The 48046-nt window shown below is 61.6% G+C and carries 44 protein-coding genes; 7 read left to right on the top strand and 37 right to left on the bottom strand.

Annotation, left to right across the window (positions count from 1 at the left end; genetic code table 11):
• On the top strand, window positions 1-2210 hold a 2210-nt coding region (locus tag EDD78_RS13395), incomplete at its 5' end, for an Ig-like domain-containing protein (protein ID WP_132085271.1).
• Between the two features lie 38 nt (window positions 2211-2248).
• Here the strand turns inward: EDD78_RS13395 and EDD78_RS13390 are convergent.
• The 6 genes from EDD78_RS13390 to EDD78_RS13365 all read right to left on the bottom strand — a co-directional run bounded on the left by EDD78_RS13390 (window position 2249) and on the right by EDD78_RS13365 (window position 10847).
• Window positions 2249-4624, bottom strand: coding sequence for a glycogen/starch/alpha-glucan phosphorylase (locus EDD78_RS13390; RefSeq protein ID WP_132085270.1), 2376 nt, complete (start codon window positions 4622-4624; stop codon window positions 2249-2251).
• 42 nt (window positions 4625-4666) lie between these two features.
• Window positions 4667-6139 carry a 4-alpha-glucanotransferase gene (gene malQ / locus EDD78_RS13385; RefSeq protein ID WP_132085273.1) on the bottom strand — a complete coding sequence of 491 codons (1473 nt, stop codon included), beginning with the start codon at window positions 6137-6139 and terminating at the stop codon, window positions 4667-4669.
• A gap of 294 nt (window positions 6140-6433) precedes the next feature.
• Window positions 6434-7762, bottom strand: a complete 1329-nt coding sequence (gene clpX, locus EDD78_RS13380) for an ATP-dependent Clp protease ATP-binding subunit ClpX (protein ID WP_079698409.1) — start codon at window positions 7760-7762, stop codon at window positions 6434-6436.
• 111 nt (window positions 7763-7873) lie between these two features.
• Window positions 7874-8458 (bottom strand): ATP-dependent Clp endopeptidase proteolytic subunit ClpP, encoded by a 585-nt coding sequence (clpP, locus tag EDD78_RS13375; RefSeq protein ID WP_079698408.1) that lies wholly within the window; start codon window positions 8456-8458, stop codon window positions 7874-7876.
• Window positions 8459-8557: 99 nt separating this feature from the next.
• Complete coding sequence (gene tig / locus EDD78_RS13370) at window positions 8558-9964, bottom strand: trigger factor (protein ID WP_132085269.1); 1407 nt, start codon at window positions 9962-9964, stop codon at window positions 8558-8560.
• Window positions 9965-10148: 184 nt separating this feature from the next.
• Entirely contained in the window at window positions 10149-10847 is a 699-nt protein-coding gene (locus tag EDD78_RS13365) for a metallophosphoesterase (protein WP_132085268.1), read from the bottom strand.
• A gap of 177 nt (window positions 10848-11024) precedes the next feature.
• Between EDD78_RS13365 and EDD78_RS13360 the strand changes: the two genes are divergently transcribed.
• Window positions 11025-11189, top strand: a complete 165-nt coding sequence (locus EDD78_RS13360; RefSeq protein WP_117507923.1) for a DUF1540 domain-containing protein — start codon at window positions 11025-11027, stop codon at window positions 11187-11189.
• 148 nt (window positions 11190-11337) lie between these two features.
• Here the strand turns inward: EDD78_RS13360 and thrC are convergent, their stop codons facing one another.
• The 11 genes from thrC to EDD78_RS13305 form a co-directional block, all read right to left on the bottom strand.
• A complete protein-coding gene (thrC, locus tag EDD78_RS13355; RefSeq protein WP_132085267.1) occupies window positions 11338-12831 on the bottom strand; it encodes a threonine synthase in 1494 nt (497 codons plus the stop codon).
• A gap of 39 nt (window positions 12832-12870) precedes the next feature.
• Window positions 12871-13809 carry a dipeptidase gene (locus tag EDD78_RS13350; RefSeq protein ID WP_132085266.1) on the bottom strand — a complete coding sequence of 313 codons (939 nt, stop codon included), beginning with the start codon at window positions 13807-13809 and terminating at the stop codon, window positions 12871-12873.
• Between the two features lie 14 nt (window positions 13810-13823).
• Window positions 13824-14228, bottom strand: coding sequence for a YraN family protein (locus EDD78_RS13345; protein WP_079698404.1), 405 nt, complete (start codon window positions 14226-14228; stop codon window positions 13824-13826).
• A gap of 3 nt (window positions 14229-14231) precedes the next feature.
• On the bottom strand, window positions 14232-14873 hold the full coding sequence (gene rnhB / locus EDD78_RS13340; protein WP_132085265.1) for a ribonuclease HII: 642 nt from the start codon (window positions 14871-14873) through the stop codon (window positions 14232-14234).
• An 18-nt stretch (window positions 14874-14891) separates the two neighbouring features.
• Window positions 14892-15761, bottom strand: a complete 870-nt coding sequence (ylqF, locus tag EDD78_RS13335) for a ribosome biogenesis GTPase YlqF (protein ID WP_132085264.1) — start codon at window positions 15759-15761, stop codon at window positions 14892-14894.
• A 42-nt stretch (window positions 15762-15803) separates the two neighbouring features.
• Entirely contained in the window at window positions 15804-16388 is a 585-nt protein-coding gene (gene lepB, locus EDD78_RS13330) for a signal peptidase I (protein WP_132085263.1), read from the bottom strand.
• A gap of 212 nt (window positions 16389-16600) precedes the next feature.
• Window positions 16601-16945, bottom strand: coding sequence for a 50S ribosomal protein L19 (gene rplS / locus EDD78_RS13325; protein ID WP_079698400.1), 345 nt, complete (start codon window positions 16943-16945; stop codon window positions 16601-16603).
• Window positions 16946-17242: 297 nt separating this feature from the next.
• Window positions 17243-17899, bottom strand: a complete 657-nt coding sequence (locus EDD78_RS13320) for a TIGR03936 family radical SAM-associated protein (RefSeq protein ID WP_165873237.1) — start codon at window positions 17897-17899, stop codon at window positions 17243-17245.
• The gene (locus EDD78_RS13315; protein ID WP_286170909.1) at window positions 17896-19728 is read right to left on the bottom strand and encodes a TIGR03960 family B12-binding radical SAM protein; all 1833 of its coding nucleotides are present in this window, start codon (window positions 19726-19728) and stop codon (window positions 17896-17898) included. Before EDD78_RS13315 ends, EDD78_RS13320 begins: the two co-directional genes overlap by 4 nt.
• Window positions 19729-19844: 116 nt before the next feature.
• On the bottom strand, window positions 19845-20420 hold the full coding sequence (locus tag EDD78_RS13310) for a site-2 protease family protein (RefSeq protein WP_132085261.1): 576 nt from the start codon (window positions 20418-20420) through the stop codon (window positions 19845-19847).
• A 1-nt stretch (window position 20421) separates the two neighbouring features.
• Window positions 20422-21273, bottom strand: a complete 852-nt coding sequence (locus tag EDD78_RS13305; protein ID WP_159448911.1) for a M23 family metallopeptidase — start codon at window positions 21271-21273, stop codon at window positions 20422-20424.
• A 614-nt stretch (window positions 21274-21887) separates the two neighbouring features.
• On the opposite strand from EDD78_RS13305, the gene potA reads away from it, so the two are divergent.
• From potA to EDD78_RS13285, 4 genes are read left to right on the top strand one after another with little or no spacing between them, the layout of a single operon-like run.
• Window positions 21888-22931, top strand: a complete 1044-nt coding sequence (gene potA, locus EDD78_RS13300; RefSeq protein ID WP_132085260.1) for a spermidine/putrescine ABC transporter ATP-binding protein — start codon at window positions 21888-21890, stop codon at window positions 22929-22931.
• A 3-nt stretch (window positions 22932-22934) separates the two neighbouring features.
• Window positions 22935-23753 (top strand): ABC transporter permease, encoded by an 819-nt coding sequence (locus EDD78_RS13295; RefSeq protein ID WP_079698396.1) that lies wholly within the window; start codon window positions 22935-22937, stop codon window positions 23751-23753.
• Window positions 23750-24568 carry an ABC transporter permease gene (locus EDD78_RS13290; protein WP_079698395.1) on the top strand — a complete coding sequence of 273 codons (819 nt, stop codon included), beginning with the start codon at window positions 23750-23752 and terminating at the stop codon, window positions 24566-24568. Before EDD78_RS13295 ends, EDD78_RS13290 begins: the two co-directional genes overlap by 4 nt.
• A complete protein-coding gene (locus EDD78_RS13285; RefSeq protein ID WP_132085259.1) occupies window positions 24565-25785 on the top strand; it encodes an ABC transporter substrate-binding protein in 1221 nt (406 codons plus the stop codon). Before EDD78_RS13290 ends, EDD78_RS13285 begins: the two co-directional genes overlap by 4 nt.
• A 243-nt stretch (window positions 25786-26028) precedes the next feature.
• Here EDD78_RS13285 and EDD78_RS13280 read toward each other — a convergent pair whose 3' ends face one another.
• The 6 genes from EDD78_RS13280 to EDD78_RS13255 form a co-directional block, all read right to left on the bottom strand.
• A complete protein-coding gene (locus tag EDD78_RS13280) occupies window positions 26029-27339 on the bottom strand; it encodes a murein hydrolase activator EnvC family protein (protein WP_132085258.1) in 1311 nt (436 codons plus the stop codon).
• A 36-nt stretch (window positions 27340-27375) separates the two neighbouring features.
• On the bottom strand, window positions 27376-28272 hold the full coding sequence (gene ftsX / locus EDD78_RS13275) for a permease-like cell division protein FtsX (protein WP_132085257.1): 897 nt from the start codon (window positions 28270-28272) through the stop codon (window positions 27376-27378).
• Window positions 28272-28949, bottom strand: coding sequence for a cell division ATP-binding protein FtsE (gene ftsE / locus EDD78_RS13270; RefSeq protein WP_079698471.1), 678 nt, complete (start codon window positions 28947-28949; stop codon window positions 28272-28274). Before ftsE ends, ftsX begins: the two co-directional genes overlap by 1 nt.
• A gap of 194 nt (window positions 28950-29143) precedes the next feature.
• A complete protein-coding gene (locus EDD78_RS13265) occupies window positions 29144-30229 on the bottom strand; it encodes a PucR family transcriptional regulator (protein WP_079698391.1) in 1086 nt (361 codons plus the stop codon).
• Between the two features lie 311 nt (window positions 30230-30540).
• A complete protein-coding gene (udp, locus tag EDD78_RS13260) occupies window positions 30541-31320 on the bottom strand; it encodes a uridine phosphorylase (protein ID WP_132085256.1) in 780 nt (259 codons plus the stop codon).
• 11 nt (window positions 31321-31331) lie between these two features.
• Window positions 31332-31757 (bottom strand): acyl-CoA thioesterase, encoded by a 426-nt coding sequence (locus tag EDD78_RS13255; protein WP_286170907.1) that lies wholly within the window; start codon window positions 31755-31757, stop codon window positions 31332-31334.
• Between the two features lie 169 nt (window positions 31758-31926).
• On the opposite strand from EDD78_RS13255, the gene EDD78_RS13250 reads away from it, so the two are divergent.
• Complete coding sequence (locus EDD78_RS13250; RefSeq protein ID WP_132085254.1) at window positions 31927-32484, top strand: CDP-alcohol phosphatidyltransferase family protein; 558 nt, start codon at window positions 31927-31929, stop codon at window positions 32482-32484.
• A 55-nt stretch (window positions 32485-32539) separates the two neighbouring features.
• Here the strand turns inward: EDD78_RS13250 and EDD78_RS13245 are convergent, their stop codons facing one another.
• The 14 genes from EDD78_RS13245 to EDD78_RS13180 form a co-directional block, all read right to left on the bottom strand.
• Window positions 32540-33682, bottom strand: a complete 1143-nt coding sequence (locus EDD78_RS13245; RefSeq protein ID WP_132085253.1) for a hypothetical protein — start codon at window positions 33680-33682, stop codon at window positions 32540-32542.
• 87 nt (window positions 33683-33769) lie between these two features.
• Window positions 33770-36067, bottom strand: coding sequence for an ATP-dependent Clp protease ATP-binding subunit (locus tag EDD78_RS13240; protein ID WP_079698470.1), 2298 nt, complete (start codon window positions 36065-36067; stop codon window positions 33770-33772).
• A gap of 178 nt (window positions 36068-36245) precedes the next feature.
• Window positions 36246-37049 (bottom strand): CvpA family protein, encoded by an 804-nt coding sequence (locus tag EDD78_RS13235; RefSeq protein WP_165873236.1) that lies wholly within the window; start codon window positions 37047-37049, stop codon window positions 36246-36248.
• Between the two features lie 52 nt (window positions 37050-37101).
• Window positions 37102-38256 (bottom strand): DUF5711 family protein, encoded by a 1155-nt coding sequence (locus tag EDD78_RS13230; RefSeq protein ID WP_132085251.1) that lies wholly within the window; start codon window positions 38254-38256, stop codon window positions 37102-37104.
• 19 nt (window positions 38257-38275) lie between these two features.
• A complete protein-coding gene (gene truA / locus EDD78_RS13225; RefSeq protein ID WP_132085250.1) occupies window positions 38276-39034 on the bottom strand; it encodes a tRNA pseudouridine(38-40) synthase TruA in 759 nt (252 codons plus the stop codon).
• 9 nt (window positions 39035-39043) lie between these two features.
• Window positions 39044-39856 carry an energy-coupling factor transporter transmembrane component T family protein gene (locus tag EDD78_RS13220; protein WP_117507926.1) on the bottom strand — a complete coding sequence of 271 codons (813 nt, stop codon included), beginning with the start codon at window positions 39854-39856 and terminating at the stop codon, window positions 39044-39046.
• The gene (locus EDD78_RS13215) at window positions 39856-40719 is read right to left on the bottom strand and encodes an energy-coupling factor transporter ATPase (protein ID WP_132085249.1); all 864 of its coding nucleotides are present in this window, start codon (window positions 40717-40719) and stop codon (window positions 39856-39858) included. Before EDD78_RS13215 ends, EDD78_RS13220 begins: the two co-directional genes overlap by 1 nt.
• 1 nt (window position 40720) lies before the next feature.
• Window positions 40721-41590 (bottom strand): energy-coupling factor transporter ATPase, encoded by an 870-nt coding sequence (locus tag EDD78_RS13210; protein WP_079698469.1) that lies wholly within the window; start codon window positions 41588-41590, stop codon window positions 40721-40723.
• Between the two features lie 63 nt (window positions 41591-41653).
• Window positions 41654-42511: a class I SAM-dependent methyltransferase gene (locus tag EDD78_RS13205; RefSeq protein ID WP_132085248.1), complete on the bottom strand. Its 858-nt coding sequence runs from the start codon at window positions 42509-42511 to the stop codon at window positions 41654-41656.
• Window positions 42489-43862 (bottom strand): phosphoglucosamine mutase, encoded by a 1374-nt coding sequence (gene glmM / locus EDD78_RS13200; protein WP_079698380.1) that lies wholly within the window; start codon window positions 43860-43862, stop codon window positions 42489-42491. The genes EDD78_RS13205 and glmM overlap by 23 nt, the downstream gene beginning before the upstream one ends.
• 84 nt (window positions 43863-43946) lie before the next feature.
• Window positions 43947-44990, bottom strand: coding sequence for a Holliday junction branch migration DNA helicase RuvB (gene ruvB / locus EDD78_RS13195; RefSeq protein ID WP_423241242.1), 1044 nt, complete (start codon window positions 44988-44990; stop codon window positions 43947-43949).
• Between the two features lie 36 nt (window positions 44991-45026).
• Complete coding sequence (gene ruvA / locus EDD78_RS13190; RefSeq protein ID WP_079698378.1) at window positions 45027-45632, bottom strand: Holliday junction branch migration protein RuvA; 606 nt, start codon at window positions 45630-45632, stop codon at window positions 45027-45029.
• Window positions 45629-46138: a crossover junction endodeoxyribonuclease RuvC gene (ruvC, locus tag EDD78_RS13185; protein ID WP_079698377.1), complete on the bottom strand. Its 510-nt coding sequence runs from the start codon at window positions 46136-46138 to the stop codon at window positions 45629-45631. The genes ruvA and ruvC overlap by 4 nt, the downstream gene beginning before the upstream one ends.
• Window positions 46139-46572: 434 nt before the next feature.
• Window positions 46573-48046: Ig-like domain-containing protein (locus EDD78_RS13180; RefSeq protein ID WP_132085247.1), on the bottom strand; the 1474-nt coding region annotated here is incomplete at its 5' end.

Genomic DNA, 48046 nt, shown 5'->3' with positions numbered 1-48046 from the left:
CGGAGACGGAAGCGATCACCGTCAAGCTGGGCAACAACAATCCGGACCTGATCACCGGCTTCACCGTCGCCGCCGCCCCGGCGGGCGGCGGCGAGGCCCTCTACGGCGTGCGGCAGGGGGCGGGCTGGGACTACAGGATTCCTTTCTCCGCCCCGCCCCAGGAGGACACCGACTTCACCATCACCGTGACCTCTCAAAGCAGCGCCCCGGGCTTCCACGAGGCCGGGGTGAAGGAAACGGTGATGACCTACAACGCGATCAAGAGCCTGACGATCAGGAGCGGGGATACCGACGCGACCGGGAAAACCCTCTACCTGCAAACGAACAACGCCCAGGGGCGGCAGAGCGTGCAACTGACCGTCAGCAAGAATGGCAGCACAAGCAGTACCGGCCCGACCGGCCATCCCTACATGAAGGCGAACGGCTACGCCGAACAGGTCCTCTGGACGAGCAGCAACGAGGCCGTCGCGTCGGTGGACAGCACCGGCCTCATCACCGCCCACACCGGCGGGACGGCGACCGTCACCGCCAGCGTCTACGGCGGCAAGGTAAAGGCCGCCTGCACGGTCAACGTCTCGGCGGTGACGGGGGTGTCGCTGAGCCACACCGCCTATACCCTCTTCACCGGCGGCACAGCGGCCGAGACGCAGTTTACCCTCTCGGCCGCCCTGACGGGCGGGGTATCCAGCGACGAGCTGGAATGGACGAACAGCGATCCCGGCGCCGCCGCGATGACAGTCTCTGCGGACGGGCACAGCGCCACCATCGCCGCCAGCGGCAAAACGGCGGGCAGCACGACCATCACCGCCCATATCAAGGGGGCGCCGGATACGGCGCAGTACAAGGCCAGCTGCACCGTCACGGTGGTGACCATCGGCAGCGTGAGCGTCAGTCCGAATAGCTATACGATTTACACCCTGGGGGAGCCGAGAACGGTGCAGCTTGCCGCAACCGTTACGCCCAACGCCGCCCCGGTCTGGAGCAGCAGCAACCCGTCCGCCGCGACGGTCAACCAGACCGGACTGGTGAGCGCGGTTGCGCCGGGGAGCACGACCGTCACCGCGACGGTGGGCGGTAAAAGCGGGAGCAGCACCATAACGGTCAAGGACAAGATTCCCGTGGCCTCGGTAACGGTCAGCGGTACCAATTCGCTGGTGCGCACCAGCGACAAAACCACCGTCACCACCCAGCTTGCGGCGACGGTCAAGCCGGACAATGCGCACTTCAAAGCGGTGAGCTGGGCCAAAACAGGTGGCAGCGCCAGCATCAACATCAACGCTTCCGGGCTGGTGACCGCCACCGCGGCGGGCAGTGCCACCTTCACCGCCACTGTGGACGGAATGACCAGCGCCCCCTACTCCGTTACCGTCACCGACCAGGGCCCGACCGGTATCGTCATAGGCAAGACGGCAGCGACTTTTAAAGTGGGAGAGAACACCACTGTCAACGCGGCCGTCAGCCCATGGAACGCGTTGAACACCAATATCAACTGGTGGAGCGACAACCCGGCGGTCGCAGCGGTGAGCGCCGGGTCGACGGCAAACAACGGGACCATTACCGTTTACGGCGTCGGCGCGGGAACCGCCAATATTTACGCCCAGGCACAGGGGAACACCGGCTTCTACCAGACCATGTCTGTGACCGTACAAAAACCGGTCATTATAGACGACAGCGGCAACGCAATGGACGAAGGAAAAACGGTAACCTGGGGCGGCAAAAGCTGGTGGGTCGTCGACGATGATGGAAGTCCGTATGGCGGCAATTCCGGTTCTGTCGTTTTGCTGGCAAATTTCGACTATTACACTGGAAAATACGGCAGTTTGAACAATTATAGCACCAGTTTGGTACGGACCCAGTGCGCCAATTTTTATAACGGTTTGACGGCCGCGCAAAAGGAAAAGCTCTCTGCACATAAATATGTAGGGGACTATGCCTGGTTACCGAGCGCTTACGAAATATATGGAAGCAGCAGGCCGAGCAACTCCACCGATGCATATACAGAGACAAAACAATTCAGCTATTTTATAAATAACGGCGTAACGGCAAGCAATTACAGTGCGGTCAAGACGGTGTTCGGAAGTACCGGCTACAGATGGATTCGTTCCCCGCGAAGCTATGTCATATGTGTCGTCGGGCCAAACGGCGAATTAACCAGTTCGTCCCTCACGGCATCTCTTCCCATGCGTTTTTGTATCATCCTCAATCCATGACAGTAAAAAGCGCCCCGCAATCTTGCGGGGCCTCTTTCTTACTTGACCGGTTCAATCTTCCAAATATCCCTGGCGTATTCGCGGATGGTCCGGTCCGACGAGAAGCGCCCGGCGTTGCAGAGATTATACCAGCAGCGGCGGCTAAAGGCCAGCCGGTCGCGGTAGTCGCGATTGGCCGCCAGCTTCTTTTCCTGATAGTCCAAAAAGTCGCGCAGCAGGAAGTAGTTGTCCGCCCGGTGCCAGCTGGCCCCCTCCAGAATCGAGCGGTGCAGCTCGGCGAACTCCCCGTTCCCGCTGTCCGAAAAGGTGCCGTCGATCAGGGTGTCCAGCACCCGCCGAATGCGCGGCTGCTCCTCGTAGATGCGCTTGGGGTCGTAGCTGTCCCGGATCTCGTCGAGCTGCTCGACCCGCGCGCCGAAGATATAGTTGTTTTCCTCCCCCGCGGCCTTTACGATCTCGACGTTCGCCCCGTCGTAGGTGCCGAGGGTCACCGCGCCGTTTAACATGAACTTCATGTTCCCGGTGCCGCTGGCCTCGGTCCCGGCGGTGGAAATCTGCTCGGATACGTCGGCGGCCGGGATCAGGCGCTCGGCATAGGAGACGTTGTAGTTTTGCACAAAAACGATCTTCAGCTTCCCGTCCATCTCGGGGTCGCCGTCGATCATTTTGGCGATCTCGCAGATAAAGTGGATGATCGCCTTGGCGCGCACATAGCCGGGCGCCGCCTTGGCGCCGAAAATAAAGGCGGTGGGGGTGAAGTCCTGAATCCGCCCTTCCTTAAGGCCATAGTAGATGTCCAGGATGGACAGGGCGTTTAAGAGCTGCCGCTTATATTCGTGCAGGCGCTTGACCTGGATGTCGAAAAGGAAGTTTTCGTCCAGGCGTATCCCCTCCTGCCGCTCGATGAAGCCTGCCAGCTGGCGCTTCTTCTCCCGCTTGATGACCGCGAACTCGCGCATCACGCCCTCGTCCTGCGCATAGCGCTCCAGCTCTTTCAGCCGCTCAAGGTCGCGCACCCACGCCTCGTCCCCGAGCAGCCGGGTGATCAGCGCGGAAAGCTCGGGATTGCACAGCCGCAGCCAGCGCCGCTGGGTGATCCCGTTGGTCTTGTTCTGGAAGCGCTCAGGGAAAAGCTTGTACCAGTCGTGGAGCACTGTCTCTTTGAGGATTTCGGTGTGGAGCTTTGCAACCCCGTTGACGGTATGCCCGACATAGACGGCCAAATTGGCCATCTGCACATAGCCGCCGCGGATGATCCGGTAGCGCGCCGCTGCCATCGGGGAGAGCCCCCGCCCCGCCAGGTCGCGGGCGCGGTGCTCGTCGATCATCTCGATGACGGCGAGCACCTGCGGGCAGGTTTCCCGCAAAAGGGAGCACTCCCAGCTCTCCATCGCCTCGGGCATGACGGTGTGGTTGGTGTAGGAAAAGGTCTCCTGCGCCACTGCAAGGGCGGAGAGGAAGTCGAGCGAGCGCTCCATCAGCAGCCGGATGAGCTCGGGGATGGCGATGACCGGATGGGTGTCGTTGAGCTGCAAGGCATACCACTTGCCGAAGTCATGATAATTCTCCCCGTGCGCGCGGGCGTAATCGCGCAGCATGCTCTGCAGCGAGGCGCTGCAGAAGAAGTACTGCTGCCCCAGGCGCAGCAGCTTGCCCTCGCGGGTGCTGTCGTTGGGATAGAGCACCCGGGAAATGTCCTCCGCTTTATTCTTGCAGCGCACCGCCTCGTCGTAGTGCTGGTCGTTAAAGAGGGTGAAGTCGAACTCCTCCACCGGTTCGGCCTGCCACAGGCGCAGGGTGCCCACATTGTCGGTACCCCAGCCCAGGATGGGCATGTCGTAGGGCACGGCGTTGACCACCTGGTCCCCCAGCGTCACCTGCACCGTATCCTGCTGTCTTCTCACGCTCCACGGGTCGCCGAAGCGGGTCCAGTCGTCGGCGGCCTCCTTCTGGTACCCGTCTACGAGCTGCTGGCGGAAGAGCCCGTAGCGGTAGCGGATCCCGTACCCGTCCAGCGGCAGGTCCAGCGTGGCGGCGCTGTCCAGGAAGCAGGCCGCCAGCCGCCCGAGGCCGCCGTTGCCCAGGGCCGCGTCCTCGATCTCCTCGAGAGCCCCGATATCCGCGCCCGCCTGCGCGAGCAGCCCGGCCACCTCGTCGAGGACTCCCAAGCAGAGCAGGTTGTTATAGACCGCCCGGCCGACCAAAAATTCAGCCGACAGATATCCGGCCCGGCGGACCTGATCCCGTTTTTGCAGGCTCGCCCGCCAGTCGGAATAGAGCTGCTCCATCACCGCCTCGCCCAGCGCCTCGTGCAGCTGCCAAGGCGCCGCCTCCTCGATCTCGCAGCGGTATTCCCGGTGCAGGTTCTGCCGCAGCGCCTGCAAAAAGCCTTCCTGATCAAAATGATCCAGCATTATAATATCCATTCCTTTCGTGGGGATTTGTTGTTGTCGAAACTATCTTCCGTAAAGCCGCGTCATCGCCCGGATTTCCCGCGCCAGGGCGGCGCTGAGCTCCCCTTTTTGCAGCCGCCAGCACCAGTTCCCCCCCAGGGTGGAGGGGATGTTGATCCGCCCTTCGCTGCCGGTCCCCAGCCAGTCCTGCATCTGGGTCACGCAGAGGTTGGCGCTCGAAGCGATCCCCGCGCGGATGAAGCCGCGCGTATAGCCCTCCCGGTGGTCCAAGTGCAGGTATCTCTTACAAAAGCGCACCTGCTCCGCCGGGGAGGTCTCAAACCAGCCGCGCACCGTGTCGTTGTCGTGGGTGCCGGTGTAGACCACGCAGTTTTTCTCGAAGTTGTGGGGCAGGTAGTCGCTGTCCCCCTTCGGGTCGAACGCGAACTGAAGCACCTTCATGCCGGGATAGCCGCTTTGGCGCAGCAGCTCGTGCACTGCCTCGGTGAGCAGCCCCAGGTCCTCGGCGATGATCGCCTGCTCGCCGAGGCTCTGGCGGATCGCCTCGAAGAGGGCGATCCCCGGCCCCTTGCGCCAGATGCCGTGCTCGGCCGTACCGTCGGCGGCGGGGATGGCGTAGTAGCTCTCGAAGCCGCGGAAGTGATCGATCCGCACCACGTCGTGAACCGAGCAGACGGCGCGCACCCGCTCGATCCACCAGCCATAGCCCTGCTTTTGCAGCGCCTCCCAGTCATAGAGCGGGTTGCCCCAGAGCTGGCCGGTCTTTGAGAAGGCGTCGGGCGGGCAGCCCGCCACCTCCACCGGGGTGAGATCCCGGTGGAGCGAGAAGAGCTGCGGGTTCGCCCAGACGTCGGCGCTGTCCAGCGCCACATAGATCGGGATGTCCCCGATGATCTTAATCCCCCTGCGGTTGGCATAGCCCTTGAGCGCGCGCCACTGGCGAAAGAAAAGGTACTGCAGGTAGGTCCAGAACTCGACCTCCCCTTTCAGCTCCCGGCGCCAATACTCGAGCGCCGCGGGCTCGCGGGAGCGGATGTCCGCATCCCACTCCTGCACCGGCGCCTGGCCGAAGCGGTACTTGAGCGCCATGAAGAGCGCGTAGTCGGGCAGCCAGTGCGCGTTCTCCTGCTCGAAGCGGGCGATACGCTCCCGCTCGCGCAGAAATCCCCGCTCGTAGGCCTTACGGAGCAGTCCGAACCGCCCGTCGAAGAGCGCCTTGTAATCCACCCGCCCGGGGTCGCTCCCAAAGTCGCAGGCCGCGCACTCCTCTCTTGTGAGCAGCCCGTCGCGCACCAGCAGCTCGAGGTCGATGAAATACGGGTTCCCCGCAAAGGTGGAGAAGGACTGATAGGGCGAGTCGCCGTAACTCGTCGGCCCCAGGGGCAGGATCTGCCAATATTTTTGCCCGGCCGCCGAAAGAAAATCCACAAACCGGTGCGCTTCCTTCCCCAGCGTGCCGATCCCATACGGCGAGGGGAGCGAAAAGATGGGGAGCAGAATCCCGCTCGCTCTCATAAAAATCATCCCTTTTGCCGCTTCGCGCCGGCAAATATTTTAAGGAAAACGCCCGTCTCACCATGCGAAGCAAAGGTTGGCAAGACGCCGTGCGTCGTTTTCATCCTATTATAGCCTTCCCGCTTCCCCTTGACAAGATTTCCGGGCGTTTCCGGGAATTGATGCAAAATATTTTACAGATAATGGTAAATTAACAGGCGCAGCCAAAGTGGCCGCGCCTGTCATAAAAATTGTCACGTAGAATAAAAGGGGATCAGGAGCAAGTGCCGTTTTGTAGAAATGACACGCACCCCGTCAGCTGGCGCTCTCCTTCTCCTCGAGCTTCTCCTTGCTGACCGTCAGCTTGTTCGAGCGGATGATCGTCTCGCTCTTGACCACCTTGGGCTTGCCGGTGCCGAGCACCGCCTCGGGGGTGATGGTGATCTGGGAAATGGTCGGATCGCTGGGGGCGTTAAACATAATTTCGCCCAGCACGCCCTCCATGATCCCACGCAGCCCTCTGGCGCCCGTCTTGCGCTGGATGGCGGCCTTGGCGACCTCGCGCAGGGCCTTCTCCTGGAATTTGAGCTCGATCCCGTCGAGCTTGAGGAGCTTTTTATACTGCTTGACCATCGCGTTCTTGGGCTTGGTGAGGATCTTGACCAGCGCCTCCTCGTCCAGGTCCTCGAGCGTGGCGATGACCGGCATGCGCCCGACCAGCTCGGGGATCAGCCCGTATTTGACCAGGTCCGCCGGAACCACCTGGCGCACCAGCTCGTCGCGCTCCCTGGAGCGGCTGTCCACCACCGTGCCGCCGAAGCCCAGCGACTTCTGGGCGACCCGGCGCTCGATGTTCTTTTCAATCCCGTCGAAGGCGCCGCCGCAGATGAAAAGGATGTTGGTGGTGTCGATCTGGATGAATTCCTGCTGCGGATGCTTGCGCCCGCCGGTGGGCGGGACGTTGGCGACGGTCCCCTCCAGGATTTTGAGCAGTGCCTGCTGCACCCCTTCGCCGCTGACGTCCCTAGTGATCGAGGCGTTCTCGCTCTTGCGGGAAATCTTATCGATCTCGTCGACGTAGATGATCCCGCGCTGGGCGCGCTCCACGTCGTAGTCGGCGGCCTGGATCAGGCGCAGCAGGATGTTTTCCACATCCTCGCCCACATACCCCGCCTCGGTGAGGGTGGTCGCGTCGGCGATGGCGAAGGGCACGTTGAGGGTGCGCGCCAGCGTCTGGGCGAGCATGGTCTTGCCCACGCCCGTCGGCCCGAGCAGCAGCACGTTGCTCTTGCCCAGCTCCACGTCGTCCTGGCCGCCCAGGAAAATCCGCTTATAGTGGTTGTAGACCGCCACCGACAGGGCCACCTTGGCCCGATCCTGCCCGATGACGTATTCGTCGAGCGCCGCCTTGATCTCGGCGGGCTTTTGGATGACGATCTCCTCGGGCTCCTGGGCCTTTTCGTCTTCGCGCGCGCGCGCGTCGGCGTAGTCGTCGTCCTCCTCGAGGATCCCCAGGCACAGCTCGACGCACTCGTTGCAGATGAAGACCCCCGGCCCCGCGATCATCCGCGCGACCTCGGCCTGCGTCTTCCCGCAGAAGGAGCAGCGCATCATCCTCTGCCCGGTCTTGTCGTTGTTCGGCATCGTGTTTCCTCCAATTAAAACAGGGTTGCGGGGAAGCTGATTTTCCCCAGACAAACGAGGAACAGGAAGCGCCCTTGCGGCCGCTTCCTGCAGGTACTCGTTTTTGATTCGTCAGGCACGCTTGACCATGACCTTGTCGATCAGGCCGTACGTTACGGCCTCCTCGGCGGTCATGAAATTATCCCGCTCGGTGTCCCGCTCGATGACCTCGAGCGGCTGTCCGGTCGCGTCGGAAAGCATCTGATTGAGCTTGCGGCGCATGTTGATCAGCCTCTCAGCGTGGATCTTGACGTCGCTCGCCTGCCCCTGGAAGCCGCCCATGGGCTGGTGAATCATGATCTCGCTGTTGGGCAGCGCAAACCGCTTGCCCTTGGCCCCGGCCGTCAGCAGGAAGGAGCCCATCGAGGCGGCCATGCCGATACAGGTGGTGGACACGTCGCACTTGACGTAGTTCATCGTATCGTAGATCGCCATGCCGGCCGTGACCGACCCGCCCGGGCTGTTGATGTACAGGTTGATGTCCTTATCCGGGTCCTGACCCTCCAGGTACAGCAGCTGCGCCACCACAATGCTGGCGCTCGCATCGTTGACCTCTTCGCAGAGCATCACGATCCGGTCGTTGAGAAGTCTGGAAAAAATGTCGTATGACCTTTCGCCGCGGTTGGTCTGTTCAATGACCATCGGCACTAAGCTCATAACAATACACCCCTAATCCTTAAAATAATTGTTGCCGCCGATTGCCTTCCCGGAAAGCGCTTCCCTCAAACAAATACACGTTACGCTTAACGTGTGGCGTTACGCATTCTCCTCGTCCGCCTTCTTGGCGGTCTTCTTACGGGTGGTCTTCTTGGGCGCCTCGCCCTCGTCGTCCTTGGAAGCCTTCTTCGCCGCCTTCTTCTGTGGCTTTTCATCGGCCGCCTCGGCCTCTTCCACCGGGATCGCGCTGTCGCGGATGAGGTCGATGGCCTTGGTCACCGCCACGTCGTGGATGATGTCTTTTTCACCGATCATCTTTTTGATCTCGTCGGCTTCCTTCTTGTACTGCTCGGCGAGCTTCTGATACTCCGCCTCGATCTCCTCGGCATTCGGCTCGATCTTCTCGAGCTCGGCGATCTTTTCGAGCGCCAGCGAAATCTTTACCCGGCGCAGGGCGCCGTCGCGGAAGGACTCGCGGAAGGTCTCGCTCGTCTGGCCCATATACTGCAGGTACATCTCCATCGGGATGCCCTGGCTCTTGAGGCGGTACTCGTACTCGCGCATCATGTCGTCCATCCTGGCGGCGACCATCTCGTCGGGGATTTCGCCCTCGAGCTGCTCGACCACCTGGTCGATGACCTTGTCCTCGAACTCCTCCTGCGCGCGCTCGTCGGCCGCCTTCTGCAGCTTCTCCTTGGTGTCCTTTTTCAGCTCTTCGAGGGTATCGAACTCGCTGACGTCCTTGGCGAACTCGTCGTCGAGCTGGGGCAACTGCTCTTCCTTGATCTCATGCAGCTTCACCTTGAAGGTGGCGTCCTTGCCCTTTAGATCCTCCTGGTACTCCTCGGGGAAGGTCACATTCACGTCGAACTCCTCGTTCACACTGTGCCCGGCGACCTGGTCCTCGAAGCCGGGGATGAACTGCCCGCTGCCGAGCTTGAGGCTGTAATTTTCGCCTTTGCCGCCCTCGAAGGCGACGCCGTCGACAAAGCCCTCGAAGTCGATCACCACGGTGTCGCCCTCTTTGGCGGCGCGGTCCTCGACCGTGAGGATGCGCGCGCCCCGCTTGCGCTGACGCTCGAGCTCGTCGGCAACCTCGTCGTCGCTGACAGTCTTGACGGTTTTCGGCGCTTTTATGCCCTTGTAGCCGCTGATTTTCACTTCCGGCTTGTTGATGACAACAGCCTTGAAGGTGAACCCATCCTTATCCACCGCGGTGATTTCAATCTCGGGGTAGGCCACCGGCTCGAGCTTCGCCGCCTCGACGGCGTCCTCATACGCCTTGGGGTACAGCTCGTTGACCGCATCCTCATAGAACATCCCCTCGCCGAACATCTTCATGACGATCGAACGGGGCGCCTTGCCGCGGCGGAAGCCCGGCACATTGAGCTTGGGCGCGCGCTTCTTGAAGGCACGGTCCACGGCGGGGGCAAATTCCTCGGCGCCGACCTTGACCTCGAGCTCATATTTGTTGGTCTCGATTTTTTTTGACGAAGTAAGTTCCATTACCTCTTTCCTCCTGTGTATACCATTTATAATCTGTACAAGATTATTTTTTACTATCCCCAAAAGGTCTTTTTTCGCCAAGGCGCAAACAGACCCGGAACTATCTTATCTAGTTTAGCATATCCCCGCGCCGTTTGCCAGCCTTTTTTTCTAAAAATTCAGAAAACATGCAGGGTTTTGCAGGCTATTTGCCGCTTAGCGGGACCAGATGGGGGCAAAAGCGCAGATAATCCGCCGAGATCAGCTTGAACGTGATCCCCAGTTGCTCCCCTTCCAGCGCCCAGGCGCAGCCGGCGGAGTGGATGTGCCCATAGTAGCACCGGCGCACTTCATAGCGGCGCAGCACGTCGAGAATTTCGACGCTGGTCTCGTTGCCGTAGAGGGGCGGATAGTGCAAAAAGGCCACCCGCTCGCCCGGTTCCTCCCCGGCCGCCTTTAAGGACAGCTCGAGCCGGGTCGCCTCGCGGGCCGTAATCTTGCGGTCGTGCTCCTGCCCGTTTTCAAAAATCCATCCGCGCGAGCCGCACAGCCACAGCCCCTCGACGAGGCTGGCGCTGTTGTGCAAAAAGGAAAGCGAGCGAATCCCGTTTTCCTCAAAAAAGGCCTCCATCTTTGCCCTGGTGGTCCACCAATAGTCGTGGTTGCCCTTGAGCAGCAGCTTCTTCCCCGGCAGCGCGTCGATGAACTGAAAATCGCGCAGCGCCTGCTGCAGGCTCATTCCCCAGGAAATGTCCCCCGCCAGCACCACGGTGTCCTCTTCCCGCACGGTGTTTTTCCAGTTTTCCTCAATGCGGGCGACGTAATTTTCCCAGCCGGGAAAGATGTCCATCGCCTTGTCGGCGCCCAGGGAAAGATGCAGGTCCCCAATCGTGTATATCGCCATAAAGCCCCCTGTAAAACCCGGGAAACGCGGCGCATATCCGGCGCCCCCGGTACAAATACTAAGCAATGCGGCTCCTGCCGCCAGATAACGGATATGTCCCCTTTGCGTCCCTATCCAGCCGCGGCTGAGTATGGACGCGGACATCTTTCTAGGCAAAAAGGAAAAGGAGTGTTTTTGATGGAACAGCGTCCCCAGAACTACCTGCCGGGAATCAAGTGCGAAGTGAAGAACTGCAAGTATAACGATGCGCATTGCTGCACCGCCGAGGAGATCCGCGTCGCGCCGCAGCACGCCTGCTGCGCCGCGGACACCGCCTGCGCCACCTTCAAGCCGGCCGAGTAGCCTTTTTACCTCTCACCCAAAACCCGCACCCGGCCCTGGATGCCGGCGTGCGCCGCTTGACCGGTACGGTCGAGCCGCATTCCCGGCGCAATGCGCCGGGAATGCCCGCTTTCTGGGTGCATAGCACCCAGAAAGCGCGTACATAAAATTAAATGCCGAGCGTTTCACAGACAAAGCCGGCCATGCCGCCGCGCTCACAGGAGCGCGAAAAACGCACCGTCTTCCCGCGCAGCGCCGCGATCGGCTGCGGCACGGCAACGCCGGTATGGCGGCAGAGCGCGTCGGCCGGGGCGAAGAGGTCCTCCCCCTCTGCCTCGAGCCCCAGCGCTTCGCAGACGCTGTCCGCAAACTTATAGGCCGAGGCGGTGGAGACGATCAGCGTCTTGCGCTCGTCCGGAGTGCTGCGGCGGTACTGCTCACAGACGTCGAAGGCCACCGCCGTGTGGGTGTCAATCAGGTAGCAGTACTGCTCGAAAACCGAGCGGATGGTCGCCTTGGTTTTTTCATCACTGCAGCAGCCGGCGAAAAATTCGTCCTGCATGCGCGCCTTCATTTGCGGCGGCACCGCATAGCGCCCCTCGCTTTGCAGCGCGGCCATCAGCGCGCGCACCTGCTCCCCGTCCCGCCCGCCGAGCTCGAAAAGGAGCCGCTCGAGGTTGGAGGAGATCAGAATATCCATCGAGGGGGACAGGGTGGCGAAGAAGTCGCGGTTGCGGTCGTACACGCCGCTAGCGAAGAAGTCGGTCAGCACGTTGTTGCGGTTGGACGCGCAGATCAGCTTCCCGATCGGCACCCCCATGCGCTTGGCGTAGTAGGCCGCCAGGATATTCCCGAAGTTCCCGGTGGGCACCGCCACGTTGATCTCGTCCCCCAGGGCGATCTCCTCGTTTTGCACCAGGTCGCAGTAGGCGCTGACGTAGTAGACGATCTGCGGCAGCAGGCGGCCCCAGTTGATCGAGTTGGCGCTCGAGAAGCGCTTCCCCGCGCGTTCCAGCCGCTGCGCGAGAGAGGGGTCGGTGAAGATTTCCTTCACCCCGCTCTGGCAGTCGTCGAAATTGCCCCGCACCGCGCAGACGCCGACGTTCTCCCCCTCCTGGGTGCGCATCTGCAGCTTCTGGATCTCGCTGACCCCGTCCTCGGGATAGAAGACCAGGATCCTGGTGCCGGGCACGTCGCGAAAGCCCTCGAGCGCGGCCTTCCCGGTGTCCCCCGAGGTCGCCACCAGGATGACCACCTCGCCCTCCTGCCGGTTCTTTTTCGCCGACACGCTCAGCAGCCGGGGCAGAATCTGCAGCGCCATATCCTTGAAGGCGCAGGTCGGCCCGTGCCAGAGCTCGAGCACATAGGTGCTGTCATCCAGTTTGGAGATCGGCGCGGGCAGGTCGTTTTCAAAACGTCCGCCGGTATAGGCGCCGCTGACGCAGTCGAAAATTTCTTCTCCGCTGAAATCCCCGAGGAATTTGCCGAGCACCAGCCTTGCGCGCGCGCAGTAGTCCAGCGCGCAGCAGCGGGAAAGCTCCTCGTCGCTGAGCGTGGGGACCGTTTCGGGCACGAACAGCCCTCCCTCGGCGGACAGCCCCTGCAGGATCGCGCCGCTGGCGGTACGCACCGCCTTCTTGTCGCGCGTACTGATGTAGTTCATCATCATCATTCCTTTCCCGGGAGTGTTGCATCTAACGAATCAAAGCTCGCCCGCAAGCAGGCGCTCGAAATAGCCGTAGGCGTTCCAGTAAAAAATCTTGTCCGCCAGCTCCCGCCCAAAGCCATTGTCCAGCAGGGCCTGGTAGAAATTTTTGAGCTTGCGCGGCCGGTCGATGATCTCCTCGATGTCCGCCCCGTCGTAGTCGCTGCCCAGCGCGAGCACATTCTCCCCGCCGAGCTGCAGCAGATGGTCCAGGTGGGCGAGCATCTGATCGAACGTCGCCCCCTCGCCGCCATCGGCGATAAACTGGTTATAGAAGTTGAGCCCCACCACCCCGCCGCGCTCGGCGATCCGGCAGAACTGATCGTCGGTCAGGTTGCGCGGGTGGGAACAAACGGCCCGGGAATTCGAGTGCGAAGCGAAAACCGGCTTTTCGGTTGCCGCCAACACGTCGTAAAAGCTCTCATCGTTGAGGTGGGAGACATCCACCGCGATCCCGAGGCGCTCCATCTCATGGACGGCCTCTTTGCCGAAGTCGGTCAGCCGCCCGTCGTCCATCACCCCGCCGGCGAGCTCGTTGTTGCCGTTCCAGGTCAGGGTCACCGAGCGAACCCCGGCGTTATACACCTGCTCAACCATCCCGAGCTCCCCGCCGTAGACGCAGCCGCCCTCGACGGCCAGGATGGAGGACATCCCGCAGCGGTCCCGCGCCTTCTGCAGCGCAGCAAGGTCGGGCACGTCGTAAAGGCGCGGCCCGAGGTGCTCGAGCTGGCGGCGGTAATAGGCGTGGTGGGCGCCAAAGAAGGATTGCGCGCGCTCCCCGCGCACCTCGTCCGGGATAAATACCGCATAGAGCTGGACGTAGCTGTCGAAGCCGTCCGCGTCCCCGAGTCTCAGCTGGCAGTTTTCGTTATCCAGATCCCACCCCTTTTTCTTGCAGACGGTCAGGGTGTCGCAGTGCATGTCGAATACCCGCATGAAGCACTCTCCTTTTAAAACAGCGTGATGTCGTCCATGGTATAGGCGTTGGGATAATAGTGGAAGCCGCAGACCGAGAAATGCGCTCCCTCCATGAGGATCACCTCGGCGATGTCGAAGCGGGGCTGCAGCCCGCCGACGTCGTATTCCTCCAGGAACTGCTGGGCGCCGAAGATGATCCGCTTGCGCTTTTGGTTGTTGACCGTGCTGACCGGCTCGACGAGGTAGCCCGCCGTGCGGGTGCGCACCTCGACAAAGGCGAGATAACCGTCCTTCTCGGCGATCAGGTCGATCTCGCCGAAGCTGTTGTGCCAGTTGCGCTCCACGATCCGGTAGCCGTCGTCCTCCAGAAAGCGCAGGGTGTATTCCTCGCCCAGCCGGCCGCGTTCCCGCCTATATCCCCGTGGTCTGTTTGCCACCTGTCATCCCTTCTTTTCACCCTCGAAAAATTTCTTTAGAAAGCTCATCCGGTGGATCGGGGCGGGCCCGAACTGGCGCAGGCGCTCATAGTGCGCCTTGGTCGGATAGCCCTTATGACGCTGCAACTCATACTGCGGGTACTCCTGCGCCAGCCGCAGCATATACCGGTCCCGGCTGACCTTGGCCAAGATCGAGGCCGCCGCAATGCTGGCGCTGCGCTGGTCCCCCTTGACGATGGTCAAAGTATGCTCGCAGGGCAGCTGCGGGTCCTGGTTGCCGTCCACCAGCACCAGGTCGGGCGCAACGCCGAGCCCCTCCACCGCCCGGCGCATGGCCAGGAAGGTGGCTTGCAGAATGTTGTATTTGTCGATCTCCCGCTCGTCGGCGCTGGCGACACAGTAGGCGGCCGCCTGCGCGCAGATAATATCGTAGAGCTCGTCGCGTTTCTTTTCGCTGAGCTTCTTCGAGTCGTTGAGCCCTTCTATTTCCAGTCCCTTAGGCAGGATGACCGCCGCGGCGTAGACCGGCCCGGCCAGCGGGCCGCGCCCGGCCTCGTCCACCCCGCACACCGCCAGAAAGCCGGTGCGGTAGGCCTCCCGCTCATATTGGTAGAGATCAAACTCGAGCTTGGTACTGCTTGCCATAGCGTCCTCCTCCCCGCGTCACGGCCGCTCGAGGGATACCTTCCCCATCACGCCGCCGCGGAATTCGTCGAGCAGCATGATCGCCGCGCGCTCGGTGTTGACCACCCCGCCCGGCATGAGCATGCCGCGCTTGCGGCCCACCGCCTCGAGCAGGGTGTAGCCGTCCGCCCCCTCCAAGGAACCGGGCTCGAGCTTGTAGCGCTCGCAGAGCTGCTGCGGATAGTCCCTTGCGAGCAGCTCGAGCAGCCGCACGGCCAGCAGCTCGATATCCAGCACGTCGTCCTTGATCGAGCCGACAAAGGCCAGGTGCTCGGCCACCGCCTGGTCCTCGAATTTCGGCCAGAGCACGCCGGGCATATCCAGCAGCTCCATCCCGTTTTGCAAGCTGACCCACTGCTTGCCCCGCGTCACGCCCGGGCGGTCCTCCACCTTGGCGCGCCGGGTGCCGCAGAGGCGGTTGATCAGCGAGCTCTTGCCCACGTTCGGGATCCCCACGATCATCATCCGGATCGGGGAGCCCTGCATCCCCTTTTTGCGCCGGCGCTCGGTCAACTCGCGCAGCGTCTCCTCCACCGCGCCGGTGAACTGCGAAAGCCCCTTTCCGCTGCGGCAGTCGGTCGGGATCGCCACGATCCCCTTTTTTTTGAAATAGGCGCACCACTCCGCCGTCACCCGCTCGTCGGCGCTGTCCGCCTTGTTGAGCAGCACCAGGTGGGGCTTGTTTCCGATGATCGCATGCAGCTCGGGGTTCCGGCTCGCGCGCGGGATGCGCGCGTCGATGAGCTCGACCACCACGTCCACCAGGCGAAGGCTGTCCTTCATCAGGCGGCGGGTCTTGGCCATATGCCCCGGGAACCACTGGATCGAGGGTATCTGCGACTGTGCCATAATATAAGCCATCCTTATCCTAAAATGAGTATGTGGGCGCGATCAGACTCCCGCGAAGGTCCCGCCCGCCGAATGGCCGATCGGGCCGATGTTATCCACCGGCAGCAAACGGAAGATGGTCTTCCCCATGATGTAGCGCGTGTCGATCAGGCCGATGTGCGCATCCCGGCTGTCCGAGGACTCGTTTCGGTTGTCCCCCATGGCGAACACCTCGCCCTCGGGCACGGTCAGCGGATAGTCAAGGCCCTGCGGGGGCTGGTAATGGGTGAGGTCGTTGATATAGTCCTCTTTGAGCTCGGTCCCGTTGACGGTGACCTTGCCCCTGTCAAAGTCGATGTCCACCGTGTCCCCGCCGGTGGCGATCACCCGCTTGATCAGCGGGGAGGAAATCTCGTTGGGCTTGGTGATCACCACGATGTCGCCCTTTTGGGGTTCGTAGAACATGTGGGTGGAAACCAGGAAGTCGCCGTCGGTCAAGGTCGGGAACATCGACCAGCCGTCCACGCGCACCATGCGGAAAACGAAGGTGCAAAGCAGCACCACCGTCACCGCGGCAAAGATGAGCATCTCCAGGTATTCAAAAACCGCGAGGCTCGTTCCCCCCGCAACGTCTTCTTTGTTCTGCATGCTGATAACCATTCCTTTCCCGAGGACCGGCGCCCCGGCAATCCTCTTGAAGTGACAGAAAATCCATTTTACTATTATAAACCGTTTGGGCCAAATTGTACAGTTCCCCGCCGGTAAAATCTTCTGTTTCCTGAGGGGGACGCACATCCGGGCGCCCGGCCCATACAAAAACAAAAAGGGCCCGAATGGACCCTTTCTGGCTGCTGTTATAATTAGCGGATCTGCTCCTTGACCTTGGCGGCCTTGCCGACGCGGTCCCGCAGGTAGTACAGCTTGCTTCTGCGCACCTTGCCGTGGCGGATGACCTGGATGGAATCCACGTTGGGGGAGTGAAGCGGGAAAACCCTCTCCACGCCGCAGCCATGGGCCACGCGGCGCACGGTGAAGGTCTCGCTGATGCCGCCGTGCTGGCGGGCGATAACGGTCCCCTCGAAGGCCTGCAGTCTCTCGCGCTCGCCTTCCTTGATCTTGACCTGGACCCGGACGGTGTCACCGACGTGAAACTCCGGTACCTCGTTCTTTAAGCTGTCCTGTGCAATCAGTTTCAAAGCATCCATTCTTAATGCTCCTCCTTATTATTCAGACATTCATTCTCACGCTACACGGTGGCCGCACCCTTCGGCGGCGGGCGACTTACACGGTCTTATCAGAACCGCCGGCCCCTTGCACAAGGCCGTCTGCGCCGGTGACAGAGGACTGTCCGCTTTAATGTCATTGCCGGTATCGGCAAGGCACTAAACCCCTTTACGCAGAAAAACTGCGCAACGGAATCTCACATGCCTAACTATAATAGCACACTTTTCAGAGCCGCGCAAGGTATTTTTTGGAGTTTCCCCAAAAATTTCTGGTTTCTCTCAGCAAAATTCCCGCCCGCCGGCCAGCACCTGTACGCGCAGGTAGGATACCCCCTCGGGCTCGTAGCCGTACCGCGCGCAGAACAGGTTTATGGGCAGGGTGGGATTGATGTTGAGCGTACTGCCGCTGGTGCAGCGCAGCCGCAGCGCGAGGATATCCTCCCCCTGCGGGGCGCAGCGCAGAAGCTCCACGTTCGGGCGCAGGTCCACCGTGGCGACCCCGCGCTTGGTCTTTTTTTCCACCATCAGCGCGGGCTCGGCCATCAGCGCCTCGAGCTGTTCCTTCGCCTTTTTGGCGCCGCCGGGGACCTCTGCCGTGATCTCATAGATACAGTCGGTGATCTCCTTAACATCCATCTCCGGGGGCGCGGCCTTAAAGACCGTGAGGCCGGGGGGCATCTGAGCGTCCAGCCGCGCGACGACCTCCTCCATCGGGAGCTCCTCGGTCAGGCGGATGTCCATGATTTCGTAGTCGCTCTCAAACCCGAGCGAGAGGGGCAGCGCGAAGGTGAGGTACATGTGCGGGTTAAAGCCCTGGGTATACCAGACCGGCAGCCCCGAGCGCTTGAGCGCGCGCTGCATGAGCCGGTTCATATCGAGGTGGGAGATATACTTGATCCTGCCCCGCTTCTTATAAAATATCCGGATGTCGATCAAAAGCAGCTCCCCCCTATCAGCTTGTTCGCCCCGCAGCCCGCGCACTGCGCGCGGCAGTTGGGCGTCGGGGTCCCGGCATGGGCCAGCTCGTTTTGCCGCTGCAAGAATTCTCTGGTGACCCCGTAGTCGAGATGGTCCCAGGGCATGAGCTCGTCAAAGCCCCTCTGGCGGTTGGCATAGAAGGCCTCGCTGAGGCCCGCGCGGGCCATCGCCTCATGCCACGCCCCCACCCCGAAGCGGTCCTCCCAGCTCTCGAGGTAGTGCCCTTGGCGGTAGACGTCCACCAACACGGGGGCCAGCCTGCGGTCCCCTCTGGCCAGGATCCCCTCGACGTGGCTGACGTCGCTGTTGTGCCACTTGAGGGTGATCTTGCGGGTCTTGATCTGCTCGCGCAGGAAGCGCTGCTTCGCGATCAGCTGCTCGGTGGTGTCCTGCGGCTCATATTGAAAGGGGGTAAAGGGCTTGGGCACAAAGCTCGAAACGCTCACCGTCACATTGACCGCCTTGCCCTTGGACTTGGTGGGCAGGGAGTAGTAAAGATCCACGATCCGCTGGCTCAGGTCGATGATCCCCCCCAGGTCCTCCTCGGTCTCGGTCGGCAGGCCGATCATGAAATAGAGCTTGACCGAGGTATAGCCCCCCTCGAAGGCGGTGCGGCAGGAGGAGAAGATCTCCTCCTCGTCAATGTTCTTGTTGATCACGTCCCGCATGCGCTGGGTGCCCGCCTCGGGGGCGAAGGTCAGCCCGCTCTTGCGCACCCGGTCGATCTTCTCAAGCAGCCCGGGCGAAAAGGTGTCGATCCGCAGCGAGGGCAGCGAGAGGTTGATCTTCTCTTGCTCGGTCCAGTCGAGCATGCTGTCGAGCAGCGGCTCGATCTCGCCAAGATCGCTCGTCGAGAGCGAGGTCAGGCTGATCTCCTCAAACCCGGTCGAGGAGGTCAGCGCCTTTGCGTCCCCATCGAGGGTCGCGGCCGTCTTTTCCCTAAACGGACGGTAGATGAACCCCGCCTGGCAGAAGCGGCAGCCCCTGATACACCCGCGCAGCACCTCGAGCATGGCCCGGTCGTGCACCGTGCTGATGAAGGGGACGATGAACTCCTTTGGATAGAAGACCTTGTCCACGTCCCGGATGATCCGTTTGGTGACCGTCGCCGGCGCGCCCTCGCGCGGGGTGACGGCGCGCACGGTGCCGTCGCCGTGATATTCCACGTCGTAGAGGGAGGGCACGTAGACCCCTGGTATCTGCGAAGCCCTTCGCAGATACTCCCGCCTCTCCTGCACCTCGCGGTAGAGCGCGCACAGCTCGAGATTGACCTCCTCCCCTTCCCCGAGGATGATCAGATCGAAAAAGTCGGCGACCGGCTCGGGGTTGCACGCGCACGGCCCGCCCGCGATCACGATGGGGTGCCGCTCGTCCCGCTCACGGGCGTAGAGCGGGATGCCGCCAAGGTCGAGCATCGCCAGGATGGTGGTGTAGCTCATCTCATATTGCAGCGTAAAGGCCACGAAATCGAAGCCCAGCAGCGGGTCCCGGCTCTCGAGCGCGAAAAGGGGGATGTCCAGCCCCTTCATCTGCTCGACCATGTCGGTGTCCGGCATGAAGGCGCGTTCGCACCAGATATCCGGCTGCGCGTTATAGAGGCTGTAGAGGATTTTCATCCCCAGGTGGGACATCCCGACCTCATACAGGTCGGGGAAGCAGAAGGCGATCCGTATGGCCACCTGCGCGGGGTCCTTGATGACGCTGTGCAGCTCGCTGCCGATATAGCGCGCGGGCTTTTGCACCCGGCGCAGCGCGCGCTCGATTTTCTTCTCCAAAGCTTCGTTCAAAACGATACCTCATTTTCCAAGGCCGGCAGGGGCCTTTTACTTCCATAGTTTCTAATTATACAATATTGGTCGGCGCCGCGCAAGAGCCCGTCCGCCCCGGAGCCGTAGCAAGGCGTTCAGAGCGCCTCTTCCCCGCCCTTCAGCAGCACCGCCAGCAGATAGAGCGCGCAGGCGAGCAGGGTCCAGTTGTGATAGGCCCACACGAGCCAAATCGCCCCGGCGAAGGCGGCGCCGAGGCAGAGCAAAGAAACAAGCGAACAGGCGGCCTTCGCCGCGCGCGAGCGGCCAAGGGCCCTGGCGGCGTTCCCGCCGTCGAGCGGGGGGATGGGGATGAGGTTATAAGCGCCGATCACCAGGTTATAGACGCCGAAAATGATCATCGGGTCATAGAGGTAGAGGATTCCCCCTATCAGCAGGTTGCAAACCGGCGCGCTTAGATACACCGCCGCGCGCCGCACACGGCTGAGCGTATACAAGTCGCACGAGAGGCGCACGCCGTAAAGATGCAGCTCGCACCCGCAAACCTTCGCCCCGCAAAGGCGCAGCACCAGCAGATGCACCCCCTCATGCAGCAGGATGGTGCCAAAGAGGGGCAGCACGATGAAGCTGCGGTCCAGCAGCACAAAGAGGGTGAGCGCCCAGAGGAACCAGAAGGAGACCTTCACCCGGGTGTTCCCGACATAGAACTCCATTTCAGCCCACCGAGGCGCTGCGGTAGGGCAGCAGCTGGACCATCGGGTCGTAGCACAGGTTGTCCTGCCGCACTTCGAAGTGCAGGTGGGGTCCGGTCACGTTCCCGGTCTGCCCCACCAGCGCCAGGCGCTCCCCCTGGCGCACCCGCTCCCCCGGCTGCGCGATGATCTCGGAGCAATGGGAATAGGTGGTCATCAGCCCGTTTGCGTGGGAGAGGTGGACGAAATTGCCGTAGCTCTCGCTGTAGCCGGTATCCTCCACCACCCCCGGGAGAGAGGCCAGGATGGGGGTCCCCTCGGCGGCGGCGATGTCGAGCCCGGTGTGGAAGTCCACGCCCTCCCCGGTCGGGTTTTCCCGCCAGCCGAAACCGGAGGTCACCCGCCCCGCGACGGGGGGCTTCGGCTGGGCTGAGAGGAGGAGCGGGGAGAAGCTCACGCTGCGCGGGCGCTGGTAGGCCCCGTCCCCTCCCTGCAGAACGCCGGGGAAGGAGCCGCCCCGCGCGCCGCTCTCGCGCGGCAGCAGCAGCCCGGCCGGGCCCAGCGACAGGAAGCTGACCGCACCGAAGGAGGAGAGGTCGAACTCAAAATTGCCCGAAAAGATGTCCTCCAGCGTTTTGTAGTCCAGCACGGTGGAAACCGACTCGCTTTTCCCCCCCAGCAGCAGGTCCCCCAGGCGCCGGATGTCCTCGAACACTTTCAGCCCGAAGTGCTTGCAGAGGAACACCGCGCCCAGCAGCAGGAGCACCATAATGATCTGGAAGGTGAGAAAGTTTGCCTGCCGCTCGGCTTTGGAGGCTCCCTCCCCCTCCCGCCGCGCGCGCTGGTAGTGCTGGTATCTCGATCTTGCCGCCATATTTTTTGCCGCCCCTTTCATCTGCCTTTGCATTCACCCTAATCTTATGCGCCGGCGGGTGCAAACATGACAGTCTGTCCGGTTTCGTCCCTTCGCATCTCCCCCGAGGAAAATGAAGAATGGCGGAGCTATTCCGTGATCCTTGCATGATTTATAGATTCCCGGCGGGAAAACCACGGGAATCATGGATAAATCATCAAAAACAGCGGGTTTTTCGGAAAATTTATTGACAAACAGCATTTTTCTGCTATAGTGATATACGTTGCCTTCGCCCGTTTGGGCGGGCAATACACATGTCCGGGTACGCCGCCTAACAACGGCCCCGCACTTTTGCGGGGAACGATTAGAAAATCGCCGAGCTGGGAAGTCTCTTTAAGGAGAGTGCTGCAAAGCTTCCCCGGCGACCACCTTTTGCGGGAAGCGGTGTCAAGAGGGCGTGTGGGTTGGCAAGTCCGGGAGGGATTTCCTTTCCGGGGAAGCGGCAAAAAAGCGGGCGACCGCGAGCCGCTTCTAAAAGTTTATCCGTTTTAAAAAACGGATCAAATGAGATGCGCGAAAGGCTTCGTCAGGGCCGGCGCATTGCTGACTAAAAACCGCAAAGGGGGACTACCAACATGAACGATGTCCTGATCGACATCAAAAACGCTGTCGTGGAATTTGACGGGGAGCGGGTTTTAAACGGCCTGAACCTTCAGATCCATGACAAGGAATTTGTCACATTTCTGGGGCCGTCCGGCTGTGGGAAAACCACGACGCTGCGGATCATCGGTGGATTCATCGAGCCTCTGGAGGGTGACATTTTTTTTGACGGCAAGCGGATCAACGCCCTGCCGCCCTACAAGCGCGCGGTGAACACCGTGTTCCAGCGCTACGCGCTCTTCCCGCATCTGAACGTGTACGAGAACATCGCCTTCGGGCTGCGGCTGAAAAAGCTGCCGGACAGGGAGATCGCCTCGCGCGTTGGCGAGATGCTCGAAATGGTCAACCTGCGCGGGTTTGAAAAGCGCGGCGTGGGCCAGCTCTCGGGTGGGCAGCAGCAGCGCGTGGCGATCGCGAGGGCCCTGGTCAACTATCCGCGGGTCCTGCTGCTCGACGAGCCGCTCGGTGCATTGGACCTCAAGCTGCGCAAGGAGATGCAGGGCGAGCTCAAACGGATCCAGCAGGCGATGGAGATCACCTTCATCTACGTCACCCACGACCAGGAAGAGGCGCTGACCATGTCGGACCGGGTGGTGGTGATGAAGGACGGCGAAATCCAGCAGATCGGCACGCCGCAGGACATCTACAACGAACCGGTCAACGCCTTTGTGGCCGACTTCATCGGCGAGAGCAACATCATCGACGGGATCATGATCCACGACTTTTTGGTGGAGTTTTGCGGGGTCAGGTTCGAGTGCGTGGACAAGGGCTTCGGCGAGATGCAGCGCGTCGACGTGGTGGTGCGCCCCGAGGACGTCAAGGTGGTTTCTCCCGAGGAGGGTCAGCTCTCCGGCGTGGTCGAGTCCATCCTCTTCAAGGGGGTGCACTACGAGATCACGGTGGGCGCGCACGGCTTTCGCTGGATCATCCACTCCACCCTCCCGCAGGAGGTGGGCAGCTTCGTCGGGCTGCGGGTGATCCCCGAGGACATCCAGATCATGCACAAGATGGAGGAATGAGCGATGAGCAAAGCGAAATACGCCGCCCTCCCCTACCTTGTCTGGATGGTGGTCTTTACCATCATACCCATGCTGCTGATCCTGGTTTTCGCATTCACCACCCCCGACGGCGGCTTTACCATTAAAAACATATCGGACGTCGGCAAGTACACCGACGTCATTATGAAATCCATCTGGCTGGCGGCCATCGCCACCGCGGTCTGCCTTCTGCTCGGCTACCCGCTGGCCTATATCCTTTCGCGCCAGAGCGCGCGCTCCCAGCAGATCGGCCTCATGCTCATCATGCTGCCAATGTGGATGAGCTTCCTGCTGCGCACCTTCGCCTGGATGACCCTGCTGGAAAAGACCGGGGTGATCAACCGGGTGCTCGGGATGATCGGCCTTGGGCCCTTCGAGCTGATCAACACCTCGGGCGCGGTGGTCCTGGGGATGGTTTACAACTACCTCCCCTTCATGATCCTGCCGCTGCACTCGATCATGGTCAAGATCGACCATTCGGTCATCGAGGCGGCCCAGGACCTGGGCGCGGGCTCGATGAAGGTCTTCTCCAAGGTGGTCCTGCCCCTGTCCATGCCGGGGATTTCCAGCGGGATCACCATGGTCTTCGTCCCGGCGGTGAGCACCTTCATCATTTCAAAGATGCTCGGCGGCGGCAGCAACCTGATGATCGGCGACCTGATCGACATGCAGTTTTTGGGCAATGCCTACAACCCGCATCTGGGCAGCGCCATCTCGCTGGTGCTCATGGTGATCGTCCTGCTGTGCATGAGCGTGATGAACCAGTTCGACGACTCTGAGGAAATGGAGGGGATGCTCATATGAAACGGCATAAGGGTCTTTCCCGCCTCTACACCGGGGCGATCATGGTCTTTTTGTACCTGCCCATCCTGGTGCTGATCGTCTTCTCCTTCAACCGCAACAAGTCGCGCGGCGCCTGGACCGGCTTCACCTTTGACTGGTATCTAAAGCTCTTCCACAACGACGCCATCCTCTCCGCCTTCGGCAACACCCTGATCGTGGCGGTGGTCTCCTCGGTCTTCGCCACCCTGATCGGCACGGCGGCGGCCATCGGCATCTACAGCATGAACAAGTGGATGGGCCGCGCGGTGCGCACCCTGACCTATATCCCGATCATGAGCCCCGAGATCATCATGGGCGTCTCGCTGATGATGCTCTTCGTCCTCATGCGCACCAAGATGGGCGTGCCCATCCAGATGGGGCTTTTAACCCTCATCCTCTCGCACATCACCTTCAACATCCCCTTCGTCATCTTCAACGTCCTGCCGAAGCTGCGCCAGATGGACAAGAACACCTATGACGCGGCGCTCGACCTCGGCTGCAACCCCTTCCAGGCCTTCTACAAGGTGGTCATCCCCGAGATCATGCCCGGGATTATGGCGGGCTTCCTCATGGCGGTGACCTATTCGCTGGACGACTTCGTCATCAGCTACTTCACCTCGGGCCCCACCTCGCAGACGCTGCCCATCGCCATCTGGGGCCAGCTGCGCCGCCGGGTCAGCCCCGAGATGAACGCCCTGTCCACCATCATCTTCGTGGTGGTGCTCTTAGCGCTGCTGCTGGGGAACCTCTCCTCCATCCAAAAAGAGCGCCGGGAGAGAAAGGCGGTGCGCATATGAAAAGGAAAAAACTGCTGTGCGCTCTCGCCGCCTGCCTGCTGGCGCTAATCCCGTTTAACGCCTTCGCGGCCGGGGAGGACGGGGAGTACGACATGGCGTACTACGGGCAGTTTGCGGGGCAGAACGCCTCGATCAACGTCTTCAACTGGGGCGAGTACATCTCGGACGGCAGCGACGGGGCGCTGGACGTGAACAAGGCCTTCGAGGAGCTGACCGGGATCAAGGTCAACTACTCCACCTTCGCCACCAACGAGGAGCTCTACTCCAAGCTCAAGGGCGGCGGCGCGCAGTACGACGTCATCATCCCCTCCGACTACATGATTGCGCGGATGATCGCCGAGGATATGCTCGAGGAGTTGGATTTTGAAAGTATCCCGGCGTTTGAGAACATCGACGAGCAGTACCGCAACCCCGAATATGACCCCGAGAACCGCTACAGCGTCCCCTACACCTGGGGGACGGTGGGGATCATCTACAACATCGGCACGGTCGAGGAGCCGGTGGACAGCTGGTCCATCCTCTGGGATGAACAGTACCGCGGGGACATCCTGATGTTCTCAAACTCCCGCGACGCCTTCGGCCTGACCCAGAAGCTGCTGGGCTACTCGCTGAACACCGAGGACCACGACGAGCTGCGCGCGGCCTGCGAAAAACTCAAGGATCAAAAACCGCTGGTGCAGGCCTACGTCATGGACGAGATCTTCGACAAGATGCTCTCCGGCGAGGCGGCCATCGCCCCCTACTATGCTGGGGACTACCTCATCATGGCCGAGGACAACGAGGATCTGCGCTTCTCGATCCCCAAGGAGGGAACCAACCTCTTTGTGGACGCGGTGTGCATCCCGAAAGGGGCCGCCCACAAGGCCGCGGCCGAGCTGTACATCAACTTCCTGTGCGAGCCCCGGGTCGCGGCGGACAACATCGAGTACATCGGCTACTCCACGCCGAACAAAGCGGCCTTCGAGCTGCTCGACGAGGAGGTCCAAAACGACCCGGTCTGCTATCCCCCGCCCGAGGTGCTGGAAAATACCGAGCCCTTCCTCGCCCTCTCGCCCGAGACCAGCCTGCTGCTCGACAGCCTCTGGACCGAGGTGCTCTCGACCGACAAGGGCTACAACAAATGGATCATGCCGGTCTTCGTCGTGGTGGCCGTCGGTTTTTCGATCGGGATCAACCTCGCCAGGCGGTACCGCAAAAAGAAGGATTCCCCCTATTGATGAAAGCGAGACTGAAAAAGCCCCCGGCCGTATGGCCGGGGGCTGACTGTTATAGTTTACAATTGAAATGCCGGGAAACCCTCAGGCACCGACGGGGCCATGCCCTTCCGGAGCGATGGGTTACAGACAATCTTTCGCCGCAGCAAAAGGAGCGGCCGCGCAGAGAACGGAAGGAGTCATATTCTTTGGGGCAAAGCATGGGAGGCGCCCATCGGGGAACTCAGAAACCAGGCCGCCTTTTTGCTATCCCTTTAAGAATCCCATCGGGTCCTGGTGCTTGCCGTTGATGCGCACCTCGAAGTGCAGATGCGGGCCGGTGGACCAGCCGGTCGAACCGACCTTGCCGATCTCGGTCGCCCCGCGGGTCACATGGTCGCCCTCGCTGACGCTGATGCTGGTCATATGGGCGTAGAGGGTGGAGTAGCCGCCGCCGTGGTCCACGATGACGTGCCGCCCGTAACCGACGCCGTCGGTGTAGGAGTTCTGCACGAAGGCCACCGTACCGTCGTTCGAGGCGCGGATGCTCTGTCCATAGACGCCGGGGCCGCTGATGTCGATACCGGTGTGGAAGTTGGAGTTGTTGAAGCGCCACCCGTAGTAGGAGGTGATGGTGGTGAAGCCGGGCAGCGGCCAGCCGAACTCGCCGCCGACGAACTCGGTGGAGGTGTCGATCTGGGCATAGATCTTATCAAGCTCGGCCTGCACCAGCTTCTCCTGCGCGTCGAACTCGGCCTTGCGCGCCAGATACTGCTGCTCGAGCAGGGCGATGTCCTCGATCTGGCTCTGGGTCTCGGCGAGGTTCACCTCCAGCTCCTTCTTTTTGTCCGCCATCTGTTCCTTGTCTTCCTCAACCATCTGCTTGCTCTCGTCCAGGTCCGCCTTGGCCTGCTCCAGGTCGGCGCGGTCCTTCTTGAGGGTGTCGATCAGCTCCTGGTCGTGGTCCGAGATGGACTTGACCATCTGGGTGCGCATGAGGAAGTCGGTGAAGTCGCTCGCGCCCAGCACCATGGCCAGGGTGGAGGACTGGTTCTGCATATACATCGCGCGCATGCGCTGCTTATAGGTTTCATAGTTCTTGTCGATGTCCGACTGCTTCTCTTCGATCTCTTCCAGCTTGTCGTCGATCTGCTCCTCGAGCAGGGCGATACGCTCCTCGAGCAGGGCGATCTGCTCCTTGGTCATCTGGATTTGCTTCTCCCAGTGGGTCTTCTCGACCAGCTTTTTTTCCTTCTCGCTCTTGGCGCCGGCGAGCTGGTCCTGCAGCGCCTTCTGCTGGGTCTGCAAATCCTTGAGCTTGCTGTTGAGGTCGCTCAGCTCGTCCTTGAAGTCGTCCTCGGTCGGATGGCTGGACTGTGACGAACTGGATTCTTCTTCCTCCTCATCATCGTCGTCCCACCAGTCCGAGTCGTCCTCGTCCTCATCGCTTTCGTCGGAATATTCATCCGGATGGGGCTCGGCTTTCCCGATGCTCGCATGGGCGGGAGAAACGGTAAACGAGCCGAGGCAGAGAATCGCGCTGAGCAGCATGGCGAGCAGGGTCTTACGATTTTTCACCGGTGGTCCTCCTTCTTTTGTTCCATCGACGCGGACTTACACCCGCAGGTACTTGCGAACGAAAATCATACTGCCCCCCACGCCGATCAGCACTCCGCCCGCGGCGAAGGCGCCGTACATCATCAGGGCTATGCTCTCAAAGGGGATGATCTGGTCCTTAAACATCATGAACAGCGCGGACTGGTTGCCGTCCATCCAGGTGACCAGGTACTCGTACCCGCCCCAGAGGATGAAGAAGGCAAGGGAGGCCGCCAGCAGCCCCAGGACCATACCCTCCACAAAGAAGGGGAGCTTGATGAACGTGTCGGTCGCGCCGACAAACTTCATGATGTTGATCTCCTTGCGGCGGTTAAAAACGGTGATCTTGATGGTGTTGGCGATGATGATCAGCGCGACGATCGCCAGGATCAGCACGATGCTCGATCCCCCGATGTAGACCGCCTGCTTGACCGACACGATGGTCGAGGCGATGTCGGTCGGGGCGTTGACCTCGATGACCCCCTCGAGCCCCTGGAGCTTCGTCACCGTTTCGCTCAGCCGGGACAGGTCGTCCACGCTCAGGCGAAAGGCGTTGGGAAAGGGGTTGTCCCCCTCCTCGAACCCGAGGCCCTCCTCGCTCTTCTCGTTAAACTCCTCCAGCGTCTGCTCCCTGGAGATAAACTGGATGTCGCGGATGTTGTCCATGGAATGAAGGTCGAGGTCGAGGTTTTGCAGCTCGTCCTCGTCGAGATTGTCGTCCGCGAAGACCACCACCTCGTTTTGATCCTCCACATAGCCGACGATGCTGTTGACGTTCAAGGAGAGCATGCCCGCCGAGCCGATGAGCAGCATACAGGCCGTCAGCACGCCGATCGATGCGAACGACATCAGACGGTTCTTGAAGACGCTGCGCACGCCGACCTTGATCAAATATCCAAAACTGCTCCCTCTCATCAGAAACCTCCCAATGCGGCGGTGTCCGAGAGGACCCGGCCTTGTTCGATGGTGATCACCCGGCGCTGGAACTGCTGCACGAGGTCGTGCTCGTGCGTGACCATGACGACGGTGGTGCCCACCTTGTTGATTTCATTGAGCAGGTCGACGATCTCGAACGAGAGCTCCGGGTCGATGTTGCCGGTGGGCTCGTCCGCGATGATGAGCTGGGGGTTGTTGACCAGCGCGCGCGCGAGCGCAACGCGCTGCTGCTCGCCGCCCGAGAGCTGCTCGGGCATGGACTTGGCCTTGTGCACCAGTCCGACGAGGCTGAGTATGTAAGGCACCCTGCGCTTGATGTCGCGGTTGGCGACATTGGTCACCCGCAGGGCGAAAGCGACGTTTTCATAGACGTTCATGGTCGGGATCAGCCTAAAGTCCTGGAAGACCACCCCGAGCGAACGCCGAAAGTACGGGATCTGCCGGCGGCGCATCTTGTTGAGGTTATAGCCGTTGACCTCGACCAGGCCGCTGCTGGGGACCTCCTCGCGCAGGAGCATCTTGATCAGCGTGCTCTTGCCCGCGCCCGAGGCGCCGACGATGAAGACGAACTCGCCCTTTTCGATCCGCAGCGTGATCCCGTTGAGCGCATGGGTACCGCTGGGATACACCTTTTTCACATCGGTAAAGTTAATCATGATAAACCAATAAACCACCATTCCTGAGGGTGCCGCCCCTCATTCCCCAAATTTCTCTGTCTCTCGTTTTCGGTCGGTTTTGATTTGTCCCCCGCCGGGGACGGCCGCTTCTGCCCTGTGCCGGGCAAAACGCACACCCGCCCTTTTTGCTGCAAAATGGAAAGGGCAGGTGCAATTTTGTCAAGGCTCGCGCCTTAATATTTGACCGGGTTGCTGGTCAGGTACTTCTTGACCATCAAGGCGACCTTAAAGACGATCGCATGGTCAAACTCGCGCAGGTCGAGCCCGGTGAGCTTCTTGATCTTCTCCAGCCGGTAGACCAGGGTGTTGCGATGCACGAACAGCTTGCGCGAGGTCTCGGAAACGTTGAGGTTGTTTTCAAAAAAGCGCTGGATGGTGAAGAGGGTCTCATGGTCCAGGCTTTCGATCGAGCCCTTCTTGAAGACCTCCTTTAAGAACATCTCGCACAGGGTGGTCGGCAGCTGGTAGATCAGCCGCGCAATCCCGAGGTTGTCATAGTTGACGATCGACTTCTCGGTGTCGAACACCTTGCCGACCTCCAGGGCGACCTGCGCCTCCTTGAAGGATTTGGCCAGGTCCTTGACCCCCGCGACCGGGGTGCCGATCCCGCAGACCACCTTGGTGTAGAACTCGCTGCCCAGGGTGTCCACGATCGAACGGGCCAGCTTCTCAAGGTCCTTGCTCTCGATCCCGGCCTTGATCTCCTTGACCAGGACGATGTCGGTCTCGCTGATGTTGAAGACGAAGTCCTTCTGCTTGTCCGGGAACAGGTTCTGGATCACGTCGAAGGCCGAGATGTCGTTGGTGGAGAGCACCCGGATGAGGAAGACCACCCGGGAGACGTCGGTGTTGAAGTGCAGCTCCCGCGCCTTGACGTAGATGTCCCCGGGCAGGATGTTGTCCAAAATCACGTTCTTGATGAAGTTGTTGCGGTCGTACTTCTCGTCGTAGTACTGCTTGATGGAGGAGAGGGTGATCGCCAGAATGCTGCAGAACTTGGCGGCCATGTCGTCGGTCCCCTCCACAAAGACCGAATATTCCGGGCGGCCCTTGCCCGCGAAGGGCTTGTAGGTGTAGCCGTCGCGGATGAACATATCGCTGTTTTCGCCCAAATCGAGCATCAGGTATTCGTTGGTCTCGCCGATCTTGGACAGCTCGCTGCAGGAAATGATGGTGGCGGTGTCGTCCACCACGCCGATGACGCGGTCGATGGTATCACGCATCTGGTGCACGATTCCCTGGAACAGTCTGTTTGACATTAATATAACCCCTCTTCCATCGGCGATTTATCCAAATAACCCGCAGGCCTTGCACGCAAGGATAAACCAGCCCATTCTTATCTTATTTTACCGAATCGGTGCGATAAATTCAAGTGATTTTTATAGAAAAGGCGGCTTTGACGCCTTGAATATCCCGGATTCCTGCGCGCCGGCGGGTAAAACGCGGCAAATCCCCCAAAACACGGCGAGGGGCGAAACCTGCCGAAGCGCGCCGTACCTCTACAGTATATACCTCTTTTATTCATCAAATGTTAATTTTTTTAAAATTTGTTCGTCTGCCGGGCGAAAAATCAGGCTCGCTCCCCGTCCCGCGCGATCAGCCTTCGCAGCGCCCGGACTGCCGTGTCGATCGCCTCGCCGGTCTCGTGCACGATGTGGTCCAGGAGCCCCGCCCTGCGGCGCTCCTGGTTGCCCACCACCTCGAGCACCGTGCCGCAGCGTGCGCGAAGGGAGCTCGCCACCACAAAGAGGGCGGCCGACTCCATCTCGGAAGCGAGGCACCCGCAGCGCAGCCAGGCCTGCCAGCGCTGCTGCAGCTCGTATCCGGCGGGCATGCGCTCGGGCTCATGCTGGCCGTAGTAGCTGTCCTTGCACTGCACCACCCCGACGTGGTACCGCCTGCCGCCCTCCCGCGCCGCCTCTGCCAACGCGCTTACCACGGCGAAATCGGCCACCGCCGGGAATTCGATGGGCGCGTATTCCCGCCCGGTGCCCTCGGCGCGCACGGCGCCGGTGGCGATCACCAAATCGCCCCCTTCCACCTCGAGCTGCATGCCCCCGCAGGTGCCCACCCGCAAAAAGGTGTCAGCCCCGCACTGATAGAGCTCCTCCATGGCAATGGCGGCAGAGGGGCCGCCGATCCCGGTGGAGGTGACGCTCACCCGCACCCCGTCGAGGGTGCCGGTATAGGTGGTGAATTCCCGGTTTTGCGCCGCCAGAACCGGGGCGTCAAAGCGGGAGGCGATCTTTTCACAGCGCCCCGGGTCGCCGGGCAGGATAACGTACCGCCCCACCTCGCCGGGGCGAAGCTGCAAATGGTAGAGCCTGTCGGACGAATAGGCTTTGGACATCGCGTTCCCTCCTAGAGCGCCTCGTCGCCGAGCGAGCTCTGGACGAGGTCATAGATTTCGGGGTGCTTCTTCTTGAGATTCAGCGGCCGGAAGGTCTCGCGGTCCACCCAGCCGTGCAGGGTGGTGCCGGTATTGATGGGGCTCTGCTCCCCGGCACGGTAGATCGCGTAGGAGAATTCGATCCGCGAGACGGAAAAGAGGCTGATCTTGACCCGCACGCACAGCTCGTCCTCATACTTCGCCACCCCGCGGTAACGGCAGCTGAGGGCGCTCAGCGGCAGCATAACGCCCCTGCGCTCCATCTCGGAATAGGTCATCCCCAGGCGCCTAATAAAATCGGTGCGCGCCACCTCGTACCAGACCGGGTAGACCGAATGGTGGGCGATCCCCATCTGGTCAGTCTCGGCATACCGCACCGTAATCCTGCTTTCGGACACCAACGCCCTCATCTCCCTTTGCACAGTTTTGATAAGTTAATACAATTATACCATATCGGGAGTCAAAAAACAGCCCCGGCCCTTGCGGCATTTTGGATTGCCTTGGTGCGCAAAATGTGATAGAATATTTTGGAATTCCACCAACCTCGACCGTAAGGGAGAATCGTCCATGCGAGGACCATATAGCCAGCTCAAATCCATTCCAAATATCCTGTCCCTGGTGCGCATCCTGCTCATCCCCTTCTTTTTGTGGGCGTTTTTGTGGAAGCGCAGCTATCTGCTCTCCTCGGGCCTGCTGATCGTTTCGGGGCTCAGCGACCTGTGCGACGGATACATCGCCCGGCGATTCAACATGGTGACCGAGCTCGGCAAGGTACTCGACCCGGTAGCCGACAAGCTCACCCAGCTGGCCATCCTTTTCTGCCTGTCGCTGCGCTATCCGGTCTTTCTGGCGGCGCTGGCGGTCTTCGCCGTCAAGGAGCTGCTCATGCTTACCGGCGGGATCCTGCTCTTTCGCAAGCGGATCCATCCCGGTTCGGCCAAGTGGTTCGGCAAGCTCGCCACCTTCTTTTTTTATCTCTCGACCATCGTGATTGTGCTCATTCCCACGCTGGACGAGCGGGTCGTGAACACCGTGGTGCTGCTCAACATCCTGCTGCTCCTCTTCGCGCTGGCGCGGTACATCCCCATCTTCTTCTCCTTAAAGAAGGGCGGGGGCAACGACTAAAGAGCCAAAAGGCCCCGGAAGGAAAATCCTTCCGGGGCCTTTTATTTTGCCGCGCTCACGCCTGTGCCTCTCCCCGCAGCTCGCGCACCGTGTCCCGCAGCAGCAAAAAGATCACGACCAGCAGGACGACCGCCAGCAGCTCGACGCGCAGAAAGCCTCCATCGAAGCTAAAGACAAAGTTGCACACCACATAGGACGAGCAGCCCACCACCCCGAGCGGGACATACCAGCGCCTGGGATAGCAGAACCAGTAGACGAGCGAGAGCAGGTCGGCGGCATAGAAATACCGCTCGTGCATATGGGGCAGCAGGTAGGGCGCCAGCAGCACCGAGAGCAGCGCCAGGGAGACGATCGCCCTTTCGCTCAGCTTCACCCGGCTGCTCACCAGGAAATAGCAGCCGATCAAAGTTACGCCGAGCAGCAGCAGAATCCCCGCCGGGGCGAAGATTTCGGAGTCCATGCCATTTAGCCAGCTGTAGGGGTTGGGGGCCATCATCGAGAGCTCCTGATAGCTGCCGGCCTGGCTGAGATAGATGGTCAGCAGCTCGCCGAAGTCCCGCCCCATCAATGCCGCCGGGAGGATCCCCAGCAGGTAGACCGCGGGCGGCAGCAGCAAATGCAGCGGGCGCAGCCTGCCCTTGAGCAGCAGCGCCAACAGCAGCGGCGCCAGGAACACCGCCTGCAGCTTGAAGGCCAGCGCCAGCGAAAAGGCGAGCATCCCGCGCAGGCTGTCCTCCCGCAAAAAATAGTACAGGCAGGCGAGCAGCCCGGCGGTATAGATCGCATCACACTGCGCCCAGACGGCGCTGTTGATGAGTACCGTCGGCAAAAAGAGCGCACCGCACCAGGCGAGCAGCGCATAGCTTTTGTTCCCCACCACCTGCCAGACGATACGCATGGCGTAAAGGGCCAGCACCAAATCCGCCGCGCAGGAGAGCAGCTTGACCGCATGGAGCCCGTCCAGCGGCAGGTAGGTCAGCAGCGCCAGCAGATAGATATAGGGTGGGGAGTAGTCCCCCACCGCCAGCCCGATGGCCCCAAGGCCCCCGTTTTGCCGCAGGGTATCGAACCACAGGCTGAGAAAATCCCGGAAATCGGTCGAGACAAAGGGGAAGAAGGTCCCGCGCACCAGCAGCGCCAAGATCCCGGTGCCGATCAGAAAGCCGGCCTCCCGGCGGGTAAAGCGTAATGTTTTCATACCGTCCTCAAACTCAAAGCGCGGGCGCCCCGGGGGGAATGCCGTCCCGCCGGGGCGCCGCACGCCGCGTTGATCCTTTATCTGTTTTTAAGAAATATAAATCTGCCCGTCCTTGGCCGTCACCTCGATGGCCTTGGGAGGGGTGTCCAGGGTGCTGATAAGCAGGGTGCAGACCCGGTCCTCGATGTCCTTGCGGATCACCCGGGTCAAATCGCGCGCGCCGCTGTGCCCGCCGAAGGCGCGGTGCGCCACCTCGCGCAGGAGCGCGTCGTCGTAGCGCAGCTGCACGCCCCGCTCGCTCAAAGGCCCCTTCAGCTCGTCGAGCATCAGGGCGGCGATCCGCTGGTAGTCCTCCTCGCTCAAGGGGCGGAAGACCACGATCTCGTCCACCCGGCCCAGAAACTCGGGGCGCAGGAATTCCTTTAAGGACTTCATCGCGCGGTCCTTGGCGACCTGCTGGGGCTGGCGGTTGAAGCCAAGGGACATGTCGCTGCGCTCGGTCCCGGCGTTGGAGGTCATCACGATCACCGTGTTTTCAAATGAGACGGTGCGCCCCTGCGCGTCGGTGATCTTCCCCTCGTCCAGGATCTGCAGGAGGATGTTCATCACATCCGGGTGGGCCTTCTCGATCTCGTCGAAGAGCACCACCGAATAGGGGCGGCGGCGCACCTTCTCGGTGAGCTGGCCCGCCTCGTCGTAGCCGACATAACCCGGCGGGGAACCGATGATCCGCGAGACCGAGTGCTTCTCCATGAATTCGGACATATCGAGCCGGATCAGCGGCTCCTGGTCGTCGAAGAGCTGCTGGCTTAACACCTTGACCAGCTCGGTCTTCCCCACCCCCGTCGGCCCGACAAAGATGAAGGACGCCGGCCGGCGGCGCGCCGAAAGCTGGATCCGGGTGCGCTTGACCGCGGCGGACACCAGCTCCACCGCCTCGTCCTGGCCGATGATCCGCTTTCTGAGCTCATCCTGGAGCCCCGCCACCCGGCTGAGCTCGCTCTCGCGGATCTTGCTCGCCGGAATCCCGGTCCACAGCTCGATCACCTTGGCCACGTCGTCGTCGGTCACCGGCGCGCCGATCGCCTTGGGGGCGAGATCGCTCAGCTGCGCCTGGACGCGGATGGCCTCGCTCTTGATCGAGGCGATGTGCTCGTAGTCCTTATAGTCCGGGTCGGCCTCCAGGGTGATGATCTCGTCGTTGAGCTCGGTAATCCGCTTTGAGAGCTCGTCGTATTTCGCCATGTCGGGGTTGCGCATCACCGCGCAGGAGCAGCTCTCGTCGAGCAGGTCGATCGCCTTGTCCGGCAGGAAGCGGTCGGTGATGTACCGCTCGGAGAGCACCACCATCCGCTTTAGGATATAGTCGCTCACCGACACCCGGTGGAACTGCTCGTAATGCCCCTTGATCCCCTGCATCACCTCGAAGGTCTCGTCGATGTTCAGCTCATCCACCTTCACCGGCTGGAAGCGCCGCTCGAGCGCCGCGTCCTTCTCGATGTTCTTGCGGTATTCGGTAAAGGTGGTCGCGCCAATGACCTGCACCTCGCCGCGCGAGAGGGCGGGCTTCAGGATGTTCGCGGCGTTCATCGCGCCGCCCTCGCTCTCCCCGGCGCCCACGAGGTTGTGGATCTCGTCGATGAAGAGGATGATGTTCCCCAGCTCCTTGATTTCGGAAATCAGCCCCTTAACCCGGCTCTCGAACTGGCCCCGAAACTGGGTGCCCGCGACCAGGGCGGTCAAATCGAGCAGGTAGATTTCCTTCCCCGCCAGCCGGTAGGGCACCTCCCCGCTGCAAAGCCTTTTCGCGATCCCCTCGGCGATGGCCGTCTTGCCGACGCCCGGCTCGCCGATCAGGCAGGGGTTGTTCTTCTGACGGCGGTTTAAAATCTGCATGACCCGGTAAATCTCGTTTTGCCGGCCGACCACGTTGTCAATTTTGCCCTCGCGGGCCTTTTCGGTCAGGTTCTCGCAGTAGGTGTTGAGGTACTTGCGCTTCTTGTCCTCCGCGCGCTGCTTTCGCTCGGACTTCTTTTCCTGCCGCCGCTCGCCGGTGGACACCTCGCCGGGCGCCTCCTTCGGCAGCTCCCCGCCGCTGTTTTTGGGCATGTTCCCTCCGAAGAGGTTCTGCAAAAACGGGAAGGGCTGCGCGCCGCCGACCTCGAAGCCCTCCTCGCCGTTTTCTCCCATGATGTCCATGAGCTGGTTGTTCATCGCCTCCAGCTCCTCCTCGTTGACCCCCATCTTTTTCATCAGGTCGTCAACCGGCTGTATCCCGAGCTCCTTCGCGCACTGCAGGCAAAGGCCCTCGTTGACCGGCTCGCCGTTGTCCATGCGGGTCATGTACACCACGGCGATCCGTTTTTTGCATCTCGAACATAACATATTCATAAAAGGCTCCCTCTCAAACACGAAACGATTCCCGTGCACCTTCGTTACTTGCCGTCTATCGTTCAAGGGGCAATACGCCCCTGTTTGCGTTCATTATAACCCAATCCTGTGAAATTTCTGTGACCAAACCACATCTATTTTTAAAAATTTTAGCACTCCATGGTTTAGTTTGCTAATTTATCCTCAGCTGCGCCAGCACGTCCTTGATCCCCGCATAGGAGAGGGCGTTCTGGGTGAGCAGCAGCAGGTCGAGCGGGTTGGTGTTGACGAACACCCTAAAGAGCACCGTGCGCTGGTAGAGCGCGTAGCTCGCCAGCGTGATGTCCTCGCCCGACAGGCGGATCACGATCCCCTCCTTGGTCAGCGAGACCAGCAGCACCAGCAGCACCGCCACGACGTACATGGTCAGCGCGGCCTGCAGCGCGCCCACCGCGCCGCCCAGGATCCGGTTGGCAGGGCCCAGCAGGGGAAGGTGGTTGACCGAGCCGAACACCCAGGCGACCCGGCGCACAATGATCATCAAAAGGCCGAAGATCAAAAAGAAGAAGATGATTTTGAGCAGCATGACCGCCAGCGGCGCCACGATGGCGTCGGCGATCTCGCCGGCCGCGCCCTGCCCGCCGTTTTGGATCAGGTCGCCCAGCGCGTCCACGATCCCCTCCTTGTCCATGCCAAGGGCCCCGAGCACCTCCTCGGGGAGCCCCTCGAACAGCCCCAGCAATCCGGCGGGAAGGGCGTCGTTTTGGTACTGCGCCAGTTTTTCGGCGATCCTTTGGATCACCCCCGGACGGATCAGCGAGTCATAGACCCCGGCGGCCAGCGGGCGGGAGAGCACCGCGGCGCCGACGAGGGCGGCGGCGTAGCCGATGAAGCTGACGATGGTGCGCAAAAAGCCCCGGCGCGCGCAGGCGGCGATCATGTAGATGAAGACGATGACGGTAGCGATGTCGTAAATCAGCGGAATGAACGGTTGCATAATGATCTCCTTTTTCGCCGGGCGGCATGCCCGGCAGGCAGCATAGAAAGGATCAGCGGATTTCGAGCCGGCGCAATTCCTCATAGGTCCCGGCGTAGAGGCTCTGCCCCAGCGGCAGGTATTCGCCCGTGCCGGGGGCCTCGGTCTGCGCGAGCAGCTTGCCGCTGAAGTCGTAGTGATAAACCACGTTGTCGGACAGGTAGTAAATCCCCCGCTCGTTCACCTTGAGCGAGTCGACGGTGGTATCCACCGTGAAGCGGGCGAGCTGCTTACATTTGGCGTCGAGCGAGACCACCTCGCTCGAGCGCATGTAGCGGTAGTTGCCCAGCACCAGCACGGTGTTGTGCAGCTGCTGGTCCGAAAACAGCATCGGCTGCTGCCCCTGGTAGTCGAAGGAGGCGCGCACCCGGCCCATGCTGTCGATCGACTTGACCCCCTTGTCGGTGATTACGTGGATGGACTGGTCCTTGAAGGAGATGCTGTAGGTGAACTCGCCCGGCAGCTGCGCGCGCATGATCTCCTGGTTGTTCTTGACGTCCAGCAGGTAGACAGTGGAGACGAGCTCCCCCCCGCTGGCGTTGATACAGGAGATGGCCACCTGGCCCGCGTCGGGCGAGAGGGCGATGGCCGTCGCCATATTCTCCGAGCTCTTCCAGACCAGCGGCTGGTTTTGCAGGCTGTCGTAGACCGTCACCTGGGTGGCGTGCTGCGAGGCCGAGGTCGCCACCGCGACCGAGCCGTCCGAGGCGACGTCGGCCGCATGGATGGCGTAGCCGGCGTCAATCTGTGCGAGCTGCCGCGAGGAGCTCGTCAGCAGGAAGCGGGTCCCTCCCTGGTCGTAGAGCAGCGCGCGGCCCCCGTCGGTCTTGAGCACCGGCGAGGCGAAGCCGTGGGTGGCGGTAAAGGTCATATTGCCCTTGTTGTCGTAGACGTAAAAATCGGTGTCGTTGATGAAGCAGATATCCCATTCCAGTGGCTCGATCTGGCGGATCGACCCGCCGGAAAGCGCGATGGGGAACTGCTCGTCCCTCGTAAACTGGGAGCGGAAGGCGACCCCAAACTCGGACTTTGAAAAGGCGCCGAACCAAACCACTCCGCCCGCGGCGACGGCTGTAATGAGCAGCAGCCAGAAGATGGCGCTGAGCTTTTTTCGGATATTCAGTTTGCGTTTGTAGCGCTCAAACTCGCTGAGCTTCTCTTTTGCCATCCGTCGTCTCTCCAAACACTCAGTTTTCGGGGTCCGGCAGGTCGTAGTACACTTCCTTGAGATAGAGCCCCGCGGCCGGTGCGGTGGGGCCCGCGTTTTTGCGCTCGCGCGCACGCAAGATTTCCGGGATTGCGTCGGGGGCGATCCTGCCATAGCTCATTTTGAGAAGGGTCCCCACCATGATCCGCACCATGTTGTAAAGGAAGCCGTCCCCCGCCACCTCGAAAGACACCAGCTCCCCTTCCCGGCGCAGCGAGCAATCGGTGATGGTGCGCACCCGGTCCGCAACGTCGCTGCCCGACGCGCAGAAGGCCGAAAAGTCGTGCCGCCCCAGGAAGTCCTGGCAAGCGCGGTTCAGCCGCTCCACGTCCAGCGGGTAGCGGTGGTGACAGCACAGGTCGATCAAAAAGGGGTTCTTGACCGGGGAATTGTGGATCTTATAGAGATACCGCTTGCCAAGGCAGCTGTAGCGCGCATGGAAGCCGGGCGGCACCTCGCGGCAGGCATAGGCCGCAAGCGCCTCGGGCAGGGAATTGTTGAGCGCCAGGACCAGCCGCTGCGGCTCGATCGAGCTTTTTGTATGAAAGCTCAGGCAGAACATCTCGGCGTGCACTCCGGCGTCGGTGCGCGAGCAGCACTTGATCAAAATCTTCTCCCCCACGATCCGCTCGAGGGCGGGCTGCAGCGTCCCGCAGACGGTGACGGCGTTTTTCTGCACCGCCGAGCCGTGGAAGTAAGCGCCGTTGTAGCGTAAAGTCAGCAGCAGGTTGCGATCCATCCCCGCCTCCTAAAACAGCGGCGGGACGAGGAGGTTAATCGCCACCACCGCCAGAATACACGCCAGCACAAAGCCGCTCGCCACAAAGTCGTAGTAGCGCAGGTGCAGCTGCTTCATCCGCGTCCTCCCCTCGCCGCCGTGGTAGCAGCGGCACTCCATGGCCAGCGCCAGCTCATCCGCCCGGCGGAACGCCGAGACGAAGAGCGGGATCAGAATCGGGATAAGCGCCTTGGCGCGCTGCATAAGGTTGCCGCTCTCGAGGTCCGCCCCGCGCGCCTTCTGGGCCGCCATGATCTTGTCGGTCTCCTCGATGAGCGTCGGGATGAAGCGCAGGGCGATGGTCATCATCATGGCCAGCTCGTGCACCGGGACCTTCAACCGCTTTAGGGGGGAGAGCAGCCGCTCGATCGCGTCGGTGAGCGCGATGGGCGAGGTGGTGTAGGTCAGCAGCGAGGTCCCGGCGATCAGGCAGATGATCCGGATGGTCATGGTGATCGCCAGCAGGACCCCCTCTTTGGCGATCTTGATGAAGCCCCACTGGAAGATGATCTCGCCGTCCATAAAGAACATGTTGAGCACGCCGGTGAAAAGGATGATCGGCACCACCGGCTTTAAACTCTTGAGGATCATTTTATAGGGGATCCCCGAGATGCCGTAGGTCAGCACCAGAAAGAGGATTCCCACCGCCAGCCCGCTCGGATTGGTGGCCAAAAACAACATGACGATATAGGCCACCACCAGGATGATCTTGACCCGGCTGTCCAGGCGGTGGATGACCGATTTGCCGGGGAAATACTGCCCAATTGTGATGTCGCGCAGCATTAGGCCTTCCCCCTTTCCGAGAGCAGGCGCAGAATCTCGTCCTTCGCCCTTTGCATGTCGTAGATGTTGCGCCGCACCGGGTACCCCTCGGCAGAGAGCCGGTGGAATATCCGGGTGATCTGCGGCACGGACAGCCCCATCGCGGCGATCTGATCGGCGTGCTCGAAGACCTCGGCCACATCGGCGTACATGAAGAGCCTGGACTGGTTCATCACCAGTACCTTCTTGGAGTAGCGGGCGATGTCCTCCATCGAGTGGGAGACCAGCAGCACGGTGTTCCCCACCTGCTGGTGGTATTCCCTGATCTGGCCGAGGATCCGGTCCCGCCCCTTCGGGTCGAGCCCGGCGGTGGGCTCGTCCAGGATCAGCACCTTTGGGTTCATGGCGATCACCCCGGCGATGGCCACCCGCCGCTTTTGGCCGCCCGAGAGCTCGAAGGGCGACTTCTCCATGTGTTTTTCCTTGAGCCCCACGAAGGCCGCGGCGTCCATCACGCTCTTGTGGATCTCCTCCTCGCTCATTCCCATGTTGCGCGGCCCGAAGGAGATGTCCTTATACACGGTGTCCTCGAAGAGCTGGTATTCGGGGTACTGGAAGACCAGCCCCACCTTGAAGCGGAAATCGCGCAGGCGGCTCTTGTCCGCCCACAGGTCCTCCCCGTCGATATAAACCTTGCCCGCGGTCGGCTCGAGCAGGCCGTTGAAATGCTGGATCAGGGTGCTCTTCCCCGAGCCGGTGTGTCCGATCACCCCGACGAATTCCCCGCTCTCGATCTCGACGTTCACGTCGTCCACCGCCGTCTTCTCGAAAGGGGTGCCGGGCGAATAGACATAGCTCAGATGCTCCGTTTTGATCGCCGGCATGTCAGCATCCCTCCCCTTCCCGCTTATTTAGGAGCTTACAAAGCTCCCGCACGAACTCCTCGTCGTCCAGGATGTCGTCCGGCAGGTTGACCCCCGCGCCCCGCAGCTCATAGCTAAGCTCGGTGGCCTGGGGAACGTCCAGCCCCACCTCCTTGAGCGCGGCGACGTGGGAGAAGACCTTCTTGGGCACGTCGTCCAGGATGATCTGCCCGTCGTTCATCACGATCACCCGGTCGGCCCGCGCGGCCTCGTCCATATAGTGGGTGATCAGCACCACGGTGATCCCAAACTCCCGGTTCAGGCTGCGGATGGTGCCGATGACCTCCCGCCTCCCCTTGGGGTCGAGCATGGCGGTCGGCTCGTCGAGCACGATACACGCCGGGCGCATGGCGATCACCCCGGCGATGGCCACCCGCTGCTTTTGGCCGCCCGAAAGCTGGTGCGGCGCGTGCTCGCGGAATTCGTACATCCCCACCGTCTTGAGCGCCTCGTCCACCCTGCGCCGGATATCATCGGGGGCCACCCCCATGTTCTCCAGCGCAAAGGCGACGTCCTCCTCCACGATGGTGGCGACGATCTGGTTGTCGGGATTCTGGAAAACCATCCCCACCGTCTGGCGGATGGGCAGAAGGTTTTCCTCCACCCTCGTATCCATTCCACCGACGTATACCGTGCCGCCCTGGGGCAGCAGGATGGCGTTAAAGTGCTTGGCCAGCGTGCTTTTGCCCGAGCCGTTGTGGCCGAGCACCGCCACGAACTGCCCCTTCGGGATGGCGGTGCTCAGCTCCCGCAGCACCGGGACCGGGGTTTCCCCCTCCTCGGTGTTATATGCAAAGCTCAGGTGCTGTGCCTGTAAAAACTGATCCTTCACGAAAAACATCCTCGCTATCATAAAGTGGTCCGCGGGCAGGGCCTCGCGGCCGGAAAGGCGATGTCAGGGCTCCCAGATCGCGGTGCTGCCGCAGGGGAGCACGAGCCCGGTCTCGCTGACCGGCAGGCCGATCTCGTCGGCCGCGGCGCGCCCGCCGTGAAGCCGCCCCACCGTGACCCCCAGCAGGTACTGCATGACCGAGGCCGAAAGCCCGGTGGTGTAGGAGTTTAAAATGAAAAAGAGCGGGGCGTCTGAAAGCAGCGGCGCCGTCAGCTCGAGCAGCGGGTAGATCTGCTCCTCGAGCTTCCAGATCTCGCCCCCCGGCCCCCGGCCGTAGGAGGGCGGGTCCATGATGATCCCGTCATACCGGTTGCCCCGGCGCAGCTCCCGTTCGACGAACTTTTTGCAGTCGTCCACGATCCAGCGCACCGGCTTGTCCGCAAGGGAGCTGAGCGCGGCGTTTTCCCGCGCCCAGGACACCATCCCCTTGGAGGCGTCCACATGGCAGACCTTCGCCCCCGCCGCCGCGCAGGCCAGGGTGGCCCCGCCGGTGTAGGCGAAGAGGTTTAAAATATTCGCCCCCGGCCGCCCGGCGAGCTTCTCCATGACATAGTCCCAGTTGACCGCCTGCTCGGGAAACAGGCCGGTGTGCTTGAAGCCGGTCGGGCTGATTTTAAAGGTGAGCTGGCGCCAGGAGATATTCCAGCTCTCCCGGCGCATGCTCTTATACTCCCAGCGCCCGCCGCCGCTTTGTGAGCGGTGGTAGTGCGCGTTGCAGCTTTTCCAACGCGGCCCCCGCGGAGTCTCCCACAGCACCTGCGGGTCGGGGCGCACCAGGGTCACATCGCCCCAGCGCTCGAGCTTTTCGCCGCCTGAGCAGTCGATCAGCTCGTAATCCTTAAAGTCCTTTGTCGCTCTCATTATTCCCCAGCCGTTCCTTGATGGTGTCGGCGATGTCCCCAGCCGCCGCCTTGATATATTCTTCGTCCTGCCCCTCGATCATCACCCGGATCAGGGGCTCGGTACCGCTGACGCGCACCAGCACCCGGCCGCTGTCGCCCAGGCGCTCGCGGTGCTCGGCCACCTTGCGCACCACCCCGTCGTCGAGCTCGAGATGGCTCTTCATATACGGATCGGCCCGCACGTTGACCGTCACCTGCGGGAAGACCTGCATGACGCTTGCCAGCTCGTGGAGGCTTTTGCCGGTGCGCTTCATCACCGCCATCACATGCAGCGCGGTGAGCTGCCCGTCCCCGGTGGTCATGTGCTCGCGCAGGATGACGTGCCCTGACTGCTCGCCGCCGATCATATAGCCGTTTTCCAGCATGTTTTCCAGCACGTACCGGTCCCCGACCTTGGTGATCTCGGCGCGGATACCGGTCTGCTCGCAGAATTTATGGAAGCCGAGGTTGCTCATCACGGTGACCACCGCACTGTCCCCCACGAGCTTCCCGCGCTCCTTCAGGTCCTTGGCCAGCAGGGCGATGATCCGGTCCCCGTCCACCAGCTCCCCCTCGGCACTCACCGCGAGGCATCGGTCGGCGTCCCCGTCGAAGGCGAAGCCGCAGTCAAAGTCCCCGCACCGCACCAGCTCCTGCAGCGCCTCGATATGGGTGGAGCCGCAGCCGTCGTTGATGTTGATCCCGTCGGGCGCGCATGAAAAAATGGTGACCTCGGCCCCCAGGCGGGTAAAGAGGCCTTCGGCGGTGCGGCTGGCGCTGCCGTTCGAGCAGTCCAGCGCCACGCGCAGCCCCATGAGCCCCTCGGGCACGGTGGCGGCGAGATGGTCGACATATTTTTGCACCGCGCGCTCGTCCCGGCTCACCCGGCCGACATGCGCGCCCCACTGGATGGTGAAGGGGGCCTTGTGGTCGAGCACCAGCTCCTCGATCTCGAATTCCTGCTCATCGCGCAGCTTGAGCCCGCCCGAGCCGAAAATTTTGATCCCGTTGTACTCAAACGGGTTGTGCGAGGCGGAGAGCATGACCCCCGCGTCGGCGTGCAGCTCGCGCACCAGGTGCGCGATGGCCGGCGTGGGCACCACGCCCAGCAGCTCGGCATTCGCGCCCACCGAGCACAGCCCCGCCGCCACGGCGCTCTCCAGCATATCGCCCGAGATGCGGGTGTCCCGCCCGATCAATACTCTCGGGCGCTTATCGCTCTTCTCGGTGAGCACCATTGCCAGCGCCCGGCCGATGTCCATCGCCAAATCGCAGCTGATCTCAGTGTTCGCGACCCCGCGCGCGCCGTCGGTTCCAAAAATTCTCCCCATACCTGTAACCATTCCTTTCCGCCGTTTCTGCCCGATATAAATCTCTGTTGCATCTCTCTATCTATATGCGAAGACGGTTTTCGTTTAGAGCTCCAGCTTCTGCTGCAGCTCATCCTCCCGCGCAGCCGAGGGCATGCGAAGCCCCAGGTGGTCATAGGCCTTCGGGGTGACGCAGCGCCCGCGCGGGGTGCGCGCCAGAAAGCCGATCTGCATGAGGTAGGGCTCGTACACGTCCTCCAAGGTGACCGATTCCTCGCCGATGGCCGCGGCCAGGGTCTCCAGCCCTACCGGGCCGCCGGCATAGTTTGTGATGATGAGGGCGAGCATCCGCCGGTCCACGTCGTCCAGCCCCAGCGGGTCGATCTCCAGCTTGTTGAGCGCGAGCTTGGCAAGGTCGTTGGTGATCCGCCCGTCGCCCAGCACCTGGGCGAAGTCCCGCACCCTTTTCAGCAGCCGGTTGGCGATACGCGGCGTGCCGCGCGAACGGCAGGCGATCTCCAGCGCCCCGCCCTCGTCGCAGTCGATCGAGAGGATCCCCGCGCTGCGCCGCACGATGGTGCCGAGCTCCTGCGGGGTGTACATCTCGAGGCGCATGACCACCCCGAAGCGGTCCCGCAGCGGGGCGGAAAGCTGTCCCGCCCGGGTGGTCGCGCCGATCAGGGTGAACTTGGGCAGGTCGATCCTTATCGAGCGCGCCGAGGGCCCCTTGCCGATCATGATGTCCAGCGCGTAGTCCTCCATCGCCGGGTAGAGGACCTCCTCCACCGCCCGCGAAAGGCGGTGTATCTCGTCCACAAAGAGGATGTCCCCGGCATTCAGGTTGGTCAGCAACGCCGCCAGATCGCCCGGCTTCTCGATGGCGGGGCCGGAGGTTACGCGGATTTCCACCCCCATCTCCCGCGCGATGATCCCGGACAGGGTGGTCTTGCCCAGTCCCGGAGGGCCGTAAAGCAGCACATGGTCGAGCGCCTCACCGCGCCCTTTCGCCGCCTCGATATAGACGCGCAGGTGCTCCTTGGCCTTCTCCTGGCCGATATATTCGTCCAGCGACTGGGGGCGAAGGTTCAGCTCGCTCTCGCTGTCCTCCCCCAGCGCCTCGGGCGCCATGACGCGGTTTTCAAAATCCATCTCGCTAAAATCGTTCATTCTGCCGCTCCCCTACCCTTATCGGCCGCCGCTGAGAATCTTCAGCGCGCCCTTGATCATCTCCTGCACCGGGGTGTCCGGCGCGAAGCGGGCCACCGCCGCGGCCGCCTCGGACTGGGCGTAGCCCAGCACCACCAGAGCGCTCATCGCCTCGCCCGCATTGGTCTTCGGGTCGGCCGCCGCCGCGAAGGCGGCGCCCTCCATCCCGCCGGCGAGCTCCTCATTACTGATCTTGTCCTTGAGCTCGAGCACGATCCGGCTGGCGAGCTTCGGCCCCACCCCCTGCGCCCGGGTGATCGACTTGTGGTCCCCCGAGGCCACGCAGAGCATGAGCTTGTCCGGGGTCAGCTCGCTGAGGATCGAGATGGCCGCCTTCGGCCCCACCCCGGTGACGGCGGTGAGCATGCGAAAGCAGTTTAGCTCGCTCGGCTCCGAAAAGCCGAAGAGCTCCATCGCATCCTCGCGCACCGAGAGGTGGGTGTATATCTTGACCTCGCTCCCCGTTTTGGGCAGCTTGCCGATGGTGTTCATGGTGGTGCGCACCCCGAAGCCCACCCCCGAGCACTCGATCACAATAAAGTTTGGTTCTACCGCGGCCAATATGCCGCGCAGGGAATGGATCATCTCGCGCCCGCCTTTCGTATCAGTCCCGACAGTGAGCTGCCCGCGCTGTGCCCATGGCAGATGGCAATCGCCAGCGCGTCGGCGGTGTCGTCGGGCTTCGGAACTTCCTTGAGGCCCAGTATCCGCTGGGTCATCAGCATAACCTGCTTTTTCTCGGCCTTGCCGTAGCCGACCACCGAGCTTTTGACCTGCAGGGGGGTATACTCGAAAATCGGCACGTCTTGAAGCGCCGCGGCGAGCAGGATGACCCCGCGCGCCTGGGCCACGTCGATGGCCGTCTTCTGGTTGGTGGTAAAGTAGAGCCGCTCGATGGCCATCGCCTCAGGCTTGGCGGCGGTGATCAGCGCGCAGGTATCGAGATAAATCCTGCGCAGCCGCACATCGAACTCCTCCCCCGCCTCGGTGGTGATCGCCCCGTACTGGACCGGGAAAAAGTGATTGTTGTGGTAGTCCACCACCCCCCAGCCCACGATGGCGTAGCCGGGGTCGATCCCTAAAATCCGCATCACGAAGCGCTCCCCTCCTCCCGTTCCCCTGTGCCCACAGGGGCAGAATGGCCCATGCTACAATCAATTTATTATAGCACAACCCGCTGGCCCTCCACAAGTACGAGGGGGTCGAAATCGGCCGCGCAAAAAGAAGAGTTTTTGGTTTGTTCCCGTCCCGTTTACAGGTTGTTCAAAATTCACATCCAGTTTGACACGAATTTGTGGAATGCTACAATTTACAAGATATTGTGTTGCATTTTACAAAAACGTGGGTTATAATTCATGATGTTGTCCACCGGGGACAAACAATATGGAAGAAAAAAGCCCACAGCTTCTCTCTTCCACCACCAGGGTGCTGTCCTTGCAATAGCGGGGGCGGCATTTTTTTATTCGTATTTGAAAAAGGCGCCGCCCGGCTCAAAAGAGCCGGGCGGCGCCTTTCTTTACCGCGGTTAAGGGTTGAGGACCAACGCGGGGTGTATGGCGTTTTTTGAGGCGGTGCTCTTATCATAGCTCAGATAGCCGTTGAGCACGCGGCAGATGGAATCTCCCGAATTGTTGTAATTGACGCGCAGCCAGGAGCCGTAACTTTGATAGATCCCGCGCACCGGCTCCGTGTTGGAAACCGTCGTCCCGGTGTTGGCAAAGTAACCCAGCTGGCGAATGAGCGTGTCGCCGGGAGTAAGCCCCCAGGAGGGGGTGGAGGAGCCGTAAATTTCATAAGAGTTGGGTACCCAGACAGGATCACCGACCACGGCATGATTGGAAATTTTTGCCTTTTGTGCCGCCGTCAGACTGTTGTAAAGAGCCAGGCACCTATTGCGCACCGTGCTGTAATAATAGGTGTTGGAGCCGAACTCGACAGTCTCATAAATGTCGCCGATCAGCACCACCGAGCCTGTCTTGCCGCCGAACTGGGTAGCGTCCTCATCGGCGACCCGCCAAGATTTGCCCGCCCATTGGACCTGGCTTCCGTTTGCAGCGGTGACGCGCACCGTTTTCGTCTGGGAGGCTCCCCCGTCGTTTGAAACGGCGCGCAGTGTCACGGTACCAAACACATCGCCGCTCTCCAGGCCATTGAGGGTTTGCCCGCTGAGCGAGGCGTAATTTTTACTCTGTGTGAGACTCCAGGTTATGTCAGTGTTGATGGCGTTTTCGGGAGTCACGGTGGCAGAAACCGAAATGGATTTTCCGGTCAGAACGGAATCGTTTGCCCGGATGGTGATGCCCGTGACCTTCTGGTCGGTGACCGTCACGATGTAGGGGGTGCTCGTCACGCCGTCGGCGGTGGCGGTGAAGGTGGCGCTGCCCGCCGATGTCGCGGTCACCAGCCCGGAGGTGCTGATGTTGATATTCCCGCTGCCGCCGGTCTTCACCCAGGTGACAGTTTTCAGAGTGGCATTCTCCGGCTCGACAGAGGCGGAAAGCTGAGTGGTGGGGCTGAGGTTGTCGCTGGTGCGCACCAAACTATTGGTACCGCTGACCGTTACCGAGGCCACGGGAATCTTGTCCTTAACTGTAATGGTGCTACTTCCGCTTTTACCGCCCACCGTCGCGGTGACGGTGGCGCTCCCCGCCGCGACGGCTGTCACCAGCCCGGTCTGGTTGACCGTCGCGGCGGCCGGGTTGCTGCTGCTCCAGACCGGGGCGGCGTTGGGTGTTACCGTCGCGGCCAGCTGTACCGTCTGCGGCGAACCCTGAGTATAGAGGGTATAGCTGTTGGGGCTGACGCTCACGCTGCCGATGGTCACCACCGTGACGGTGCAGCTCGCCTTGTACTGCGCCGTATCCGGCGCCCCCTTGATGTGGGCGGTGATCGTCGTGCTGCCTGCCGTCTTGCCGCTGGCGTCGATGGTGGCGCTGCGCCCGTCCGCCGCGACTGTCATCGCGGCGGCGCCGGGATCGCTGTTCGTCCATTCCAGCTCG

This window comes from Harryflintia acetispora (assembly GCA_004340125.1).
GTDB lineage: Bacteria > Bacillota > Clostridia > Oscillospirales > Ruminococcaceae > Harryflintia > Harryflintia acetispora.
This window is presented reverse-complemented; position numbering and strand designations above follow the sequence as displayed.

What these genes read in the sequence shown, in the direction of transcription:
- ruvA (WP_079698378.1), bottom strand. Translation starts at nt 45,632, where the DNA reads ATGATCCATTCCCTGCGCGGCATATTGGCCGCGGTAGAACCAAACTTT.
- udp (WP_132085256.1), bottom strand. Translation starts at nt 31,320, where the DNA reads ATGTCCAAAGCCTATTCGTCCGACAGGCTCTACCATTTGCAGCTTCGC.
- EDD78_RS13215 (WP_132085249.1), bottom strand. Translation starts at nt 40,719, where the DNA reads ATGCCGGCGATCAAAACGGAGCATCTGAGCTATGTCTATTCGCCCGGC.
- EDD78_RS13310 (WP_132085261.1), bottom strand. Translation starts at nt 20,420, where the DNA reads ATGGAGTTCTATGTCGGGAACACCCGGGTGAAGGTCTCCTTCTGGTTC.
- ruvC (WP_079698377.1), bottom strand. Translation starts at nt 46,138, where the DNA reads ATGCGGATTTTAGGGATCGACCCCGGCTACGCCATCGTGGGCTGGGGG.
- EDD78_RS13295 (WP_079698396.1), top strand. Translation starts at nt 22,935, where the DNA reads ATGAGCAAAGCGAAATACGCCGCCCTCCCCTACCTTGTCTGGATGGTG.
- EDD78_RS13365 (WP_132085268.1), bottom strand. Translation starts at nt 10,847, where the DNA reads ATGGCGATATACACGATTGGGGACCTGCATCTTTCCCTGGGCGCCGAC.
- EDD78_RS13250 (WP_132085254.1), top strand. Translation starts at nt 31,927, where the DNA reads ATGCGAGGACCATATAGCCAGCTCAAATCCATTCCAAATATCCTGTCC.
- EDD78_RS13265 (WP_079698391.1), bottom strand. Translation starts at nt 30,229, where the DNA reads ATGTCAAACAGACTGTTCCAGGGAATCGTGCACCAGATGCGTGATACC.
- EDD78_RS13205 (WP_132085248.1), bottom strand. Translation starts at nt 42,511, where the DNA reads ATGAGAGCGACAAAGGACTTTAAGGATTACGAGCTGATCGACTGCTCA.
- rnhB (WP_132085265.1), bottom strand. Translation starts at nt 14,873, where the DNA reads ATGGCAAGCAGTACCAAGCTCGAGTTTGATCTCTACCAATATGAGCGG.
- ftsX (WP_132085257.1), bottom strand. Translation starts at nt 28,272, where the DNA reads ATGAGAGGGAGCAGTTTTGGATATTTGATCAAGGTCGGCGTGCGCAGC.
- EDD78_RS13290 (WP_079698395.1), top strand. Translation starts at nt 23,750, where the DNA reads ATGAAACGGCATAAGGGTCTTTCCCGCCTCTACACCGGGGCGATCATG.
- ylqF (WP_132085264.1), bottom strand. Translation starts at nt 15,761, where the DNA reads ATGGCACAGTCGCAGATACCCTCGATCCAGTGGTTCCCGGGGCATATG.
- malQ (WP_132085273.1), bottom strand. Translation starts at nt 6,139, where the DNA reads ATGAGAGCGAGCGGGATTCTGCTCCCCATCTTTTCGCTCCCCTCGCCG.
- thrC (WP_132085267.1), bottom strand. Translation starts at nt 12,831, where the DNA reads ATGAACTACATCAGTACGCGCGACAAGAAGGCGGTGCGTACCGCCAGC.
- EDD78_RS13245 (WP_132085253.1), bottom strand. Translation starts at nt 33,682, where the DNA reads ATGAAAACATTACGCTTTACCCGCCGGGAGGCCGGCTTTCTGATCGGC.
- EDD78_RS13360 (WP_117507923.1), top strand. Translation starts at nt 11,025, where the DNA reads ATGGAACAGCGTCCCCAGAACTACCTGCCGGGAATCAAGTGCGAAGTG.
- EDD78_RS13390 (WP_132085270.1), bottom strand. Translation starts at nt 4,624, where the DNA reads ATGCTGGATCATTTTGATCAGGAAGGCTTTTTGCAGGCGCTGCGGCAG.
- EDD78_RS13240 (WP_079698470.1), bottom strand. Translation starts at nt 36,067, where the DNA reads ATGTTATGTTCGAGATGCAAAAAACGGATCGCCGTGGTGTACATGACC.
- truA (WP_132085250.1), bottom strand. Translation starts at nt 39,034, where the DNA reads ATGGATCGCAACCTGCTGCTGACTTTACGCTACAACGGCGCTTACTTC.
- potA (WP_132085260.1), top strand. Translation starts at nt 21,888, where the DNA reads ATGAACGATGTCCTGATCGACATCAAAAACGCTGTCGTGGAATTTGAC.
- EDD78_RS13230 (WP_132085251.1), bottom strand. Translation starts at nt 38,256, where the DNA reads ATGGCAAAAGAGAAGCTCAGCGAGTTTGAGCGCTACAAACGCAAACTG.
- clpP (WP_079698408.1), bottom strand. Translation starts at nt 8,458, where the DNA reads ATGAGCTTAGTGCCGATGGTCATTGAACAGACCAACCGCGGCGAAAGG.
- EDD78_RS13235 (WP_165873236.1), bottom strand. Translation starts at nt 37,049, where the DNA reads ATGCAACCGTTCATTCCGCTGATTTACGACATCGCTACCGTCATCGTC.
- tig (WP_132085269.1), bottom strand. Translation starts at nt 9,964, where the DNA reads ATGGAACTTACTTCGTCAAAAAAAATCGAGACCAACAAATATGAGCTC.
- lepB (WP_132085263.1), bottom strand. Translation starts at nt 16,388, where the DNA reads ATGCAGAACAAAGAAGACGTTGCGGGGGGAACGAGCCTCGCGGTTTTT.
- rplS (WP_079698400.1), bottom strand. Translation starts at nt 16,945, where the DNA reads ATGGATGCTTTGAAACTGATTGCACAGGACAGCTTAAAGAACGAGGTA.
- EDD78_RS13220 (WP_117507926.1), bottom strand. Translation starts at nt 39,856, where the DNA reads ATGCTGCGCGACATCACAATTGGGCAGTATTTCCCCGGCAAATCGGTC.
- ftsE (WP_079698471.1), bottom strand. Translation starts at nt 28,949, where the DNA reads ATGATTAACTTTACCGATGTGAAAAAGGTGTATCCCAGCGGTACCCAT.
- EDD78_RS13285 (WP_132085259.1), top strand. Translation starts at nt 24,565, where the DNA reads ATGAAAAGGAAAAAACTGCTGTGCGCTCTCGCCGCCTGCCTGCTGGCG.
- EDD78_RS13350 (WP_132085266.1), bottom strand. Translation starts at nt 13,809, where the DNA reads ATGCGGGTATTCGACATGCACTGCGACACCCTGACCGTCTGCAAGAAA.
- clpX (WP_079698409.1), bottom strand. Translation starts at nt 7,762, where the DNA reads ATGCCGAACAACGACAAGACCGGGCAGAGGATGATGCGCTGCTCCTTC.
- glmM (WP_079698380.1), bottom strand. Translation starts at nt 43,862, where the DNA reads ATGGGGAGAATTTTTGGAACCGACGGCGCGCGCGGGGTCGCGAACACT.
- EDD78_RS13305 (WP_159448911.1), bottom strand. Translation starts at nt 21,273, where the DNA reads ATGGCGGCAAGATCGAGATACCAGCACTACCAGCGCGCGCGGCGGGAG.
- ruvB (WP_423241242.1), bottom strand. Translation starts at nt 44,990, where the DNA reads ATGGATTTTGAAAACCGCGTCATGGCGCCCGAGGCGCTGGGGGAGGAC.